Here is a 57,671-nt window from a genome sequence, read left to right on the forward strand (position 1 = left end):
TTTTGTGTGACATCATATTAAGCTGTTTTTTTTGTTATCCGAGGATAACTATGTAAAATCAACGTTAATGTGAGTGTCCACACAAATTGCATGATAACTAATTGTTAAAGAAAGTTAGTTTCTTCGGAGGAAGATAACTAACCGAAACAAAATCTCATTCGCTTTGTTTCGTTGCTGCAGGCCTTGCCTGAAGCGAGATGCATATTCTACGCAACTCTGTTTTAATGTCAACGCTTATTTCGTTTTATTTTAAAAGTTTTTTTAACTTTCAAACAACTCGTTTTATCACGTTAAGTTAACCAAATCAGCCTGAACTGAATAAGATAACTTATTAAAACAGCTCTTTGGGGTTACCCCTTGGAACTGGAGCGCATTCTAGAGATTTCTGGCTTCACGTCAACACCTAATTGTTATTAAATTACGAATAAGTGTTCGTTTGCCTTTTAATCATACAATACGATGATAAAACAAACTTATTTTATAAACTTACTTGCTTGCTCAAGGTTATTAACGCGATTTACACCTTCAATCTGTTCTGAAGAAGCCTCATCAGTGTAACGACTATTAACAAGTATTCTGCATTTGATACCAGCATTACTAGCTGCTTGCATATCAGAAACCTTATCACCAATAAAAACACTTTCAGTTAAAGTCAGTGAAAATTCCTGTTGTGCTTGTATGATCATACCGGGCTCTGGCTTACGACAGTTGCATGACATAACAAATTCATTTACACCTTTCGTTGGATGGTGCGGACAATAGTAAACTTTAGCAATAGTTATTGCTTGCTCTGCAAAGGCGTTAACCATCCATTGCGATAATGCTTCAAAGGTGGCTTGATCATAATAACCTCGAGCAATACCGGCTTGGTTAGTGATAACAAATATTTGATAACCTTTAGCTATTGCTAATCGGCAAAGTTCAAAGATGCCGTCAATAAACTCAAAGTCTTCAATTTTGTGCACATAGCCATGGTCGATATTAATGATGCCATCTCTATCTAGAAAAAGTGCTTTTTTCATTTTACTCTACTTATAGCTGTGTTCGACTATTTACTGATGCTAGGCATCTGTACTTATATAAACGAAAAAGACGAGATAATCTCGTCTTTTTATTTACTTACTGTAATTTCGATAATAGCTTATCAAAATTACATACAAAGGCCGCCATCAATTTCGATAACTCGACCAGTGAAGAATTCATTTTCAAAGATATATTTAACGGTATGGGCTATTTCATCGGCTTCACCTAGGCGCCCTACTGGTTTCATTTTTTCTAAGCGTTCACGCATTTCAGGTTTCATTGCATCTGTCATTGCGGTGTGAATAACACCGGGAGCAATAGCACCAACACGAATGCCATGACGACCAAGCTCTCTTGCCCAGGTAACTGTCATGGCAACTACGCCAGCTTTTGAAGCCGCATAATTGGTTTGCCCCATATTACCACCGCGTGCAATAGAAGACATATTGATAATAACGCCTTTGCGCTTACCTTCTATCATATGAACCGCTGCTTCTCGACCACATAAAAATACACCGGTTAAATTGACATCAATGACCGATTGAAATTGATCCAGTGACATTTTTTTACTCACTACGCCGTCTTTAGCTTTAACAAACATACCATCACGCAATATGCCGGCATTGTTGATCAAGCCATCAATACCATCAAAGTCGCTATTAATTTGACTAAAGGTTTTTTCAACATCAGCTTCATCTGTGACATTGGCAATATAGTATTTTGCACTTGAACCCGCTTCTACAACTAATTTAACCGTTTCTTGTAAAAGCGCTTCATTTAAATCAATTAACGCCAGCTTAGCGCCCTGGGTCGCTAAATTAATTGCCATCGAACGGCCTAGACCTTGTCCACCACCAGTGATCACGATGACTTTATTATTCAAATCCATTATTTTTCCTTTATTTCTATTATATATTATCTAGTTGATTGGGCTAAAAAACCAATCAATTAATTTACTGTCAACATCACTAATATTTGCAAAAGACCAATTTGGATTTTTGTCTTTATCGACTAATAACGCTCTAACACCTTCGCAAGCTTCAGAATATTGGCAACAACGTAAGATTAAATTTAACTCTGAGGCAAAACATTCGCTTAAGCTCAGTGTTTTAGTCGTTTGTAGTTGTCTATATATAATACAAGCACTAAGAGGGCTACCCGCCTGCAATTTGTTTTTTGCTTGAGTCAGCCACTTATTCTCTGTTTTTACATTTAGAATCGCGGTGTGAATATCAACAATGTTATCGTAAGCCAGTAATTTGGCTATGCTCGCTTCATTTGCTTTTAACTCAGAGTGCAAGTGATGCTCAAAATCATTAGAAAACCCCAGCAATGTTTGATCTAGTAATTGATGATTTTTATTATTATCTTGCCAGTCCACTGTTAATAAATGATCAAAAATATCCTTTTTAGACAAACTATCAATAGTATAATCCGACAAGCCAATATATTTAGCATCTGCGGCATTAAAAACAGCACCTGTGATCCCTAAAAATAGTCCTAGTTCGCCAGGGGTTTTATTTAAAAACCAACTCGATCCTACATCCGGGTATAAGCCTATTGTTATTTCAGGCATGGCCATTAAAGTACGCTCAGTTGTGATGCGATGACTGGCACCCGCAAACAGACCTACTCCGCCGCCCATGACATAACCATCGCCCCAGATCATAATGGGCTTGCTAAAATTGTGAATTAATTGATCAAGGACATATTCTTGGCCAAAAAAGTCATGCGCGAAGCCGGTTTTAATGACTTGATCATCTATGGGTGTCACTAGCTCGTTTAGGTAGTGATAAAGACTAACCACATCGCCCCCGGCACAAAAGGCTTTTTCACCCGCGCCTTGTAAAATAACCACAGCGATACTGTCATCTTCTTGCCAAGACGTGAGTTGTTGGGTTAACAGTTTAATCATCGAAAGATTTAATGCATTGAGCGATTTAGGGGCATTAAGTTCTGCTACGGCTATTTTTTTATTATTTTTACTGCTTAACTCTGTAAATATCACATCACTCATTTAGTTTTTTTCCCGCTATTTTACTGGTTAATTTTGTTATTTAATTTCGCTATATAATTGCACTAGTTAGCTGCATGGTTAATCAACTATATAATCAATAATTATATAGTTGCATCAATAGCCACAACGGTTCGGCCGGTAACTGTGCCATCGACATAAGCGTCAAATGCGTTAGCTAAGTCTTTAAACTCAATAGTTGTGGGAGAAATTAAAGCCAATTTTGTTGGTTTCAAGTCAGTTGATAATCGCTGCCAGCCTTGGGTACGAACTGATATCGGCATTTCCACTGAATTGATACCCAATATACTCACACCTCTTAAAATAAAGGGCATAACGGTCGAATCCAATTTAATGCCTCCGGCCAAACCAATGGATGCAATATTACCCCACACGCAAGTAGTACGAGTGAGCCAAGATAAAGTATCTCCACCCACGTTGTCGATTGCGCCGCCCCATTGGGCATTTTCTAAAGGCTTGGTGCCCATTTCAATATCATTGCGATTAATTAATTGGCTTGCACCCAATGCTTTTAAATAAGGTTCTTGTTCGATTTTACCGGTAAACGCAATCACATCATAGCCGATATTTGACAACATATTAATAGCAAAACTTCCCACACCGCCTGTTGCCCCTGTTACTATAATGGGCCCGCGTTCAGGCACTTGGCCATTGTCTTCCATTCTTTGTATTGCAAGGGCCGCAGTATAACCGGCAGTCCCCAAAGCCATGACATCACGTAGGCTCATACCCTGGGGTAAATTAACCACGGAATCTGCTTTAACCCGGGCATACTCAGCGTAACCACCATCATAAAGTTCAGATAATTGTGCCCCGCAAACTAGCACTTTATCACCGGTTTGAAAACGCGAGTCTTCAGAACTAACAACAACACCTGACAAATCAATACCACCAACCAGTGGATAGGTTCTTAAAATACGCCCTTTGCCTGTGGCCGCTAAGGCATCTTTATAGTTAATATCGGAGTAAGCAACTTTAATAACCACTTCACCATCAGTTAAGTCGTTTAAGCTAATTTGCTCAAAACCGCTGGTAATGGTTTTATCGTTTTTATGGATACGAAATGCGGTAAATTTTTCAGGAACTGTTGACATGTTAACACCCTCTCTATTATTTATTTTAACGGCTAAGCTGAGAAATCAGACTCAGCCGCTAATAGAATAGTATTACGCTGCTTCACCTCACTTTACACAAGATAGGCAGCAAAAATAATGCTAAAAGTTTATGCCTTAACCCGCTGTTGTTAATAGCTTAATGACTCTATCAATGATTATAATTAAAGAGATTTTCTGGCATGGCCATCAAGGTTTTACTGCCGGCTTCAATCGCATGAATATGACCGTCAATTCTTGGTAGTAATCGTTCGATGAAAAAACCACCCACATAGAGTTTTGCCTGATAGAAGTCTTGCTCAGATTGGTCTGACGCTTTTTCTGCCATCAAGGCCCACATATAGGCATAACTCACTAGACCAAATGCGGCCAAATAATCAGTAGCTGAGGCACCAACCATATTTTTATCATGCGCTTGCTCGGCAATGATCAACTCAGTAACCGTTTTTAACTTTTCTAAAGCACCGGCCAAAGGTTGAACAAATTCTGCTAGCACTGGTTTATTAGCGTTTTTTTCAATGAATAAATTGATTTCAGTGAAATAAACCTCAAGAAATTGACCTTTGTTAGCAACAACCTTACGACCTAGTAGATCAAGCGCCTGAATACCATTGGTGCCTTCATAAATTTGGGCAATGCGCACGTCGCGCATCAGTTGCTCTTGGCCCCATTCACGGACATAACCGTGGCCACCAAAAACCATTTGCCCCAAGCTACAACTTTCAAAAGCCATATCGGTCATAAACGCTTTTGCCACCGGCGTTAACAGCGCAACTAACTGCTCCGCTTGTTGTACTTGCGCTTGGTCAGCAGAAAATTTAACAATGTCGAGTTGTTTAGCAACATAAGTGGAGAAACAGCGCCCCCCTTCGTTTAACGCCCGCATGGTTAAGAGCATTTTTCTGACATCGGGATGAACGATAAGTGAGTCTGCTTTTTTATGGGCCGATTTTATACCCGTAGCACTGCGACCTTGAATACGGTCAAGGGCATATTCTGCCGCTTGTTGATATGAGGTTTCAGCCGCACCAACTCCCTGAATGCCCATACCTAAACGTTCATAGTTCATCATAGTGAACATGTAGTTTAAGCCTTTATTTTGCTCACCGACTAAAAAGCCTTTTGCGCTGTCAAAGTTCATCACACAGGTTGCTGAGCCTTTAATGCCCATTTTATGTTCAATTGAACCACAACTAACGGTATTTCTAGCGCCTAAGCTGCCATCATCAAGTAATAAAAATTTAGGCACAACAAACATAGAAATGCCACGAGGGCCTTCCGGCGCGCCAGGTATTTTTGCTAATACTAAATGTATAATATTCTCAGTGAGGTCTTGCTCACCACCGGTAATGAATATTTTGGTGCCCGATAAGGCAAAACTGCCGTCGGCTAACGCTTCAGCTTTTGCGGTCATTATGCCTAAATCGCTACCGGCATGAGGCTCGGTTAAACACATAGTGCCGGCCCACTTACCTGAATACATGTTTTCCAGATAAGTTTGCTTCATGTCTTCACTTGCGTGTGCACTCAGTGCCAAACTCGCGCCAGCGGTTAACATCGGATAAAGCGCGAATGAGATAGAAGCAGACTGAGTCATTTCTTCAACAAACGATTGCAACATTTTTGGCATACCCATACCGCCATGTTCAGGATCGCCACTCAATGCTCCCCAACCACCTTCACAATACATTTGATACGCTTTAGCAAATCCATCAGGCGTTGATACCTCGCCGTTAGTCCAACTAGCCCCTTGTTCATCACTATTGCGATTCAAAGGCGCGATAACACCAGCCGTTAGTTTTGCTCCTTCTGATAAAATCGCATCCGCGGTGTCTTGATCAATAAGCTCAGCCACTGCCGGCATGGTTGACCATAATTTTTCAGCATTAAATACTTCATGTAATAAAAACTGCATATCACGCATTGGCGCTTGATAATTACTCATCATTCATACCTATTAGGTTACTTATATAAATTGAACACGTATTACATGTTGCGACGATACTGTCCACCCGCTTCAAATAATGAATTAACAATTTGACCTAATGAACAAACCTTACAAGCATCCATCATCAATTCAAAAATATTATCTTGTTTAATGGCTGCCGTTTGTAAACGCTTAAGTAATACTTGTACTTCTGCGTCATTAGCTTTATTTAAACTAGCTAGCATCTCAATTTGATAATTTTTCTCTTCTTCTGTGGCGCGAATAACTTCTTCAGGTACAATCGTAGGTGATCCTGTTGAACTGAGGAAAGTATTAACGCCAATAATCGGGTATTCACCTGAATGTTTTAAGTGTTCATAGTACATACTTTCTTCTTGAATTTTGCCACGTTGGTACATAGTTTCCATGGCGCCAAGCACACCACCACGTTCATTGATGCGATCAAATTCAGTTAATACCGCTTCTTCGACTAAGTCGGTTAATTCTTCAATAATAAAAGCCCCTTGAATTGGGTTTTCATTTTTAGAAAGTCCTAATTCACGGTTGATGATTAATTGAATGGCCATCGCACGACGAACACTGTCTTCAGTTGGCGTGGTAATCGCTTCGTCGTAAGCATTAGTATGCAAAGAATTACAATTATCGTTTATCGCGTAAAGTGCTTGTAATGTGGTACGAATATCATTGAAATCAATTTCTTGCGCATGCAATGAACGACCTGATGTTTGAATATGGTATTTCAACATTTGTGCACGGGCATTAGCGCCATATTTATTTCTCATCGCTTTTGACCAAATACGACGAGCCACACGGCCAATAACAGCATATTCAGGGTCGATACCATTTGAGAAGAAAAACGATAAGTTAGGACCAAACTCGTTAATGTCCATACCACGGCTTAAGTAATATTCTACAAAGGTAAAACCGTTCGCTAAGGTTAAGGCCAACTGGGTGATCGGGTTCGCGCCAGCTTCGGCAATATGGTAACCAGAAATAGACACTGAATAGAAGTTACGTACACCTTTTTCGATGAAATATTCTTGCACATCACCCATTAAACGCAATGCAAATTCAGTAGAGAAAATACAAGTATTTTGCGCTTGATCTTCTTTTAATATATCGGCTTGAACCGTGCCACGAACTTGCGTTAAAGTTTTCGCTTTTATCGCTTGGTAAACTTCGGGTGGTAAAACTTGATCGCCGGTGACACCTAATAGCATTAAGCCTAAACCGTCGTTGCCATCCGGTAATTCACCTTGATAGCTTGGACGTTCACAGCCTTTGTCTTTGTAAATTTTAGCAATCGTTGCCGCTACTTCTTTTTCTAAACCATTTTCAGTGATGAAACGCTCACATTGTTGATCTATGGCGGTATTCAAGAAAAAGCCTAACAACATGGGCGCAGGACCATTAATGGTCATTGAAACTGAAGTCATGGCATGGGCTAAATCGAAACCAGAATAAAGTTTCTTCGCATCGTCTAAACAACAAATAGAGACACCCGCGTTACCAATTTTTCCATAAATATCAGGACGAATAGCTGGATCGTTACCGTATAAGGTTACTGAATCAAACGCCGTTGATAAACGTTTAGCCGGCATACCTTTAGAAACATAATGAAAACGACGGTTAGTTCGCTCTGGGCCGCCTTCACCAGCAAACATACGTGTAGGGTCTTCGCCTTCACGTTTGAATGGGAATAAACCGGCAGTGTATGGAAATTCACCTGGCACATTTTCTTGTAAATTCCATTTTAAGATATCGCCCCAACCTTGATATTTAGGCATACTAATTTTTGGAATATCACTGCCCGATAATGATTTTGAATGCGTCGCTATCGATAGTTCTTTATCACGGACTTTAAATTTAAATTCAGGGTCTTTATAACGTTGAATTTTAGCAGCCCATTGCTCAAGTAATACTTTGTTTTTAGGATCTAAATCTAGCTCTACATGAGCATATAAGGCTACAAGTTGCGTTACTAAGTCAGCCGAAACCTCAGTGTCAGTTTCTTTTGCCGTTTCAATCGCTTGATGAATGCCATAAAGCTTTTGGGCCACTGTTGCTTGCTTTTCAACCCAAGCGTCATAACCGCGGTTACTTTCAGATATTTCAGATAAATAACGAATACGATTACCTGGAATAACGCTACTTTTATTCGCTAAGGTTCCTTCGGTAGAGAGAATATCGCCAACCACTAAGCCAACTTTAGTGTTTAACGCCGTGATCACCGCGTTATATAACTCGGTCATGCCACGGTCGTTAAATTGTGACGCGATAGTGCCGTAAACGGGTACTTCATCATCGCCGGCTTCAAACATGCCGCGGTTACGTTTATATTGTTTTTTCACATCACGTAAGGCATCAAGTGCGCCACGTTTATCAAATTTATTTAAGGCAATAATGTCAGCAAAATCGAGCATGTCGATTTTTTCTAGTTGTGTTGCCGCACCGTATTCTGGCGTCATGACATATAAAGAGACATCAGAATGCTCTTCAATTTCGGTATCTGACTGGCCAATACCTGAAGTTTCTAAAATAATTAAATCAAAATCGGTCGCTTTTAAGATATCTAATGTGTCATGAACATACACAGACAAGGCTAAGTTTGATTGACGTGTTGCTAACGAGCGCATATAAACACGGTCATTATTCACCGCGTTCATGCGAATACGGTCACCTAATAACGCGCCACCCGTTTTACGTTTGGACGGGTCAACCGACACAATAGCAATTTTACTGTCACTGCTGGCCATTAAAAAGCGACGAATAAGTTCATCAACTAGTGATGATTTACCTGCGCCACCGGTACCGGTAATACCCAATACTGGGGTTTTACTGACGGCAGCAATCTTACGAATTTTATCAAGGTTACTTTTATTTTCTGCTGGTGCGTTTTCTGCGGCTGAAATCAAGCGCGCAATAGCTTGTTTTTTATCTTGCAGTGGCACGTCTTTCTTTAAATTAGCTACGTCGTCTTTTTTAACATTAACGCCAGTTTTAAAATCACAGCGCTCTAACATGTCGTCAATCATACCTAACAAGCCTAATGCACGACCGTCATCTGGCGAGTAAATACGGGTAACACCGTAATCTTGTAGCATTTTAATTTCGTCAGGTAGTATCACGCCACCGCCGCCGCCAACAATACGAATATGCTCACAACCGCGTTCTTTTAATAGGTCATACATATACTTAAAATATTCGTTATGACCGCCTTGATAAGAGGTCATGGCAATCGCGTTGGCGTCTTCTTGAATAGCGGTATTAACCACTTCTTCAACACTGCGGTCATGACCAAGATGAATAACTTCTGCACCACTTGATTGCAAAATTCGGCGCATAATATTAATAGCGGCGTCGTGACCATCAAACAAAGAGGCCGCGGTAACAATACGGATCTTGTTTTTTAACTGATATCTTGGTGTATTCATCTCATACTCTCTTATGTATCAAAATTTTTTTCACAATGAGTTTTTCACACTCGCTTCAAGCCGTTGCAACGAAAAAACTTGCCATCATGAAACCATAATTATTTTAGTCATCACGACCGACAAAGGGCTAAAGCACTAGTTTTGGTCGTAAAAGTTGATCATGTAAACTTCATAATAAAATTAGACCATACTAAAAATGTAATGAACATTGATTTTATTGTCAATTTGATGGACTATATTGTGATTAGACCAGCTAACATAAACCTTATCATTAACCTTTAGAACCATAGGATAACATGGCAAATATCAAGCTTAATACATCAGCCGACATTAGGTTGTTTATCCCGGTTTTTTTATTAAAAAAGTTATCAAAGCATCGCTTAACCGATGGTTTATATCCAGTTTCATTAGGCATCACACAAGCAAATAACAACTATAAATTACAACAAGAGAATAACCATTGCCATACCTTGATTTACTGCTTGTCGGGTGCGGGTAAATTAGCTTACCAAGGCAAAGAAAGAGTTATAGAACGTGGCGATCTTGTTATTATCAATCCTAATGCCGCGTTCACTTTTACCCTTAATAAAACTCACGGTTCAGTAAAAAATCACAGCAAAAGTGAAAAACAACTGACCAGTCGTGACAACAAAGCAGCTGACAATATTGTCTATTGGATTAATTTTACTGGCACATTAGCACAAGACTTTGCCGAGCGACTGTTAATGAAAATGGACAGTGGCAAAGCACATGTGGGAGTCTTGAAAACTATTGTTAGCGACTTTGATCATTTACTGGCATTGGGCGCTCGAGGCTATACTGCGACAAACGTTATTCACGCTGTTCATATTTTGCAACAAGCTTTGAGTTTTCTTGCCCTGCAATTGCGTTTAACCATGTCTAATAATAGCTCAAGTTTTGATTTGGAAGCGGTGGAGGCGTTAATGCGCAACAGTTTACACCAAGAGCTAAGCCTAGATACATTAGCGCATTATAGCCAACTATCAAAATTTCACTTTGCAAAAAAATTCAAAGAATTAACCGATAGCTCACCTATTCAACATTTTATTAATATGAAAATTCAACATGCCTGTTTACAGCTAGATAATAGCGATATTGCGATTAAAGACATTGCTAGCGACTTAGGCTATAGCGACCCTTATTATTTTTCGCGCCTATTTAAAAAATTGGTGGGTATTTCACCAAAGCAATATCGTGATTCTCGTCATAGTTCATTAGTGCCTTAGCGCAGGTATAATAGCCATTAACTGCCCTGTTGATTAACTACAATTCAAGTAACAAAGCACTTTTTTCATCCTACCTTTTTCACCTTAATAATAAGGGCTATCCACTTAGCCCAGCCGACCACTACATCTTGTGTTTACTAGATTTAACCTCGTCGATCACTTATGCCATTTGAAGACATTATGACCTGGTCAAGTAAATTCAGTCACCCTAGTTAAGCTACTTTATCTAACTCATTAATTTTCAATTCAAAATCGTTAGGGCTTTGATACCCTAAGTAAAGGTTATTATGTCTTAACTGGGGTAGTCGAATCCATTAAACCACGTCATTAGCATTTGATAATTTATACTGAAAATTATTGTATGTTTTGATCTACAGCGGACATGGCTTAACAACCATATTGCATTGGCCGTTTCCTGATAGCGGACGTTCCCCATATATGAAAACATGAGTGGTTTGATGGTAATTTTTTGCCAATAACCTGTTAAACCTGAATGCGAACAATGCCACCATTGCGGTCGTTCATCATCAAATTATTAATGCTAACTTTGTGCGCATTCCTGACATTCCAGCTCAAAATCTTGTCATATATTTTCTAATGAATTAACTACTAGCGTAAACTATGTAATGCCCTTTTATATTGAAGTCAGTATGATTTTTCGAGGTGTGTTACTAAGACGTCTTAGTAACTCGCTCTAATATACATGAGAGTTAGTATTACGTGTTTCTAATACTTTGAAAGTATAAGATATTAATGTTAACTTAATGTTACTTATGCCGTGTATGATACTGAGACGTATACACAATAAGCTGTTAGGCGAATCAATAGTTTTATGGAATCTTCATCGTTGGATATCAATTTAGTATTAACAACTATCTCTACTGTTTCAGCGGTGGTAGCCGCATATATATCTTATCGAGCAGTTAAAGAAAATAAGACCAATATATTACTTTTACAGCGTAATGAAACGGCAAATGAACTACGACATCTTTACTGCAAATTTCAAATAGAATATGAGACATTTTATATTTCTGAGTACCTAGAAAAACAAGAAGTCTTAATGTCCTCAAAGTATTTTGTTGAGCCTAGTTTATTTGAAAAATTTACATTACTTTTAGTCAAGCTTCATAGGCTTGAGAAAAATTCAAAATCTAATCAGCCTATAGATGATTTATTAAAAGAAATTGAGTTATTGTTTAAACAAGTTTTACCTTCATCAAGGTTAGATAGGTGAATATTCGCCTATAAGGCGTTCAAACGGACAAAAAACAGTTGGCTGTTTCACTCCGTTCACAATTTTAGCCAACAATTTTTTGCTGCTTAACGTGGCGTTATATTTTTAGGTGAGTATGGAAGCAATTCAAACTATTTTAGGGATCGGCTTAATCTTATTTCTTGGGTTTTGTGGCGTTTTCGCTCCGATGCTAATGCCTTTGTTTGTTAAGGCTGAATATAAAGATAAATTCCCTAATTATATGGACGCGATTCAGCCACCTTTTGTTTATCAGTCAAAGTGGTTTAAGCCCAAAGGTGTTTTTCTTCAACGGTTGGCACTAATGATCTGGATTCCAGCAATACTTTTTGCAGTATATATGGGAGTTACTGGGCAAATAAAAATATAAGCTGTTCAACAAGGACAAAAAACAGTTGGTTTTTGCTCCTTCGTCGCTTATTTTAACCAACTATTTTATTGCCTGTTAACAGGGCGTTAGTAGGCAAATCTATGAGTGTACTTAGTCCAAATACCGAGTTTTTAATTCATACACTTTTTAAGTCTAGTGAAGCTACAGATATTGTCACTATATTAGAGGATGAATGTGGGATTGAAGCACTTGATTGCGAAGGTTGGACTCCAATTGAAATGGAGCGTATAAGATTCGCAGTTTTGAAGCTAAGCACGGATAGCAAAACTAACTTGGAAAAGGCTATAAAACTAGCTAACAGTGATTGGCGAGATCTTTTAATGGCTGCTGGTTTCGGTGATGACTTAGATTCCCATAAAAAATGGTTCGAGTCTGTTGCCAACTAAGCTGTTAAAGCAGGACAAAATTCAGTTGGCTATTTTCGTCCCTCAACATTTTAGCCAACTAAATTTCGCCTCTTAACAGGGCGTTATATCCCAGTGTCCCCCCATGATTTAGGAGAATATTTTGATCGAAGGAAGCGATAATTTGAAAGACAAGACAGCATTCTTATTCGATATCATTAAAAGGTACGATCATTACGTTGCAACAACGAATTTTAAAGTTGGTCTAATGATGTCATTTGTTGGAGCAATTTTATTAGGACTCACAATTCGGGTTATGTCTATTACTCCATCGTCATCAGGGTGTAATTATCTATATTTTGCAGCTATTTTTTTCTCTACTTTAACAATTTTTTGTTCTCTTTTAGCCGTTATAAATTTGTTAAGGGCGGTTTTTCCCGTTACAAAAACCCACGACGGTGAAAAGTCATTAATTTTTTTTGGAGACGTTGCAAACTGTGAGAATGGAATTGAGGGCTATACGGAGAAAGTGGGAGCAGCTTCACCTGAACAGTTACTCGAAGATTTATCTAAACAGACCTTTATAGTTGCTGAAATCATAAATGAAAAATTTAGAATATTAAAAATATCGGTAAGAATCATTATTTATGGGGTGGTTCCTCTGCTAACGGTTTCACTGTTACTTTTTATCTTTCATGGAGGGAAATAATCGATGGCTAATTTTGAAAAAATGTTTGAAAATTTTTACGATTCTGTAAATGCCCAATCTACTTATAGGAGCATAGAAAAATCAGCTTCTCTAGAATCAATGGATTCACATTCAATAACAGAATCATTGCAATCATTACCAGTGGGTCCACAGGAAGAGTTTATTCTCCAAACACAAATTCGGCCTCATTTTGGTAAAGGTGATGTTAATAATTCACCTATTGGAACGCACCCAGATTTCATTGATCTTGAGGGTACAGGCACAACACAGAATCATTACACCTGTACTCTATTTGTAGACATTAAGGGCTCAACAAGACTTTCTATTCTCTATCCTCTAGATTTTGTGTTTAAATTTAAAAATGCCGTTATTCAAACTTGTGTTGAAATAATTAGATCTCTTGATGGTCACGTTCATAGATTAATGGGGGATGCTGTGATGGCATTTTTTGGTGGAATTTCTACTAAAAAAGAAGATGCGGTTGCAGACGCAATCAATTGCTCCATAACTTTACGGGCTATTTTAGAGGAAAGTATTAAGCCTTGGATGGAGCGCGAGGGTCTTGATGCTAAAGATTTTGGTTTTAGAGTTGGCTGTGACTTTGGAGACGATCATGAAGTGCTTTGGGGTAGTTTCGGCTATCAAAATGTCGGTGAAGTTTCCGCAACAGGTTTACCAATTGACATGGCTTCGAAACTGCAAGGCTTGGCGAGTAAGAACCAAACTATGCTTGGGCAAGGTTTGTTAGATTTTATCGATTGGCCAGAAAAATACTCTCATATGAAGACTCAAGATAAATATGGCGTATCTGAAAACCACCCTGTAGTCACACCTAACCTTACAGACAATGATGGAAATCCTATAAACTATAAGATGAGGCAGTTGTCGTACTCTAAAAGTCTTGAGTTTAGTGCTCTTCCAAGAAGCTTTAGAGAAAATATTAGCGGATGTTCTGTAAAAGATCATTCAGAATTAGAATACAGATGTTTTACTTTAATTGAAGGAGTAAAGAGTGAATACATTTCAGCTTCTAGGTTTTTAGATGCAAATATCTCACTAATTTTTGAAGTTGATGCTAAGACAACAAATCGACTCAGCTTCCCCCTTAAAGTAGTTTTCAAGAAAACTAATCATGGTAGAAAAACTCCAGAAAATGAAAGGGATCGCGAGCAAGAGGGACAAGTTAAATCTATTCATAAGAAACGTACTAGTCAATATAATAAATCAATAGCTCCATTTTCTAAAGTAGAACTAAATGAGACAACTTCATATCGTGGTTTACATACAATGAAATGCGAGGTTTACGACAATAATGGGGTTTTGTTACTGTGCGATTGGATTGGTGTAATGATTAGATAGGGATATAACAAGTAAATCAACAAGGACACGTAACAGTTGGCTACGTTTCGTTTCGCTTCGCTACACAATTTTAGCCAACCATTACTTAGCCTGTTATTTGGGCGTTATCAATACAAAATCTAATCTGAATTCAATTTTAGTCACTTGATGCTAATGTCTATACTGTGGCAAAAGTTAGCGTTCAGAAACGAAATGCGACTGGCAGCTTTGAGCTTTCAGGAGACAGAGATAGTATTCTCACCTATAACTGTATTTTTCTTTTTGTTGTCAAAAAATGACTCACAAAACCGATTTTGGGAACGTCCGCTATACCGAGAATTATTAAGTTAGCTGTCGACCTGCTTAGGTCAACTAACGGGTGTGCAATCGACCTCGACCAAAGCAAACAATTTTAAAGTTTTTATTCCGCTTTGAGCACCAACAAGACCTAAATGACAAAAGAAAGGGACCACAACATGTAGTGGTTGGTCGGGCTAAGTCGATAGCCCTTTTAAAAACAATTAACTTTTTATTTAGATACGCTAGAGGATTAGCCAACCAGCAACTATTTTAATGACTAGGTAAAGTCGCAACAGCTTTACCGCTTGTGATTGGCATAGGTCAACCCAATATCCATCTGTATTAAGCATGTGTTATTGGGCAAGTGTCTTGAGTATGTTATCGATAATGATGACTTCCCGTAAAATAATGGAGTGGCCATGATCGCTAAAGTAAAGAATAGAGCAATTTTCAGTAGTCAAATTTTTTCTATTAATTATGTCACTTACCCGACTAACCATAGTGTAATGACACACAGTGATCCCGTGCAATCAGGACGTTATTACAAACTTAATTTTGTCATACAAACGCCTAAAGCAGGCGGGGTATTTAAGTGTTCACACTGTATTATAAATTTATTTAATCGGGTTTATTTATTTCGTCCTGACAAGTATGAGCATAGTGTCTCTAAAATTGAGTCGGGTAAACGTGTGCTATTGAGTTTTGCGCTGAATATCTAGTTGAACAGCACTTTGTGATGTTCAACTTTTGCTTGATTTTTGCTTAACTTTTTCTTAATTTTTTCTTAACTAGAAAAAGCCAACCGAGCCAAACCATGACTACAGCTGGGCAAAATTTCGAATTAAGTTATGGTAAACATTATGTAAACTGTCTAGTTCTGTGCGGGAGGTTTTATTCTCTGTGATCAGGTTTTGTATACTTTGATCTAGTTGATACAAATTTTGACGCAGACTAACATCCGCTATCATGCTTTGCATCCAGGTAATTGCGGCGACTCGCTGACCTTGAGTAACAGCCGTGACTTTATGTAAGCTGCTTGACGGATAAACTACAGCATAACCGGCCGGCAGCTTAATTGACTGATGGCCAAATTCGGTAGAGATAATTAACTCTCCTCCTTCATACTCCTCAGGCTCACTTAAAAATGTGGTCATTGACATATCACTACGTAAAACCTCTGTCGTACCAGGAATTCTCATGATCGCCGCATCGACGTGATAACCATACTCTTGCGTATCACTGTAACGATTAAAACAGGGTGGAAATATTTTATGTGGTAAAGCGGCTGAAACCAATTTAGGTGTTTCACCGATGCGCGACAATAGCTGGTTAGCTAATTGACGCACATGGGTATTATTGGCATCAGCTTGATTGTTATTTTTAACCGAAGCCGCCATGCCCATCGCGGTATTTTTACCGTCGCCCCAAATGTCGTTAGTGAGCTGTTGACGATAAGCATTAACTTCTTCTTTGGATAATATTTTTTCAATAACAATCATTACTTTTACTTTGCCTTTTTAATTAAAATTCATACGTTGCGGTAAGTTTTGTACTGGTAGCACTACCTAAATACATAAATGCACCAGAACGATATGCCGCCGTCCAATATTCTTCATCGAAGGCATTACCAATGTTTAATCTAAAACTTAAGTCCTTTGTAGCATAATAGTTAGCAAATAAGTTAACCACTTGGTAGCTAGGAACCACAATGCTGTATTGATTATTTACGCTATCATAACCCGCAGCAGTATCTGGCTGGCCTGCGTACATTTCACTTTGGTAAGCGTAATCACCACCGACAACAAATGACTCATTAATTTCATATCTTAATTGTAAATAGACACTTTTTTCAGCAAAGTTACTTAACGCTAGGCCAATACTGTCTTCATTTATAGAGTCTATAACTTCAGAGTCCATTGACGTTGCAGAAAACTGTACACTTAACTCATCGGTTAGATTACCCACAAAGCCAATTTCAATACCTCTTACTCTATTCTCGCCAGTATTTAAGGTACCCAAGGTGGCGTAATCGTCGTCACCTACGCTTTCCATGACATCATTTTTAGTAATTTGAAAAATAGAGGCACTAAACAATAAATTATCATCAAGCAACATTAATTTAGTACCAAGCTCAATGTTTTCTACCCGTTCAGGCTCTGAGTCAGGTACTTGAGTCGCATTACCACAAACACCACCATAACCACAGTTTGCGCCTAAGTCAGTCTCACCACCATTAATGTTGGTTGCTGTGCTGTAATTTGCATAGACATTAAGGTCTTCTGAAAAATCGTATATTAAGCCAAGATTACCGTTATACATAGTGTCTGAATAAGCATAAAGCGCCGAAGTGCCTCTACTTGTTGCGTCATTACTATAATCAAAATTGTCTAACCTAGCACCATAAGAAACGTCAAGTTGGTCAGTTAAATGCACGGTATCAATAAGGTAAACTGACACTGTTTCAATATCAAGTACGGCATCGTTGTCACCGCGGGTATAAGTTCTTCCCATCAACTGAGCAATATCACTGACCTGATTACCCGTACCGTCAACAATACAATAACCTTCTCTATCACCACGACGACCAGATGTTATGCAATTAGTTGCGTTGTTATAATTAATGTCATAAACACCATTTTTAACGCTTTCATCGCTATATTCGAGACCAAATACAAAGTTATTCTCTAAATCAAACACTTTCGTATTCCAGAATAAGTTGAACTGCGTACTGGCGTACGAAACATCTTGATAACCTTGATGGGTGCTTAAATTTATGGTTTGTTCGCCTGGCGCTTCGAGATCGCTAGCGGCACGGGTTGTACCACTTGCACCGGTAGTAATATAACCATTTTTGGTCTCACCAAAACGTGTGGCGTTATAGAGAACAATATCATCATTCACTTCATATTCAGTTCTTAAGGTGAATGTTTTTACTTTAGAGGTTAAAAAGTCTGACGCTTGTGCATAAACAGGAATGTCTTCAACAGGAGCTCTTGCATCACGGTCATAATAACTGCCTAGGTCAGGCACATCTTCAGCATCTAAATAGTAGCCATCGGCGGTAATGGATAGTGCTTGTGTGGGTAAATATACAGCTGATAATTGCACGCCATTTCTTTCATTTGAAATGTCTTCTCGGCCTGGTTTATCCTCATCAGAGACTAAAGCATTAAGTCGAATAGCAGAGTTTTCTGACAGGGGTAAATTATAATCTAATGTGACACGTTTATATTCATCGCTACCTAAACCGGCATCAACACGACCAAAATTATAATTTACTGACGCTTTTTTAGTAATACTGTTAACCGCACCACCTGATGAACCTCGGCCTGCGAAAGTTGAACTTGGGCCTTTGGTAATTTCAACACGCTCAGTAGCAAAACTTTCGCGGGTGCTCATGCCGGGGTCTCTTAAACCGTCAACAAATACGTCACTGCGCGCTTCGTGGCCGCGAATAATATAACGGTCACCAAAAGCGTTGCCGTTTTCACCCGTCCCTAAAGTAATTCCCGCTTGCGCTGACAAAATATCTTTAAGATCAGTTTTACCTGCTTCTAAAATTTGGTCTTGTGTTAATACTGTAATAATTTGAGGCGTATCAACAAGTGCAGCAACACGGCGCATATCACCAGAGGCAGGATGTAAATATACCGAGGTTTTAGAACCGTGAACTCTAATTAATTCAATCGCTTCATCTGATTGATTAATTGGCTTTGATTCGCACTTAACGCCGCTATCTTTTTCACAATTTTCTACATTGCTTTCTGCGTATAACTGCGGGCTGCTAAATACAAGAGCAGCAGCTACGGCCTGTGCACCAAGTGCTATTTTATTTTTATGATGAAATTTAGTGTGAGATGTCATGTTTTTACTTTTATATTAAAACCTTAATTAATGAAGAATTTAATATTAACTAACCTCAAAACCAAATGCAAATGATAACGCTTATTATTTGCATTTATATTTATTATAAAAAGTAATGTTTTTTTATAGCTCTCGCCTTCAGATGATTTTCATGGTTAAAAAGCGATACAACCAGAATAATTAACATAAAATCAAGATTATAAGAGAAGTGTTCATCGAACGGCGGTTAACAAAAGTGGGATAATATAACGAAAATATATTTTAAAGCTCGTTGAAACACCTTTACATGATAAAAATATGGCGCTAGTTAAGCATAAATGCCCGCTATTACGATCAGTCGCCAACGTCGACTTGCCTTGTGTTCATTTATGTCGCCATTAATGCTATCTTCACCGAATGCTCGACCCTCAAAAGAATCGGTGTTGACGAATAAAGGCTCAATACATCAATGTAAAGTGAATAAGATTTTGGGGCTGTTTATGGTTAAATTTTTAGTCTGGGTGGTTTATAACCCCTGCACTTAAAAATATGCTGACTTAATATGATCTAGTTTTATCAAGGAACTTAATTTGGATATCAACACGGCAAAATCAGTTTTACAAAGCACCTTTGGTTACGCTGATTTTCGCCATCAACAAGCAAATATCATTAGTGAATTAATCAGTGGCACTGATGTGTTCACCCTGATGCCAACGGGTGGCGGTAAGTCATTATGTTATCAAATACCGGCGATAGTTTTAGATGGTGTTGGTATCGTGGTATCGCCACTGATCGCTTTAATGAAAGATCAAGTCGATGCCTTAAAGCTGCAAGGGGTAAAAGCTGAATTCTTAAATTCATCACAAGATTATGAAGAACAAAGGCGCGTAGAGCAGCTGATAATGTCAGGTAATATCGACTTATTATATGTTGCGCCTGAAAGATTATTAGGTGACTATTTTCTTAGCCTTATTGATAAAGTCACTATTGCATTATTTGCCTTTGATGAGGCTCATTGTGTTTCGCAATGGGGCCATGATTTTAGACCTGAATATCAAAAACTTTCCATCATAGCTCATCGATACCCCAACACGCCTAAAATTGCCTTAACCGCTACCGCTGATATGAAAACCCGAGAGGAAATCGTTCAGGTTTTAAATTTAACCGGTGCTAAAACTTTTATACACAGTTTCGACCGACCCAATATTCAATATAGGATCAGTGAACAGAAAAATAGCAAAGAAAAGCTGCTGCAGTTTATTAATGCCGAACATACCAATGATGCGGGTATTGTTTATTGTCTGTCGAGAAAGTCGGTAGAAACAACCGCCCAGTGGTTATCTGAACAAGGCAAAGTTGCCTTGCCCTATCATGCCGGTTTAGCCAGCTATATTAAAGATAATAACCAACAACGGTTCCTGAGAGAAGACGGTATTATTATTGTCGCCACCATTGCTTTTGGTATGGGCATTGACAAGCCCGACGTACGATTTGTGGCGCATTTAAATTTACCTAAAAGTATCGAGGCCTATTATCAAGAAACCGGACGTGCCGGTCGAGATGGACTGCCAGCTAACACTTGGTTAGCTTATGGTATGCAAGATGTGATTAAACTGAAACAAATGGCCAGCCAAAGTGATGGCAATGAACAGTTTAAATATCTCACGCAGCGTAAGATAGATGCCTTACTGGGTTATTGTGAAGTTAGCTCATGCCGCAGACAAGTGCTGTTAAATTATTTTGGTGAAACATTAGCAGAACCTTGCGGTAATTGTGATAATTGTTTGAATCCTCCTCTGACTTGGGATGGCACAAGTGCCGCCAGAAAAGCGCTATCTACGGTTTATAGAACAGGCCAAAGGTTTGGTGTTGGCCATCAAATTGACGTACTTACCGGTAAAAAGACACCAAAAATAACCAGCCTTAACCACGATAAACTCTCAACTTATAATATTGGCAGTGAACTTATCGCAACTGAATGGCAAACGGTATTTAGGCAGCTAATTTCAATGGGCTATTTAGCGGTTGAAATGGATTATGGCGTGTTAAAATTAACCGAAAAAGCGCGGCCTTTATTAAAAGGTGAATGTGCAATACAACTTAAGGTGCAAAAGAGTACAAAATCCAAGCAAGCTCAAAAATCAAAACCCGCTATTGAGAATGATTTAACAACAGAAGAACAAGCTAACTTTGAAAAGCTTAGGCAACAAAGAGCCTTGTGGGCTAAAGAAAGAGGCGTGCCATCATTTGTTATTTTTCACGACGCTAGCTTGATGGATATCGCACGCAGAAACCCCAAAAACTCAAATCAACTATTAGAGATTAATGGCATAGGTAAAACAAAGCTTGAGCTTTATGGCGAACAAATTATTGCGCTATTAAGCTAGGTAATATCTAGGTAATATCTAGGTAAAATAATAAGCACTAAAAAATATTGCTAATGTGGCACAGTCAGCAATTGAACTGAAAAATGTAATAGTAAGCTTTACCTAACCTGAGAATATTAAGTTAAGACCTAACTGGGCGTGTGAAAAATCAGCTATCTTAGCTACATAGTCGTTTGAAACATAAAGAGTTAGGCTTTTTATTTTACAATAACTTAGCTGATTTGAGCGTAAGTCATGCAAAGTAAAAAACCTGCCCCCTCCCATCATTTAATATATAAATAATAAACCAAATTTGACGCTAACACCTGAGGCTTAAAGGCAAGGCTTAAGTTATTTCAAAGATAACTAAGAAACTGTTCAACTGCTTTTTCATCGCAGTGGTTTGAATGAGTTTTTCCAATAAAAATGATATAGGCTTTCATCCAGTATAAATAACAATCAATAGTGCGTTTAGCGTCATCTTCGCATAATTGCTTTGATATGTGAGAAAAATACAGATTTCAAAGTTATTCACTTTAACCTCAAACATGCGCTGTATATAAAAAAGCTTAACTGCATGTCCCCTTTTGTGTTTTAAGCGGAGTTTAATCAGCCTTTCTACATCGCTATCTTCAATAAGTCATTCAATAAATAATTCAATAAGTAAAATTAACGTGTTGAATGTTAATATTAAGTTATGTATATTGACGAAAAGTTACAAGAAAGCATTAACGTCTTGAACGTTAAGTTACACATATTAGTTTCTAAGAGCCGTGTTTTTCAAATAGGTTTGGTGGATTACGCCTCATTTTTCGTCTGAGGGGTTTGGTTAAAGTCGCTAATATCTTTTGTTTTAACAGTATTACTTTGTTGGTATGAATTACCTATTAATGCTAAAAATTTTCTTATTAGCAAGAGAGTTAAACAAACCTAAAGCAGCTCAAAATTGGGATAGACATAATAGTTTTAAATCTAACAGGTATTGGCTAATTCACTTGTCGTATGTAACTTTAAGTATTGCTGTTTTATCTACGATTATATATCTATTGCTAAATATAATCCTTATATAACAATCTATTAAATTATGAAACATACTGTTTGCTGTTTTCGGCCCTCAACATTTTAGCAAACTATTTTTTGCCTCTTAGTCAGGCGTTAACTTTTCTCATTTTCGAGATAAACATTAATATTTTAAAGGGATTTTAAGTTTGTATAAGCAAAAAGGCTTTACGTTAATTGAGTTGGTAGTCGTTATCGTTATTTTGGGTATATTGGCCGCTACAGCAGTGCCTAAGTTTATTGATTTAACTGAGGATGCCGATGAAGCTGTATTTTTAGGTATTTCAGCTGCTTTTAAAAGTGGTGTAAACCAAGTACATATTGCTTGGTTAATACGAGGAAAAAATCAGGCTGTACAAGATTTTATAGCCATTTCAGATCCCCTCGCAGGAGGAGATTTAAGTGTAAATAGTTATGGTTACCCTGCTGATACAAGAGGTGTTAGTTTAACATTAAACAGTGAAAATGATTGTTTGGATGTATGGCGAGCAGTTCTAGATTCACCAGATGCTCTAGTGTTAGGTAACGACTCTAGTGACTTTGAAGCAACACATGATAATGGAAGTTGTACTTATACTTATAACAAGCAAGACACTCTTACCGTTAACTATGATTCTAACAGTGGTGAAGTAACGATAATAAATTAAAGCAGGTTAAAAGCTATTCAAGTATGACAATGTACATGGAGGTACGGTGAATAAATTTAATTGTCCATATTGTAATGAGAAATCGGTTAGTTTTTTTAGAAAGTTAGCCCTAAGCCCTATAGTTAGTCATAACTGTACTAATTGTAATGAGCCTATCTGTGTGCCTTTTAAATCCCTATTATTAATACTGCCATCATTACTAATAATTCTAATTCTCCCTACTTTTATCGACCATTACACTGTTGTTATAGGTTTATTTATATTCGACTTGATTTTAACTTCATATTTTTACAACAAATATGTGCCCTTAATAAAAGCAAAATAGATAACTACTTAAAACGGAAAAATATAGTTGACTGGACTTCCAGTATTTCGCTTTGCTATTTTAGCTCTCTAATGGGATGCTAGTTACAATGATATAAAAGGAATTAGTGTGAACAAAATATATAGGTTTATAATTCTTGCCGTACTAATAACGGCTGCGCTTAGCTCTTATAGTTATGGCAGCTCAACAGGTATATTTTTATTTATCATGCTCGGTTTTGTGTTCGAGGGCTTGTTTTGGTTTGGTCTCCTTGGCAAAAAAAAATCACGTAATGTAATTAGCACTAACAACTAACAACAGCTTCAAACGTAAAATGAACTTAAGAGGTTAAAAATATCATTAACTTTTTAACTTATTCAATGTTTGCTGTAAGCCAGCCGAGCCATCAGCGCAAACTGTTTGTGTAAAATCTAGCAGTTCAGACGATTAGATATCTTTTATTTAAATTATAAATCAAACGCTACCAAATTAAATATCAGTTAAGTAAGTGTTTTTTTTTATTTGAAATGCTTTGACTATATTGCAGCTAATAGCCTTTAGTACCCTAAGATCAAAAAAACCCACAAATAAGTGGGTTTTCAATTTAAGTAATGGTTACATCATTTCAATAGCAATCGCAGTTGCTTCGCCGCCGCCGATACATAACGAAGCAATACCCTTGCTTAAGCCTCTGTTTTTCAAGGCATGGATTAACGTCACCATAATACGTGCGCCACTAGCGCCTAACGGGTGACCTAATGCACAAGCGCCACCGTTAACATTAACTTTTTCAACATCTAAGTCTAAGGCTTTAATACCTAGCATAGTCACCATAGCAAAGGCTTCGTTAATTTCAAACAAGTCAACATCTGCTGCTGTCCAGTGAGCTTTAGCTAGAACTTTTTGCATCGCACCTACTGGCGCAACGGTAAATTCTGCTGGCTTTTGTGCGTTCGTCGCGTGAGCAACTATCTTACATAAAGGCGTTAAGCCACGTTTTTGTGCTTCTGATAACTTCATCATCACTAATGCCGCCGCGCCATCAGAAATAGAGCTTGAGTTAGCAGCAGTAATGGTACCGTCTTTTTTAAAGGCGGGACGTAAGCTAGGAATTTTATCTGGACGAGCATTACCTGGTTGTTCATCAATATCAAATACTGAATCACCGCGGCGCGATTTAATCGTCACTGGCGATATTTCATTAACAAATGCACCATCAGCAATTGCAGCATTAGCACGTGCTAATGAACGAATAGCATAGGCGTCCATATCTTCACGGGTAAAGGCAGATTCATCAGCCGTAGCTTGTGCGAAACAACCCATGGCAATACCGTCGTAGGCATTTTCTAAACCGTCGGTCATCATGTGATCAAGTACTAGGCCTTGACCCATTTTAATCCCAGCTCTGCCTTTAGGTAATAAATGTGGTGCGTTTGTCATGCTTTCCATGCCACCAGCAACGGCAACATCAATAGAACCAGCCAATAGAGCGTCATGTGCTTGCATAGCCGCTTTCATACCTGAGCCACAAACTTTATTGATAGTGGTACAGGCGGTTGATAAAGCTAAATCAGCTTCTAAAGCAGCTTGTCTTGCGGGTGCTTGTTTTAAGCCCGCAGGTAATACACAACCCATGATCACTTCATCAACTTGATCATTAGATAGATTAGCGGCCGCCATAGCACCACGAATGGCAGTTGCACCTAAAGTGGTCGCACTAACGGCTGATAAACCGCCCATAAAACCACCCATAGGGGTACGTTTTGCAGCAACGATAACGATTGGATCTTGAGTAGACATAGGGTTCTCCGATAAAGTGTTGTTTAATATTCGTTCGACATTTGTTGGTTAGATAGTTTTTCAATAATCGATAAGAATTACAAATTAGGTTAACGTAAATTTAGTTTTACACAAACGTACTCTTTATACTTTTTAATATAATAACGCTAGTATTTACAAAGTTTGTCATCGTTATTTAAAGCAAAATCATGTGCTCAATTATGCTTTAAATAACACCATTGACTTAAACCGCGGACTTAAACCGCACACGGCTATTATCTCTTATGTAAAAGCACTTCAGTTAGCTAACTTTACACTCGCACTTTACGTTAACGTAAACTTATTGTAAAGTATCCCATAAATAAAAAGCGCGTTAACTTAGAGCAACAAGAATGAGTAACCATAATGAGCGATAAGAACCCAATCACCTTCTCTATCGGCGAGTTAGCAAGAGAGTTTGATATTACCACCCGCAGTATTCGTTTTTACGAAGACCAAGGCCTGATACTACCAAATCGCAAAGGACAAACAAGAATATATAACCAGAGAGATAGAGTTAGACTAAGGTTAATTCTACGTGGTAAACGCTTAGGTTTTTCATTAGCAGAAACGGGTCGCTTGTTTGAGCTTTACGATGCTGACACTTCAAGTGCAACGCAATTAATACAAATCATGGAATTAATTTCCAACAAAAAGAATGACTTAAACCAGCAATTAGAAGATATTAAAGCGGTGTTGATTGAATTAACTGGTTTAGAAAAAAATTGCCAAAATACCTTGGCGCTTATCGAAAAATAACCGTTAGTCAGTCAATAAGCAGCAATAGATAAAAGCGCTAAGTCGCGTAACAAATAAAGTAAAAGTTAACGTGATAATAAAAGCGTTAACACGACAAACCATTATTAAGGGTACTACTATGATTTCTACTTTCTCATCAATGAATTTTAACCTAGGTGAAACTGTTGACATGATCCGCACCACGGTGAACGCTTTTTCTCGTGATGAAATTGCCCCTCGTGCGGCACAGATCGATAAAGATAACGAATTCCCCATGGACTTATGGCGCAAATTTGGCGACCTAGGTTTGTTAGGCATGACAGTAGATGAGCAATACGGTGGTTCTGGTTTAGGTTACTTAGCACACATGGTGGCTATGCAAGAAATCTCTCGTGCTTCTGCCTCTGTAGGCCTAAGTTATGGCGCCATGTCTAACCTTTGTTTAAACCAATTAAACAAAAATGGTAGCCATGAACAAAAAGAAAAATATTTACCTAAACTTTGTTCAGGTGAACATATTGGTGCTTTAGCCATGTCAGAGCCAAACGCTGGTTCTGATGTAGTCAGTATGAAACTTACCGCCAAAAAACAAGGCGATAAATACATTCTTAATGGCAACAAAATGTGGATTACTAATGGTCCTGATGCCAATGTTTTTATTATCTATGCAAAAACTGATACCAGTGCCGGCTCTAAAGGTATTACTGCCTTTATCGTTGAACGTGACTATCCGGGTTTTTCACGTCATCAAAAACTAGATAAATTAGGTATGCGCGGCTCTAATACCTGTGAATTAGTCTTCCAAGATTGTGAAGTGCCGGCTGAAAACATTTTAGGCGGCGAAGGCAAAGGCGTTCGGGTATTAATGTCAGGCTTAGATTATGAACGCATCGTATTAACTGGCGGCCCGCTAGGTATTATGGATGCTTGTATGGACTTAGTTGTGCCTTACATTCATGACAGAAAGCAATTTGGTCAAGCCATTGGTGAATTTCAATTAATTCAAGGCAAAATTGCCGACATGTACACCCAAATGAATGCAGCTAAATCTTATGCTTATTTATGTGCAATGGCAGCCGATCGCGGTGAAACAACCCGTAAAGATGCCGCGGGTGTTATTTTATATTCTGCCGAACTGGCCACAAAAATGGCTTTAGACGCCATTCAATTACTTGGCGGTAACGGTTACATTAATGAATTCCCTGCTGGGCGTTTGTTGCGTGATGCTAAGTTATATGAAATTGGCGCTGGCACCTCAGAAATTCGCCGTATGCTAATTGGCCGCGAACTGTTTAACGAATCAGTTTAACGCTGATTTTGGCTTTTTCGTTGCTAATGACGCGATTTCTACCTAAAAACACCCAGATAGGCAACTATGCTAGGTGTTTTTTATTGAACTCGCGCTATTGGCTTCGAGCTTAGCCAAATGCTCAAAAAAAAGCACAAGCTATAAAATACTTCAGTGACTATTGCTATTGAATACTCATCACTCATTAAGCACAGATGTAATATTAATGAATCGAAAACAATATCAATATGCGCTGACCAAGCAAGAGTTCAACAAAACATAAGGTTATACCGTGGCTAAGATAATATCAAAAATTAATCCCCGCAGCCCTGACTTCATCGAAAATGCTGCCCATATGCAACTACAAGTCGATGATTTAAAAGTTAAGTTAGAAGAAATAAAACTCGGTGGTGGTGAACGTAGTCGAGAACGTCATTTGTCACGTGGTAAATTATTACCTAGAGATCGAGTTTATGCCTTACTCGACCCCGGCTCTGCATTTCTTGAATTATCACAATTAGCCGCCTTTAAAGTTTATGACGATAACGTTCCCGCTGCAGGTATCATCACAGGTATTGGCCGTGTTGGTGGTCAAGAATGCCTTATTATTGCCAATGACGCGACCGTAAAGGGAGGTACTTATTTCCCGTTAACGGTGAAAAAGCATTTACGTGCCCAAGCTATCGCGCAAGAAAACAATTTACCTTGTATCTATTTAGTCGATTCAGGTGGTGCAAACTTACCGAATCAAGATGACGTTTTCCCCGATAAAGAACATTTTGGCCGTATTTTCTTTAACCAAGCCAATATGTCAGCGCAAAGCATTCCACAAATTGCGGTAGTGATGGGTTCATGTACCGCTGGTGGTGCTTATGTTCCAGCTATGGCTGACGAATCTATTATCGTAAAAGAACAAGGCACTATCTTCCTTGCAGGCCCGCCCTTAGTTAAAGCAGCTACGGGTGAAGTAGTCAGTGCTGAAGATTTAGGTGGCGCTGATGTGCATTGTCGTACCTCAGGTGTTGCCGATCACTATGCGCAAAATGATCACCATGCTTTAGAAATTGCTCGCAGCGCTATTGGTAATTTAAATCGGGTGAAACCCGTACAAATGGCCATTAAAGAAGTTGTTGAACCCGCTTATGCCACAGAAGAAGTTTATGGCATTGTACCCAAAGACTCTCGTCAGCCTTATGATGTGCGTGAAATTATCGCCCGTGTGGTTGACGGCAGTGAATTTGATGAATTTAAAGCGCTTTATGGCACCACCTTAGTTTGTGGCTTTGCCCGTATTTATGGTTACCAAGTCGGCATTATTGCCAATAACGGCATTTTGTTTGGCGAATCGGCACAAAAAGGCGCGCACTTTATAGAGCTGTGTGCCCAACGAAAAATACCCTTAGTATTTTTACAAAACATTACTGGTTTCATGGTCGGTCAGCAATATGAAGCTGGCGGTATCGCAAAACATGGCGCAAAAATGGTCACCGCAGTTGCAACCGCACAAGTGCCTAAATTTACCATTTTAATTGGTGGTAGTTTCGGTGCAGGTAACTATGGCATGTGTGGCCGTGCTTACGACCCACGCTTTCTCTTTATGTGGCCAAACTCGCGTATTTCAGTGATGGGTGGCGAACAAGCGGCTGGCGTATTAGCCCAAGTTAAACGTGATCAAAAAGACCTTCGTGGTGAACAATGGAGCGCAGAAGAAGAAGCAAACTTCAAACAACCCATCATCGATAATTACGAACATCAAGGTCATCCATATTATGCCTCAGCACGTTTATGGGACGATGGCGTGATTGACCCTGCCGATACCCGTCAAGTGCTTGGTTTAGCTATTTCAGCGTCACTTAATAAACCTATAAAAGAGACCAAGTTTGGTCTGTTTAGAATGTAGGGGTGAATTGATCATGCTTTCATATAACCAAATAAAAAGTCCTAGTGAACAGGTATTGTTCGATGTTGACAACCGCGGCGTAGCAACGGTTACCTTAAATAATCCTGAAAAGCATAATGCCTTTGATGACAGTATTATTTTTGCACTAAATCACCTATTTCAGGCCATAGCACAATGCCATGACATTAATGTCATGGTGTTAGCGTCAACCGGAAAAAACTTTTCTGCCGGCGCTGATTTAGCTTGGATGCAGCGCATGGCATCTTACTCTTATGAAGAGAATTTATCGGACGCTAACGCCCTCGCCCAAATGTTGAAAAACCTTAATTTCTTGCCACAGCCTACCATTGCTAAAGTGCAAGGTGCTGCCTTTGGCGGCGCTGTTGGGCTAGCAAGCTGTTGCGATATTGTCCTTGCCAGCGACAAAGCGAGCTTTTGTTTAAGTGAAGTAAAGTTAGGCTTAATTCCTGCCACCATTAGCCCTTATGTGGTTAACGCAATCGGCCAGAAAGCCAGCAGACGTTATTTTCAAACTGCTGAGCGATTTTTTGCTGACAAAGCACAGCAACTTGGTTTAGTCGATGAAATATACCCGTTAACCGTATTAGATAGCGCAGTTACTGAAATGGTAAACACACTATTAGCCAATGGGCCATTGGCCGTGCGACAAGCGAAGCAGCTAGCCTTTGATGTAGCTTACCAAGATATTGACGAAGCACTGATTAAAAACACCTGTGAACGTATTGCAGCCATTCGTGTTTCCGCAGAAGGTCAAGAAGGCCTAACGGCATTTTTTGAAAAGCGCCAACCTGCTTGGCAAGCCGAGTCAAAAACATCAACAAATAAAGGCGAAGGATAAAATTTATGTTTACTAAAATACTAATTGCCAACCGTGGTGAAATCGCCTGTCGTGTTATTAAAACCGCACGCAAAATGGGCATATTAACAGTCGCGGTTTATTCTGATGCTGATGCTGACTCATTACACGTCAATATGGCCGATGAAGCGATCCATATTGGTGGCTCACCTTCACGCGAAAGTTACTTATTATCAGAGAAAGTAATTGAAGCCGCGAAACGTACCGGCGCGCAAGCCATTCATCCAGGTTACGGCTTTCTTTCTGAAAATGCTGAGTTTTGTCGCATGTGTAGCAAAGAAGGTATTACTTTTATTGGCCCACCGGTTGCTGCTATTGAAGCTATGGGGTCAAAGTCTGCCGCTAAAAATATTATGGAAAAGGCCCAAGTGCCTTTAGTGCCAGGTTATCATGGTGATGACCAATCGGAGGCCGTGATCAAAAAAGCCGCTGATGATATGGGCTATCCGGTATTACTCAAAGCTACCGCTGGCGGCGGTGGTAAAGGTATGCGCCAAGTTTGGCATGAAAATGAGTTTGCTGAAGGATTTGCCGCCGCTAAACGCGAAGCAAAATCATCTTTTGGTGATGATAGAATGTTAGTTGAAAAGTACTTAACTCAACCTCGCCATGTTGAAATTCAAGTGTTCTGTGATAATCACCAAAACGCAGTTTATCTTTTTGAGCGCGACTGTTCAGTGCAGCGTCGTCATCAAAAAGTAATTGAAGAAGCGCCAGCCTTTAGTATGAGCGAAGAGCTACGCACCCAAATGGGTGAGTCGGCTATAAAATCAGCACAAGCTATTGGTTATCAAGGTGCCGGTACGGTTGAATTTTTACTTGATGTTGATGGTTCATTTTACTTTATGGAAATGAATACTCGCTTACAAGTAGAGCACCCAGTGACTGAACTAATTACTGGTCAAGATCTGGTAGAATGGCAATTACGTGTTGCGGCAGGTGAAGTATTACCTAAAGCTCAACACGAACTGAAAATTAACGGCCATGCTTTTGAAGCCCGAATTTACGCTGAAGATCCCAACAATGACTTTTTACCTGCCACTGGCAAGTTAGACTTTTTACAACCGCCCGTTGAAAGTGAATTTGTTCGTGTTGATACCGGTGTACGCCAAGGGGATGAAGTGAGCGTGTTTTACGATCCTATGATTGCAAAATTAATTGTTTGGGATGAAAGCCGTGAAAAAGCCTTACAGCGTCTAGCGAAAGCCTTGTCGGAGTATCGTATAAGTGGTGTGACAACCAATATCGATTTTCTTTATAACTTAGCCACTTGTGCGCCATTTGTTAATGCGGATATCGACACCAGTTTTATTGAAAAAAACCAAGCCATAATATTTCATGACAACGAGCAATCCCTTGCTGGCGAATTGCCGATGGCGGCGCTTTATTTAGTGTTGTCACAAGCACAGCAAGCACAAGCAAAGGCCGCAAAAACCAACGACCCATTCTCACCTTGGAATATGACGAATGCTTGGCGTTTAAATGAAGCGAATATTCATCACATGGTATTGGCTCATAATGGCACAGAATACCCGATTATAGTCGAGCAAAAGCGTCAAGGTAGTGGTAGTTATTACTTAATTTCGGTTGATGGCCAAACCGTTGACTGTCAAGGTCGTATTGAAAACGAGACGTTATACGCCAGTATTGACGGCTACCGCAGTCATGCAACGATTGCAAAAAATGCTAACCAAATTAGCCTGTTCCATCAAAACGGTGTGTTTAATTTTATCCATATATTGCCAGACTGTGGCGATAATAGTGCTGATGATAACCATGGTGGTTTACTTGCGCCCATGAACGGCACCATGGTGTCAGTCTTAATAAAAGCCGGTGATAATGTGATTGCCAATCAACCCTTGATGATTATGGAGGCAATGAAGATGGAGCATACCATTCGCGCGCCAAGTAATGGTGTTGTAGATGCTCTATATTATAAAGATGGTGATATGGTTGACGGTGGTGCTGAATTAATCGCCTTTACCGCAGAGGAAGCATAATGACTGATATTGCTCAATTTTCATTACCGAACTCAGTAAAAATAGTTGAAGTGGGTCCACGTGATGGTCTACAAAATGAAAAGCTACAGATTAGCGCAGAAGATAAAATAGCGTTAATTGAAAAGTTAGCTGACGCCGGTGTCAGCTACATTGAAAGCGGCAGTTTTGTCTCGCCTAAATGGGTGCCACAAATGGCCACTTCTAGTGATGTTTTCAAAGGTATTAAGCGCAAAAGCGGTGTTACGTACGCCGCATTAACGCCAAATATGAAAGGCTTTGAAGCAGCAATGGCGGTGAATGCTAATGAAGTCGCTATTTTTGGCGCAGCATCAGAAGCCTTTAGTCAAAAAAATATTAATTGCTCGATTGATGAAAGTTTGCAACGTTTTGAATCCATTATGCAAGCTGCAAAAGCCGCCAACATTCGTGTGCGTGGCTATGTGTCTTGTGTCGTTGGCTGTCCTTACGATGGTGATATTGCAGCAGAAAAAGTAGCCGAAGTTGCAGAAAAGTTATATAAAATGGGCTGTTACGAAATATCACTTGGCGACACCATTGGTGTTGGTACGCCAGCCAGTGTCCAAAAAATGTTACAGGCTGTTAGTGCTAAAGTCCCCATTGATAAGTTGGCTGTGCACTTTCATGATACCTATGGACAGGCTTTGACCAACATTTACGCAGCGCTTGCTATGGGCGTAAAGGTAGTCGATAGTGCTATTGCAGGTCTTGGTGGTTGCCCATATGCTAAGGGTGCATCAGGCAATGTCGCCACTGAAGACGTGTTATATATGCTCAATGGCTTAGGTATAAAAACTAATATTGATTTTGACAAATTACTGGCTGCAGGATGGTTTATTAGCGACAAATTAGGCAAGGCGCCGTTATCAAAAGTCTCGATAGCCTATCGTGCAAAATAATCTAAAATATAGACTAAAAAGTTAACTAAAAAGTTACCTGGCGTTGATAGTGAGCATTACCTACATCAGCGAATAAAATATAAATTAAACATTAATATTGAGGAGTAAATAATGGCAGGATTTGACAAAGTAGTGTCAAGCTATGAAGAAGCAATGGCCGGTCTTGAAGACAATATGACCGTAATTGCTGGTGGTTTTGGTTTATGTGGTATTCCTGAAAATTTAATACGCGAAATTCAGCGTAAAGGCACTAAAGGCTTAACCCTGGTTTCAAATAACTGCGGTGTAGACGATTTTGGTCTCGGCATTTTACTGCCTGACCGTCAAATAAAAAAAATTATCGCCTCTTACGTAGGTGAAAATGCTGAGTTCGAACGTCAGATGATGAACGGTGAACTCGAAGTTGAATTAACACCACAAGGCACCTTAGCAGAAAAAATGCGTGCTGGCGGTGCTGGTATTCCGGCTTTCTTTACGGCGACAGGCTATGGCACACCAGTAGCCGAAGGCAAAGAGGAACGTGAATTTGACGGGCGGCATTACATTTTAGAACCGGCAATTAAAGGCGATTTCGCTATTGTAAAAGCGTGGAAAGCCGATCGTTATGGCAACTTAGTGTTTAGAAAAACCGCGCGTAACTTCAATCCTATGGCAGCAACCGCAGGCAAAATAACCGTAGTAGAAGTAGAAGAGATTGTGGAGCCAGGCGAACTAGACCCTGATCACATTCATACGCCGGGCATTTATGTTAATCGCTTAATCTTAGGTACATTCGAAAAACGCATTGAACAGCGCACTGTTCGTAGCGACTCAGAATAATCAGTGTTAGTAAGGAGTAATTTATGGCTTTAACAAGAGAACAACTAGCACAGCGGGTAGCACAAGAATTACAAGACGGTTACTACGTTAACTTAGGTATAGGTATTCCAACCTTAGTGGCAAACTATATTCCCGAAGGGATCGAAGTCATGCTGCAGTCTGAAAACGGCTTACTAGGCATGGGACAATTTCCCACCGAAGCAGAAATTGACGCCGATCTGATCAATGCGGGTAAACAAACAGTGACAATGGCAAAAGGCGCATCAATTTTTGATTCAGCAGAATCATTTGCCATGATCAGAGGCGGTCACGTTGATTTAACCGTTTTAGGCGCCTTTGAGGTTGATGTAAATGGTAATATTGCCTCTTACATGATCCCTGGTAAGTTAATTAAAGGTATGGGCGGTGCGATGGATTTAGTCGCCGGTGCAGACAATATTATTGTGACCATGACCCATGCCTCTAAGCATGGTGTGTCTAAGTTGTTAAGTAATTGTACGCTGCCGTTAACCGGTAAAGGCTGTATTAAAAGGGTATTAACTGATTTAGCTTTTATTGAAATAAAAAATGGTAAGTTTTACTTATTAGAGCGTGCACCTGGCGTGTCAGTCGCAGAAATAATATCATTAACTGAAGGTGAACTTGTTGTTGAAGGCGACGTGCCTGAGATGCAATTATAAAGTGATAACCTGCAGTTGATAATTAATAAAAACATATAAAATAAGGGGCTGCGGTCCCTTTTTGTATTCAGTTTGGCGTTATAATTCGCCGAAGTCCCATCATAGTCATCGCTTATATTGATCTATGAAAAATATTAATATTTAATTAGTTATTACGATTTAAGCTAAAAATGCATTTCACCTGTTGCATTAATTAACTGGTCTTCTCTATACGAAGATCAAAAAGCGAAATACAAGACATTTGTTTGATAACTAGTCGCTCTAATTATTAAGTAAGTAACGCAGTAGAGGGGTGTTTTAACTTGGTAAATAATCAGAAAATTAGTGAGATTGCTATTACCGCCATGCTTCTAACTTGCTCCCCTCTCCACAAAATTCACCAGGTTTAGTAACACAACTTCATACTGCCAAACCGCCCCTAAATATCAACCGTCAAGCAAGGTATTAGTTGCACAAAATAGCTACTGTGGATAACGTCTAGAACCTTTGAATTAACGCTCTACATTTCTATAAAAACATCTTCAAAATCAATAACGTTATAGGTAAAGCTTATAAAATCGCCATTTGTAAAATAATTAAGTCAACTAGGTGTTAAATACCAATAAGTTGTAACCCTTGGGTTGCAATTAACTACGACTTTAGTGATAATTACACTAACAAAGAAAAGGCAAAACACGCGAAAACGTGTTACGCAAAACCACCGGTCTAAGGATAGTACTATCTTTATCTATGACAGCGGAGTCACCGTGTTATTAGGTACATCCTGTGGTTTTTTCTTTTATTAACTCTATTTGTATTATAAAAGGTTATTAAAGTGAAAAAATTATTACTAGTTACTACCATTACTGCTTTAACAATGACGTCTATTGTATCACCGCCAAAAGCGCAAGCTGCTGACATTGCACTAAGTATATGTGAGTATGTTGCTGCAGACGACAAAAGACGTATGCGTTCATTCTTAAAGGCGAATAGATTAAGAATTCGTGATATTTTTTCAGATATTAAGTGTAATGGTCAAAACTTGTTAGAATTTGCTGCTACCAGGGGTTCAGTTGAGATAGGCTCTTTGATGATTGGAAAATTACCAAGAGACGTTGTTTCTGAAAATCTACCCCTTATTCAACATGGGTCGCAACCATTAATCGACGCTGCAAACGAACGTGTTGGTGGTTAGTGGTTTATTTTCCTGTAGACGTTTAACTCAAACTGATAACCATTGAATTAAGTACATGAGAAATTTTTTATTTCAATGACTACAAGTTCAATGGCTATCAGTTAAATGTTTTACTAGTCAATAATTCTTGTGTCATTAAAAGGCTAGCATTTGCTGGCCTTTTTTCTATTAACCTGCACTGGCAAACAAATATTATTCATTTCAACTAGCCACCCTATAGAAAACTGATTAAAATCACGCTCGACTTTAATAACATCGGTTTAATTAATGACGAATAAACGTAGCTACATCAACAGTAATAACGCTTTAGTATTAACCGGTGGAGGCGCACGTGCCGCCTATCAGGTCGGTGTTTTGTCTGCGATAGCTAAATTTATGCCACGCAATCATGGTGTGCCTTTTCCAATTATTTGTGGTACGTCAGCAGGTGCTATCAACTCAACCGCATTAGCTTGTTATGCCTCCTGTTTTCAATTGGCGGTCAAGAAGTTGGAGTGGGTCTGGAAAAATCTCGATCCTGAAAGAATTTATCATACCGATCCCCTACGTGTGTTTAGTCACTTAATCGGTGGGGTTTTAGGTAACTTTCAGGCAGATTATGCCAATAAAAGTGCCCGAAGCTTATTAAACAACGCGCCGCTTAGACAACTGCTTGAAACCGTAGTAGATTTTAGCCGAATAGATACCAATATTAGACGCGGTTATCTCTCCGCAGTATCGGTGACAGCATCAAGTTATTCCAGCGGTGACTCGATTAGTTTTTTTCAATCAGAAGCGTCTATTTCGCCTTGGTTTAGAGCAAAGCGACGGGGCGAGCCTACGCAATTAAACAGCCAACATTTAATGGCATCAGCGGCCATTCCGTTAGTTTTTCCGTCAGAAAGAATACAACGCCATCATTTAGGCGATGGTTCAGTTCACCAGTTGTCTCCGTTAAGTCCTGCCATCCACTTAGGAGCAGAAAAAATATTTATTGTTGGTGTCGAGCAACCAAAAGAGCCGCTTCATGCGGTTGAAAATAACCCACATCCACCAACAACAGCGGCAATCGCAAGTCACTTACTTGATTCTGTTTTTTCAGATACCCTGCAAAGTGATATTGAACGCATGGAGAGGGTTAACAACACCTTATCGCTAATTCCAGATGCAAAGAAAAAAAACATTTCCGGTTTAAAAAACATTGAATCCTATCTGCTTAACCCTAGTCATAACTTTAACAATATTGCGGTGAAATATTACGATAAACTGCCTTTGTCGATTCGACTATTATTACGCAGCATGGGGGTTAGCAATGACGCGGAATCTAGCTTAGTCAGCTACTTATTGTTTGAAAAAAACTATTGTAAGGAGTTAATAAACCTCGGCTTTAATGACGCACTTGAGCAAGAAACTAAAATTCGCCAATTTCTTGATATCTAAGCCATGTTAATTAAAAAGCCTTAAACAAGCTTTTTGCTTTAACAACTGATACTACCGTCAAATAAGCTAATGCCCTTCTTGGACAAAACGTTCAGCTCGCTCTACCCGTCTGGGTTTGCCACGCACAATTAAGGTATCTTGTGATTGTAATATCGTGTCAACGTCAGGCTCTTCGCTTTCAATGTTATTGCGACGTAATGCGACCACAATAACACGGCGATCACCTAGTTTTAATGAAGCAATTGAACGGCCATTAGCAAAAGAATCATCGGCTAATATAATCGCATGCGCAAATTCAATACGGTCAATACTATCAGGGCTCATATCAGTATGTTCGCCTTGAAAGAAGCCATGTAAATGATTGTAGTGGTTCTTACGCTCTTTTTGCACACGGCGAACAATGCGAGAAAAAGGCACGCCTGATAATGACAAAACTTGAGACACTAGCATTAAACTGCCTTCTAGGCTCTCTGGAACCACTTCATTTGCACCCGCCGCATGTAATTCGTCTAACTGATCGTCGTTGCGGGTACGCACTAAAATAGGCACGTTAGGGGATAAAGAACGTACTTTTTGAATAACATCAAGTGATTGTTTATCTTCACCAAAAGCGATAACAACCAGCTTAGCTTTTGATAACTGTGCAGCATGCAACAATTCAGCCTGCCTAGAAGAGCCAAAAAGCACGTTTTCGCCCGCCTCTCTTGCTTTGCTTGTCCGTAAGGGGTCAATATCAATAGCGACAAAGTCGATCGACTCTTGTTTTAAGAAGCGGCTAACGGTTTGTCCAATACGGCCAAAGCCGCAAATAATAACATGATCACTGAGTGTGGTACTTTGAGGTAATTCTTCTAACACTTGGCTGTCCAGTGGCTTTTCACGGCTCAACCAAAGTGCCCAGCCGCGCGCATGACTGATCATATAAGGCGTTATTGCCATACTTAGCACACCCGTACCCAGTAAGATAGATGCTGTGGTTTCAGGTAACACTTCAACTTGGCTAGCTAAAGCAATTAAAACAAAACCAAACTCACCCATTTGCGCCAACATAATACCGGCAGCCCAAGCATCTTTAGAAGACTCTCCAGCCCGTTTTGCTAGTAAAACAATCACCAACACTTTAATCGCCATAAAGCAGACTAACAGCGAAATAATGATCAAAGGAGAGGAAAAAACAACATTGATATTTAGCTTCATGCCAACCGTGACAAAAAACAAACCCAGTAAAATATCACGATAGGGTCTAATGTCAGCTTCAAGCTGATGTTTATATTGGCTCTCTCCTAACATCATACCCGCTAAAAAGGCTCCTAACGCCATCGAAAGGCCGAACCACTGCGTTAATGCTGATGCGACTAAGGTCACCAGTAATGTGGTTAAAACGAATAATTCATCAGTTCTAACTTGAGCAACTAAATTGAATAATCTAGGTAATAACCATTTACCAGCGAATAATAAGAGTGAAACAACAAATACTCCTTTAACTAGTGCAAATAATAACGCCATAATAAAAGAAGAATCGCCGCCTTGGGCTAATAAAGGGATAATAATTAACAAGGGCACTACCGCAACATCTTGAAACAGCAGCACTGCCACAGATAATTGCCCTGACTTTTTCTTCATGCCACCGCTTTCACTTAACTGGCGAATAACAATAGCAGTAGAAGAAAGTGCTAATATACCGCCTATGGTTATTGCTGCATCAATGCTTTGCCCTAGAAACATCGCCACCAACATAAATAACACCAGTGAAATAATCACTTGTAAGCTACCCACAGTAACCACCAGATGCCGCATAGAAACTAATTTAGGTAATGAAAATTCAAGCCCAAGGGTGAACAGTAGAAATACAATACCGAGTTCAGCAAAATGTTCATAATTAACATGTTCTTGAGCGATAGCTAAGCCATGGTCACCCACCAACACACCTGCCACTAAATACGCCAAAATCGCCGGCAATTGCAAGCGTCGAAAAAGCCAAACAATTAAAACGGCACTGGACAATATAGCGAGTAATTCAAAGTGACCTGTCACATGTATTCCTTCGAAGGTGATGAAACTGAAAGTTGCAGAATTGTACTGGTTGAAATTATAATTAATACCCATGGCATTATTGGTATATTCACCGGCACATTCAAATGAGGCTGCTATAAAACGCAAAATAGAACAAATTGAAAGCGTTTACATCGTATTTGCCTGCTAAGTGTAGCCTTGTGCAGGCTGTTTTGTCTAAAGTATTTTATTATTTTTTTATAAAAAAACGCTTAAAAACGGTTACTTAACTTAATATTTAATTTTATTTTTGCTTTACAATTGCATCAACTAGCTATGGCTATAAACGACGTAAATTGATAATTCCCATTAAAACCTCATTAAAATATCCATAAAACATTTGTTAATTTAAATAGTAGGTATGATTTTTGCTTTAAAATAGTTACGGATATGAAAATAAAGTTTAACGTCAAAATTTACAAGGAAAACTATGGCTACAGTTAATGTTGTTGATCACCCTAACTCTAAATTTAATGCCTTCACATTATTTCAACAAAGTGAACAACAGAGCCAACGTAATTTAGCCTTGCTTAAGCAATTACAAACCACGTTAGATGTAAAAGAACTTATCAATATTTTTGCAGTTGAAGTGGCAAAGTACCTTGATTTTACAGGTGTTTATTTTAAACACCCTGATATAAATGCGACAGCCAAAGACAGTCGGCAGGCTAAAGCAGAACGTCAGTTTGAGTTAAAACTCAATGGTCAATTTTTTGGCATAATTACTTATGCAGTTAACATTCCCATCAGTATGACTAATGATAAAGTCTTGACTGAACTGCATGAGTTATTAATCAACCCTTTAAATAATGCTGTGCAATATCACCAAGCAATGCAATTAGCGATGCAAGATAGCTTAACCCAATTAGGCAACCGACGTAGTTTTGACGAACAAATTAAACGCGCTATGGCCCAAGCCACTCGCCAACAGACGCTAGTTGGCTTAATTTTTTGTGATTTAAACAAGTTTAAAGCCGTTAACGACTCTTTTGGTCACGCTATGGGCGATAACGTCTTAATACATTTTGCCAAGGCATTACGACAAAGTGTTCGAGATACTGACTATGTTTTCCGCTTTGGTGGTGATGAATTCGCGATTATCGTCACTGATGCGACCAAACCATCGTTAACCGTCATCGAGCAAAGAATTTACCACACAATGTCGCAAGATATATTATTAGCAAAGTATCATGTAACCTGTAGCTTAGGCTTAGCTTTTATGAACAGAGCTGACGATGTTTCCAGTTTTTTTCTCCGTGCGGATCAGGCGCTATATTCACAAAAAATGAATCTGCCACAAAAATTTAGTCTCGCTTTCAAAGGCTAATCTAAGTATTTTAATCGCTCGGCTTAAAGTGGAAAGGTTGAGGTTGAGGGTTTAACTGATACTCACTATAAACTCAGTACTACCTGAGTAATAATAGTAATAAAACTATTAACTAAATTCACGTAACGCAAGTGACTTTTCATTGGGTGTTGCACCCACATATAAGCGGCAAAACCTTACCGCTTTAGCAAAACTTTTTGGGCCAACTTTTGCTATTACTCGGCGTAAGAACGCCAAATCAAGTGCAAAGTTAACACTATAATGTTCCATCGCCTGCTCGATACTCGGATAACTCACACCATCAAAACAAAACGCTAGGTCTACATCTTCGTTAACCATTTCAATGCCATTAAGCACTAACGGCCAGCCATGAAAATTCACTCTGTCTCTTGCTACTTCATACATAAACCAAGCGCTTTTTTGAAATCCTGCAAAGCTGCCCTCTTCAAAACCAGCATTGGCTAATTCGTTTTGTGTCCAATTAAGGCCAATGGCAAGGTCTTTACGATATTTTTGAATTAAATACTCTTTGACAATTTTTTCAACTTGCCAAATGCTGCGCACTTCGGCTTGGTTGGCCGCACGCGCGCACTCTGCACAACTAGGTAAGGTCAATGGCTCATGCGAGCAGTCAAAAACTAAATGCTCTGAATGAGGAAAAGTGAAAGAATGCCCTGCTGGTTCAGCACAAAACCAGCAGTGATGTCGATAGTTAAAAGGTACGTCAATATCAGTGTTATCAAACTGCATAAATACTAACCTGCGTTATGAGCAAAGCACTTAAAAAGACTATTTACGTCTTTTATTTGCTGTTTTACTTACTGGAGCATTTTTTTGAGTTTTAGTTTTCTCTTTTGCTCTGCGCTTAGCTGCTGGTGTGGCTTCAGCCTTTTTACGCGCCAGTAATTGATTCTTATCTTGTGTAGCTTTATAGCGGCTTTTCTTTAATGGCGCGTCTTCTTTGGCGTCATAATGTGCAGGTAAAGGTCGGTCTAATTCATAACCCGGTACAACAATACGCTCAAATTTACGCTCAATTAAGGCTTCAATATTATCAAGAAACTGCTCATCTTTAGGGCTAACTAATGAGATAGCCGTACCTGATTTACCTGCTCGGCCTGTGCGACCAATACGATGTACATAATCTTCAGGCAAGAAAGGTAAATGATAGTTAACCACATAAGGTAAATTCGCAATATCAAGTCCACGCGCAGCAACATCAGTCGCGACTAAAACCCGCACACTGCCATCAACAAATTGCTCTAGTGCTTTATTACGCGCACCTTGAGTTTTATCACCATGACATAAAGCGGTTTTTATACCGTCAAGTTTCAACTCATTCGCTAAAATATTCGCACTTTCTTTAGTACCAGCAAAAACTAACACTTGCTGCCAATTATTAACCCCAATAAGCTCCGACAAAAGCTCAGCTTTACGGGTTTCAGAAACCCAATAAACCGATTGTTTTACTTTACCTGAGGTAGAGTTTTGACGTGCTACTTCAATGGTTTTTGGTGTTTTCAGAATTTTCTTTGCTAACGTTTTAACTTTATTTGAAAATGTCGCAGAAAACATCAAGGTTTGGTGTTTTGCCTTGATCATTGCCACAATACGTTCTATGTCGTTATAAAAACCCATATCAAGCATACGGTCTGCTTCATCAAGCACAAGAAACTGCACTTGAGACAAATCTAAGTTGCGCTGTTCAAGATGCTCAATTAAACGTCCTGGTGTTGCCACTAATACATCGACACCCGTTTTAAGCATTTTAGTTTGTGGTGGCATATTAACACCACCAAAAACGACACCCGAGCGCAAGGGTAAAAACTCACCATAGGTTTTTACATTTTTTGAAATCTGCGCCGCTAACTCACGTGTTGGCGTTAAAATGAGTGCCTTAACAGTCGTTGTGGTGTCAAATCCATCCACATTAGGCTTCACTTTTTTCGCTAAACTATCAAGAATAGGCAAAGTAAAAGCCGCTGTTTTCCCGGTCCCTGTTTGAGCACTGGCTAAAACATCAACACCGGTACGAATAACAGGAATAGCTTGTTGTTGAATCGGCGTTAAATTTTTATAACCGCATGCTTTTACCGCTTTTAGTAAATTAGCCGATAAACCTATTGCATCCACACTCATCACATCACCATTTCTGTATTATCGTAAAAACGCACCTGCCTTAAAGCAGTACGCCAAAATATTAAGTCGCGCAGTATAGCAGCTTTATTAACACTTGCTTGTATTAAATCAATACCAATTTTATCAGCTACTTTTTATTCCAAATGCCTTGGGTTAAATTAAAGCGTTGTTGCTCCTCTTCATCAGGCTGGTAAGTCGGTAAAAGGCCTTTATCTTGTTGGCGGTGATAATCTTTGGTTATTTGCACTACCACTTTAGAAAGCATAAATAACGCCGTCACATTAAAAATGGTCATTAATCCTGTCGACAAGTCGGCTAAAGCGATCACTTCAGGTAAGGTCGCTACAGAGCCAAAGACCAACATCAACAGAAAACCAATACGTAAAAACCATCGTCCGAGGAAATTATCCATATTTAAATACTTTAAATTATTATCGGCATAGGCGAAATTTGCCACTATCGAGGTAAAGGCAAACAGCAATATGGCGATAGTAATAAAGTCGCTTCCCCAAGCCCCTACTTGATGGCTAAGGGCTTGTTGTGTTAATTGAATGCCTTGCGCTTGGCTGCCAGTATCTTTAAAAAGTAAGATCAAAATTGCCGTACATGAACATATGACAATCGTGTCAAAAAACACCGCCAACATTTGAATATAACCTTGTGAAACAGGATGCGGAGGAAAAGGCTCTGCAGCAGCGGCAGCATTGGGCGCGCTACCCATACCTGCTTCATTAGAATACAAGCCACGTTTAACCCCTTGCACTATCGCCGCCCCCACCAGACCACTACCGGCTTCTTTTAAACCTAAGGCTGACGCGAAAATATCACTAATAATCATCGGCACTTTTTCGATATTTAAGCCAATAACAGTACAACAAACCAGTAAATAAAGTAAGCCCATATAAGGCACAGTGAGCTCAGCAAAACGGGCAATGTTTTTTAGTCCGCCAAAAATAATAAAACCCGCGGCAATCGTAATAACGATACCGGTGTAAAGTGGATTAAAACCGTACGAGCCATTAAATGCACTGGTAATAGAATTCGCCTGTACAGCACTAAAGACAAAGCCATAACCAAAAAACAAACAAAGTGAGAAGGTAATAGCTAATTTTTTATTCTTTAAACCTTTACTCATATAATACGCGGGGCCACCACGAAAATTACCCAAGCTGTCGCGTTCTTTATAGAGCTGCCCTAAAGCACTTTCAGCAAATGCCGTTGCCATGCCGACTAAAGCAATCAACCACATCCAAAAAACAGCTCCGGCACCACCCAGTGAAATAGCCACGGCTACGCCCATTAAGTTGCCCGTACCCACCCGCGCCGCCAACGATGTGCACAGCGCTTGAAAAGAAGAAATACCCTGGCTAGAGCTTTTACGACTGGTTTTTAAAATAGTAAACATGTGAAAAAACCGCGTAATTTGTAGTCCTTTCAAACGAAAAGTAAACCAGATCCCGCAAGCACTCAGTAGATAAATTAAAATACTGCCCCATAAATAACCGTTAATAGTGCCTACCCATAATTCAATGACACTGGGTGCAATTACACTTGGTTCTACCACATTATTCTCCGAAGGTTCTATGGTTAGTAATAGCGCAGATTAGATAGGCGAAAACTATTCACTCTGCTTATGTTTAGCTATATTAAATTTGCTATTAATTGTTTGTTGTTGGAAGAAAACTTTTATTATTTAGATAAAGTTTTGTTATTAGATAAAGCTAGTAAGGTAAATAATAGCTATCGCTAAAAACTTAGTACAAAAGCATCAACTCAGGCTAAAAATCAATCGATAAGACAACTGAAGCGATTGATTGACTCACAATGAACTGAGTAATGGCTTTTATCTTCAGTAGCTTAACAAAATTGTCTGCGAGATATATAACTTTATCACTAGCATAGCGACTAAAACTAATGACAATGGCAGGAAGTCAGAGCGTTGTTTATTTAGATTTCGAGGTTATCTGATAGAGCTGTGTGAAGTCGCCTTTGTTGAAAATCTGGACAATGTGAGTGAAGTATCACGTCAAAATGGTGTATCTCACGACACTATTTATCGTCATCTAAAGTTAGTAGAATAAGGTCGCGCCGATGCATTAAAGCGATAAGAAACGCCAAGTTACGGCATAAAAACTGTGTTGATATGTCTAGAGGGGGCTGTTGTGAAGTTTTCACTTGAGCACCCCCACCACCTTAGCCAGCAGTAAATCGCTATGAAACTAACAGCAGTACTTGGTATTGATATAAGTCCAAATGGTGTACGCAGCGTATGTTTGAGAAACAACATGAATAAAGCCGCATTCAGAATTGAAAGATCACAATCCTTGAAAGAAACAGCATAATTGCTCGGTAATTAGACCGATACAATCCCTTGGCAATCACACTAATTCGTAAATATCACCTGATCACATTGCGATTCGACAAATTCAACCAGCTTCCAATTCCACTAGCCACTGGTATATTCATACAATAAAAATGTGTGACAACAATTCTGGCATAAGGTCTTGTGCTTCTCTGTAAGCCACGTGAAAAATGCTATCAAATACTTATATAGAGTACTAATACCAGAGCCCAAGTACTTCTCTGATGTTTTAGAAGTTGCTATGTAGCACTGAACTTATTAAAGAATGATAAACGTAAGGTAGGGACCTAAGTTAAGCCGATAAAGGCGATAAAGGATGAAATTCATATTATGTAGGATTAATTATCAATTTTAATCTTATTGATTTTAATGGTATTTTTTATTCAACTATAATTTATATTCATAATTATTACAATTAATTAACATAATGTTGTATGTTTTATATTGTTATGGAAATCACAATGAAAGCGCTTATGTTTTTATTGGATTTCAAATAATTAGAAAGTAATTTTAAATAATAGGGATATAATACATGAAAAAAAATATCAAATTAAGTCAGCCAACCTTTAAGTTTTTTGCGGTTTTAAAACAATCACTCTTGTTACTTACACTCTCGTTATTTTCAAATCTTACGTGGAGTGCCATCACCTTAAGTTCCGATACAACAAATAATGAAGGAAACTTTACTTTAACCTGGACAAAAGGCGGTGAGCTTCAATTTTTCATTTATGAAAATGGTGCTCAAATAGGGGCGACAGGTACTCCAACGCATACAATTTCTAATCTACAACCAGGCACATATAGTTATAGGGTAGATGGGTGTTCAAGCCGAAGCTGTTCAAACCCATCTTTATATACAGTTTCAAACGGTATCATGATAACAGTAACTTCTTCTGGTGATGGAAATACAACTCCTCCGTCTCCTTATCCTGGCGTATCTAGTGATATATCATATTTTTATGATGCACTAGGGCGTCTCTTCTATATTACGGACACTAAGAATGGTCAGCATGATTATGAATATGATGCTGCGGGAAACAGAAAAACAGTAGGTAATAACCAATGATATTAAATAAATAAAGCCTGATAGTCTTATTTTCAATAGTATCTGCAAACTTATATGCAGATGATTTTTTTACACTACCTGAATATAAAGTTATTGATAACAATTTTGTCAATATGGCTAGCGGAAATGTATCACATTCATTTACTGATGTTTCTATAGGCGGTTCTTTAGGGTTAACTCACACAGTATCAAATGCCGTTCATTTTAATTATTTTGGCATGATAAAGCTTGTTACAAGTATAAGTGAGCCTACAGTGATGAAAGTAACAGGTATTTCTAATGCTTCATTTGAAATTAATACAGATGATACGTTTGAACCGCAAAGTGACCTTTCAACATCACTAGAATTTATTCAAGGCGTTGGGTATATCTTCACAACACAAGATGGAACTGAAATTACATATGATACTTCTGTTGAAATAACCTCTGTTGGACAGACTGCTTGGATGACAAAAATTGTTAAACCTAATGGATTAACAATAAAAATAGCGGCTAGTAATAGACCAAGTAATATGGGCTTTGGTTACATGTTAAACGTGAGTACAAATAGTGGTTATCAATTAAAGTATAAGTACTCGAACTCTTGGCCTATTACTGACGGTGAAAAAAGTATTGTTTATAGTGGCGTTTATTGGCCGCAGATTGCACCTAAGTCGGTGGTTGGAATAAATAGCGCAGTTGAATATTGTACAGCTACAACGTCAACTTGTTCTTTGACTAATAACTGGCCTACAACAACATATAATTGGTTAAATGGTCAAACATCTGAAGATTCCATTTTTACAGCCACAGATCCCCTAGGTCGAGTTTTAGAATATCATTTTAAAGCCATTGATGAGGCATATACGGCATCGAATGGTCACGTAATTATTTCCCCTGAAACTTATGTCGTAAAATTAATTGAAATTAAAGAGTTTTCAAGTGACGATGTATCCGTTACATACGACTATGCGCATGACTTTTTAGGACGAACTGAAGCGCAAATGAGAAATTTTCAATATCGCTCTCAATTGAGGACAGCGCATCGTGTTGGCTTTAGCCAAACTTATGATACAAATGAAACGAATACTCAATATCATCGTATGATGCATTTCTCTGGCGGACATAAGGCAATTGAACATGTCTATTCAGATTTAACCGTAGGTGCCCCAACTGAAATACAAACAGTTGATAAAGTAATAAATTTTGAACAAAGCTACACAAATAAATTAACTCAAATAGTTGATAGATTTAATCGTGCTGATCAAACGTTTGATTACGATTCCAGAGGTAATTTAACTCATAAACATCAATTTAGTGACAATAGAACTTCATTTGTAACAACACAAGCCAGCTACCCTACCACGTGTGCTAACCGCAAAACGTGTAATCGTCCAACCTGGACGAAAGACGCTAAAGGTAAGCAAACAGACTACACCTACCATACGCAATCAGGTCAAACGGCCACAATCACTCAGCATGCTAACGAAGATGGTAAAAGGCGACAAGTACGCTATGAATACGTAGAGAAATTTGCGACCTATAAAATTAATAGTTCCACGCCAAGCGTATCACCTGACGGTATTTGGTTACTCGATAGAGAAAGTTACTGCATTAATAGTAACTATGTAGGTAGTAGCTGCGCGGGTAATGATGAAGTTGTTACTCAATATGTATATGAACCTGGCAACTTACAATTAATTGGTGTAGCCGTTACCGCGGCGGGTAAAACATTACGCACTTGTTACCGTTATGATATTTACGGTAACCAAATTGGCGAAACTAAACCCAAGGCTAATTTGTCAGCTTGCAGCTATTAAAAGGACTTTAACATGCGATTTTTTAACTTATCCTCACTTGTAATAACACTAAGCATTTTTGTATTTAGCTCTGAATTATTAGCCGCGCAAAATGCGGCAAGTTATACTTATGCAAAACGTTTTAATTTAAACGGGCAGCAAACAGGTACTATTAGCCCAGACCCTGATGGCGCAGGGGTACTAAAACACCCTACTACAAGAAACACATATAATGCCAATGGTCTACTCGAAAAAATTGAAATTGGTTATTTGAATAGTTGGCAAAATGAAACTGTAAAACCAAGTAATTGGTCTGGTTTTTATCCTTCAAAAATCCAAACATACACCTATGACAATTTTGGACGAAAAACGACTGCTCGTACGCTAATGACCTCTGGCGGAGAGTCAGGATTAGTCCAATACAGTTATGACCTTTACAATAGGGTTGACTGTAAAGCTGTTCGCATGAACCCTGATGTTTATTCATCTTATCCTAATAGTGTCAATGCCTGTAACCTTGGCACTGAAGGTGATTTTGGTTCAGATAGAATTACTCGTTACACTTATAACGACTTTGACCAAGTACTGACTGAAAAGAGAGCTGTAGGCACAGTAATAGAGCAAACTTATTTGACCAATGTTTACGATAGCATAGGACGTAGAACGGATGTAACCGATGCCAATGGTAATCGCTCTCATATGAAATATGATGGTTTTTCTCGATTAGAGTATTGGTATTTTCCTGATAAAGGCTCTATTGGCGGTGGTGGTTATAGCTCTACTGATTATGAAAAATATGGCTACGATGATAACAACAACAGAACATCATTTAGAAAGCGTGATGCTAAAACTATTTATTACACATACAATAATTTAAACCAAGTTACGTTTAAAAATTGGCCAAGCACAACGACAAAGGACGTTTATTATGATTATGATTTACGTGGTTTAAAGCTTTACGCGAAATATGCATCAAACAATGGTTTAGGTGTAACTCGAATATTTGATGGGCATGGGCGTTTAGCAAGAGAAACCAATACAACTACAGGTATTGCTTATGAAGTAAATCATTCGTACGATGATAATAGTAACCGTATTCGTGTTACTCATCCAGATGCAAAATATTATACTTATGATTATGATGGTGCTGACAGATTAACTTACGTCAAAGAAAGTGGGTCTTCAACAATCACCCGTAATATATATGATAATTACTCTCGTCTTGATTATATCGACCGAGGTAATAATGCTGATACTGATTTAGCCTATGATAATGCATCCCGCCTTTCATCACTTATCCATAACCTATACAGCAGCAGCAACGATAATACTTATAGCTATACATATAACCCTTCTAGCCAATTAATCGCACTGAATTTTAGTAATGACAATTATAATCATTCAGGGGTTATTGGTGAAACGGGTAGTTATACCGTTAATGGATTAAATCAATATACAAATGTTAATGGTAAAACGTTAGTTAATGATGCGAACGGTAATTTAACCAATGATGGTGACTATACCTACACGTATGATGTTGAAAATCGATTATTAAGTACATCAAAGAATAGCTCAACATTAACATATGACCCATTAGGGCGACTAAGTACACTAACGTCAAGCGGCAGCACTAAAAAGTTTTTATATGACGGAGATGCACTTATAGCAGAATATAGTGGTAGTTCTATTACTAAACGCTATGCACACGGCGGAAGTGTTGATAACCCTATAGCTGATTATAGTGGCAGTACGGTAAGTACATCTACCAGAACGTCTTTACATAGTAATCATCAAGGTTCTATTGTGGCAGGCAGTAATAGTTCAGGGAGTAAGACATACCTAAATACTTATGATGCTTATGGCGTGCCGAGTGCTTCAAATCAAGGTCGTTTTGGTTATACCGGACAATTAAATTTATCTGAGATAGGACTAAACTATTACAAAGCACGGATTTATCATCCAAAACTAGGTCGATTCCTACAAACTGACCCGATTGGTTACGATGATGGCATGAACATGTATGCTTATGTCAAAAATGATCCGGTAAATGGAACCGATCCAGACGGGAAAAAGAGAAGAGATTATAATACTGAAGCTCTAGCTACTAAAGGTAAGCCGACTCGGCAGACGACTGATGGTAAAATGGCAGAACAATCAGGTGCGAATAATACTGCCGAATTCAACGACACAACAACAGGAGAGGTTGTGAGTGAAATTGGCTCAAAGGTTCCTGGGGCTGGTGGACTTATTACATCAGTTGCTGGTGCTATAATTCAAAGTACTGAGAATACAGATATTACAGCGACAGCAAGCGGAATTATTGTTGGTGCCACTGCGGGGGCAATCGCAGAAGATGTGGCGACAAATTATGGTAAAAATTCTTCTAACATTAAAACTAAAGCGATAGGTTTTGTCGTTGGTACTGTTACAGGACTAGCAAGTGCGAATAATGAAAAAAGCAATTTAAAAAAACAAGAAGAAAAAAAGAAATAACATAATTTTATATATTAAGTACATTGGAATTAAATAAAATGAAAAAGTCACCTTTAGTTATTTACTGTTATATATATTTTTTATTATCTTTAGTAGATGTGTTGTATGCTTTTACCGATATTGATTTTTCAATATCGGTACTAATCCGCCTAGCCGTAACGGTAACTTTATTTATTGTATTTTGGGGATATTTATACAGTAAACCAGTTTTAGATGCTGAGACATGGCGAAGAGTTTTCTATGTTTTAGTTGTTGTATACGGATTTTTAGGGGCTATGGCACTTTTATCTTTTGGAACACCTAAGTTTTATGAAGGCCTGATTAGTGTAATAACAACTATACCTATACTTTACTGTTTATACATCTATAGCGATACAAAGCAAAAATTTTGGGAAAACAAAGTTTAAAAGAATAGCCGACAGCCACTTAAATTAGCGGGTCAGTGGTATTAAATGATTGTTTTGATCTAATAAATTTTGAATCCAAAGCCTCGCTAAGCGGGGCTTTAATTTAGCCAGTAAAAACGAATTTTAGTTTGCAGAATCAAACTTCTAACTCTCTGATTATAATATGTTTACATTATGTAATATAGTCTTGTTTACGATGGCTAGAATAATGAATGAAAGTGTAGTGGTCAAGTAAAACTGGCCACGGATTTGTATTCTAGTCAGTATCTTTTCTCTGACTCATTCGGTGTTAATCCTCAATTATAACTGTGATATACAGTGAATTTTTATGTTGTTGGAACTGGGTAGTATCCATAAAAAATGCCGACAATCGCTTATCGGCATTTTTAACATCACTTGTTTATTGATGCTTTAATCTAGCAAATTACAAAGCCTTAAATATTTGTTCAACCGAGTCTTTTGCATCGCCAAACAACATTTGAGTGTTGTCTTTAAAAAACAATGGATTTTGTACGCCAGCATAACCTGTGTTCATTGAACGCTTAAAGACAATAACATTTTTCGCGTGCCAAACTTCAAGTACCGGCATTCCCGCAATCGGACTAGTGGGATCTTCAGACGCTGCAGGGTTTACCGTATCGTTTGCGCCTATGACTAAAACCACATCAGTTTTAGCAAAATCATCATTAATTTCATCCATACTAAGCACAATATCGTAAGGCACTTTAGCTTCGGCTAATAACACATTCATATGCCCAGGTAAGCGCCCTGCCACCGGGTGAATAGCAAAGCGCACATCAATACCTTTAGCTTTTAAAGCTTGAGTCATTTCATAAACCGGATATTGTGCTTGCGCTACTGCCATACCATAACCTGGCGTAATAATAACCGACTTTGCGCCGTTCAACATATCTGCTACCGATTCTGCGTTAATTTCAATGTGGTCGCCATAATCGGTCTCTGTGTCTATAACGACATTGGTACCAAACCCCCCAGCGATAACACTGATAAAAGAGCGATTCATGGCTTTACACATAATGTAAGAAAGAATAGCCCCTGATGAACCCACTAATGCGCCGGTAACAATTAACAAATCATTATTAAGCATGAAACCTGCCGCTGCGGCTGCCCAACCTGAGTATGAATTGAGCATGGACACCACCACTGGCATATCTGCACCGCCAATTGAGGCGACTAAATGCCAACCAAAAACTAAGGCAATAAAGGTCATCAGATATAATGTGTTATCACCACCACCTTGTTGAACAAAAGTCACTAGCAAAATAATGGCTATGATACCCGCCACTAAATTTAACTTATGTCGCTGAGGTAACATGAGTGCGGCCGAGTTAATAATACCTCGCAACTTGGCAAACGCGACAATTGAACCGGTAAAGGTGACCGAGCCAATAAATACCCCAAGAAACACTTCAACTAAATGAATATTAACCGCCATTTGCTGACTGTCACTAAAGGTAGCCGTTACCGAATGGTCCATTTCAAAATAGCTATTAAAGCCAACTAATACCGCCGCTAAACCAACAAAACTGTGCAGTATGGCCACTAATTCTGGCATTTGGGTCATTTCAACTTTTTTCGCTAGCCGCAGGCCAATGATAGCGCCGATCACCATAGTCACTAAAATAATCCAAACATTGTCGACACGAGGATCGGCAATGGTGGCAATAAGCGCGATGGCCATACCGACAATACCGTACCAATTACCTGTTTCAGCCGTTTGTTGTTTACTAAGTCCTGCCAAGCTAAAAATGAACAATAACGCAGCAATAATGTAAGCTGCACTGATTAAACCTTGATAAAATTCCATTAAAGTGTCCCTTATTTTCTAAACATTTTTAACATACGTTTAGTGACAACAAAGCCACCAACAATGTTGATAGTGGCAATAAGTATTGCGACACCGGCGAGCACTTGTATTAGTGGATTACTATTGCCCACCTGTAGAATTGCGCCAACAATGATAATGCCAGAGATGGCATTGGTTACACTCATCAGGGGTGTATGCAGCGAATGACTAACATTCCACACCACGTTGTAACCAATAACACAGGCCAAAACAAAGACGGTAAAATGAGAAAGAAAATCTGCAGGAGCAACACTGGCAACCCAAGCAAAAAGCAAAGCACCAGCAGCCATCAGGCTATATTTTTTAACCGGGCTCACCGGTTCTTTAACTTTAACTTCAGGCGCTTTAACGGCTTCAGTTTTAGGCTTAACAGGCGCAGCACTGACCTTAATAGCCGGTGGAGGAAAAGTAATTTCATTTGCTTTAACAACGGTCATATTGCGAATAACGACATCGTCAAAATTAATATTAAGCGTACCATCTTTTTCTTTGCACAAGAGTTTTGCTAAGCTAACTAAATTATTCGCATATAACTGTGATGCTTGATTCGGTAAGCGAGAAACAAGATCGGTGTAACCAATTATTTTCACACCTTTTTCATTAACGACTTTACCTGCTTGGGTTAGTTCACAATTACCGCCACCCGCTGCCGCTAAATCAACAATAATACTGCCCGTTTTCATCGATTCAACCATTGCGGTTGTAATAAGCTTAGGCGCCGGTTTGCCTGGGATCATAGCGGTGGTAATAATGATATCAACATCTTTGGCTTGCTCAGCAAACAAGGCCATTTCTGCATCAATAAAAGCTTTGCTCATCTCTTTTGCGTAACCATCACCAGAGCCTGTGTCTTCCGGCTCTTCATAATCAAGCTCAAGAAACTCAGCACCCATGCTTTCTATTTGTTCTTTAACTTCGGGTCGGGTGTCGAATGCTCGCACAATCGCCCCTAAGCTGCTTGCTGTCCCTATGGCAGCTAAACCGGCAACACCGGCACCAATAATCATGACTTTAGCGGGTGGCATTTTACCCGCAGCGGTTATTTGCCCGGTTAAAAAACGACCAAACTGATGTGTCGCTTCAATAACGGCACGATAACCAGCAATGTTGGCCATCGAACTTAACGCATCCATTGATTGACTGCGGGTCATTCTTGGCACCATCTCCATGGCTAAGGTGGTAATTTCTTTATCTTTTAACGCCGCTAAAATATCCTCATTTTGTGCAGGAGCAATAAAACCAACGAGATAAGCCCCCTCCTTCATGGCAGCAATTTCGTCAAGTGTAGGAGGGTTTACTTTAAAGATAATATCAGACTGCCAAACATCTTTCTTAACCGCGACACTGGCACCGGCATCAATAAATTCTTGATCCGTAAAGCTTGCTTTAGTACCACAACCTTTTTGTATTTTCACCTCAAAACCAAGCTTGAGTAATGACACTACCGCGGTTGGCGCACTAGCGACTCGGTTTTCACCTGATAATGTTTCTTTCGGTATACCAATAATCATATATCACCTTTATTTAGACATAGAACACCTCATAATAAGCTCAGCACATAGTCTTATGTGTTGAGCTTATTTGCTAAGTATCTCATCCGACTGGACGTTAAAATTATTATTATTACTAACTACTTGTAATGTTTTACCATTAATTGCTTAATCTTCATACATCAAGATGGGTTATTTTTAGTATAACTTAAGCATTATAACTATCACTTAAAAGTCTAATTTGCTCTCTAACGGGAATAGATTAATATAAAGGCATAAATTTCAAAAAAGGAAAAACAGATGATTTATCGATTGGCTGATTTAGTACCCAAGTTAAATAAGAGTAATTTTATAGCCCCCAATGCCACGCTAATAGGCGACGTTACCCTAGGCGAAAATACTAGCATTTGGTTTAACGTGGTTATTCGTGCTGATGTTGCCAGCATTAGCATTGGTGAAAATACCAATATTCAAGACGGTTCAATTTTACATGTTGACGCTCAATTCCCAATGACCGTAGGGCGCAATGTTACTGTGGGCCACAAAGTGATGTTGCATGGTTGCACCATAGGAGAAAATACCCTAGTGGGCATGAATGCGGTGGTACTCAATGGTGCTAACATTGGCAAAAATTGCTTAATTGGCGCTAACAGCTTGGTTACTGAGAACATGCAAGTGCCTGACGGACATCTCGTTTTAGGCTCGCCGGCTAAAGTCATTAAAGTGCTTGATGAGTCAACCCAAGAAATGTTCACTAAATCGGCTATGCACTATGTTGAAAATGGTCAACGTTATTTAAAGGACCTAGCACCAGTAGATTCGTGATTATTGCTACAATGAAATGGCTTTAGCTAGCATTTTCACCGTCTTTTTGAGCACTATAATGGCGGAGAAAAAACCTTAGGCGTACTGAATCGAATCGTCAACATAAGCCATAAATAATGCTTTATGTTGAGAAAACGTTAGCGTCATACTAGGACTTTTTAAAGGATAAATTAACGCAAACGATTTAAGATATATTTTAGAATAGTTCGTTTTACATATTATTAAGGTCTTGGTAACCGCCATATTTTGTTAAGAAAATATGGCGGTGATAAAAATTAAAACGTTGCAATATAAAAGCCTTAGTATAAATTATTGTTAAATTGACAATATCTTTGTCATCGCGCTGTTATATTGCAATTTTCACTATTAAAAGCCTTGAGGTGTTTTACTTTTGTCTGAGCTTATTAACTATAAACATTTGCGTTACTTCTGGGCTGTAGCACATGAAGGCAGTATAGCTAAGGCAAGTAAACGCTTACATATAACACCTCATACCATTAGTGGCCAACTCTCGCTATTAGAGGCTCGCATGGGCTGCGCTTTGTTTGAAAAACAGGGCAGAAACTTGGTGTTAACAGAGCCGGGTAGAACCGCGCTGAAATACGCTGATGAAATTTTCAAATTAGGCCATGAGCTCGGTGGTGTAATGCGAAGTGCTGCTTCATGTAACCAGACTGAGTTTATGGTCGGTGTCGCCAGTTCGCTACCTAAAACTATTGTCTGTAAAATTATTGAACCGGCATTGTTGATACCTGGCGGTCTTAACTTAATCAGCACAGAAGGTCCTGTTTTAGGTCTATTGGCCGACCTGTCTATGCACAAATTAGACATGGTTATCAGTGATGCTCCAACTAACAATACCTTGGGAACCAGTGTTTTTAATCATTACCTTGGCGAATCAGGCTTGACGTTTTTTGGCGTTCCTGAATTGAAAGAAAGCTTAGCACCAAACTTTCCAAAATCTCTGCACCACGCGCCAATGCTATTACCCACAACACAATTTGGCATCAGGCAGTTATTTGATCAGTGGATACATAAGCAGAAGATATTTCCTAATGTTGTTGGCCAGTTTGATGACAGTGCTTTATTAAAGTCATTCGGCCAACGAGGTCTTGGTGTTTTCTTTATGCCAACTGCAATAGCCGATGAGGTCTGTCAGAACTTTGGTGTGCAAATCATTGGCCAAACTGATGATGTAAAACATAGATTTTATGCGATTTCGGCCGAGCGTAAAGTCAGCCACCCTGCCGTTTTAGCTATTTGTAAAACAGCAAGAACCTGCATCTTCCGTGATTAAGCTTTGCTAATAGCGGTGCTACTTCAAGTTGGAGCAAATATAGACTAATTAAGTGACATTGTTCAAATATTGGAATGTTCAATAATGTGCTTAATTGTAATCACCATCCCCCCCACTTATTTTATCTCAATAAAAACTCTTTTTTATTGGCATTTTTTGGCCCTTTGTAGGTCGGACTTCAGTCCGTCAAGGGATTAGCCTGATGATTAACACTAGGGGTCAAAAAAATCTGCAGCGCGCTATTATTTTTTTCGCTCACCATTTATTCCAAAACCAGTTAAATTCCATTTAACCTGATGGACTAAAGTCCAACCTACATTGGTCAAGCGTTCAGCGGATGATTAATGTAATGGGGACAAAAAGTTCTTTGTAGATTGTAAATCGGACTTCAGTCCTTCAATCCTGTAGCTTGATGATTAACACTAGGGGTCAAAAAAATCTGTAGCGCGCTATTATTTTGTCGCTCACCATTTATACCAAAACCAGTTAAATTTCATTTAACCTGATGGACTAAAGTCCAACCTACATTGGTCAAGCGAACGCATAACTTGATGCACAAAAACCTAACAGAAAAAACAAACTCACAGTTGTTACTTTTAACTGAAAGCTGATAGCTGATAGCTATTTTTACTAACCACTGTCTCTTAAAATCTGATGGCCAAATATGAATAGCCAAGTTAATTTTATCTGAGGCGACAATAATTACTTACAACTGAGCCTTAATTTTATCGCTGTTATTTAACACCTCACTGCTGCATTAATTTCAGTTGGAATATTTTTATCGATAAATCCGACTTAATATGTCGTTTAATTCGACTTTTTATTTTCTCTGCTGTGACCGAAACTTCATTTTTATCAATGTATCTGAAATAAACGCCACATTAACTTTATATCAACCTATTATAAACTTGAACGTAACTTTTTATAAAGTGAATATTGACTTAGATATTTAGGGAAGAAAATGAAAATTATCAAGCAAAATAATGAATTGTCGAGTTCACCATCTGCGTTCAGCTTTCGCTCAGTATTGAGCTGGAGATTCTTTATTCGGTTCGCTTTATTTAGCCTATTTTGGGGCTTACTTACCCGTTGGCAGCAAAGTTCTCTGGGCCTAGGTATTGTTTTTATTGCCATGGCTAGCGTGCTTAGCCTCTATTTAGCGCCACAACAAAAAAAACGACATCAGTGGCTAAAAAAACCATTCAGTATTCTATCATTTTTATATTACTTCTATGTTCAGTCTTTGCGAGGCGGATGGTCTATCGCTAAACTGGCACTTAGCCCTAAGCTAAAGCTTTCGCCTGGCTTTATAAAATATCACACAGATTTAGCCAGCGACTCGCAAGTGTTTACCTTTATGCAAGTACTAAGTTTATTGCCCGGTACCGTAAGCGCTAGACAAAATGCTCAAGAGCTCACCATTCATGTGCTGGATATGAACACCTTCAATCAGGCCGAAATAGACGATTGCCAAATACGCATTAAACAGCTTTTAGGCACTAGCGTTCAAGCGCTTATTGATGGTGAAAAGTGATGATAACCCTATTAGTAATTGCCAGCATAGTGTTAGCTATTTTACTGCTGTT

Annotated in this window: 44 protein-coding genes and 1 riboswitch (1 of these 45 running past the window's edge); of the genes, 28 read left to right on the top strand and 16 right to left on the bottom strand. The window is 38.9% G+C overall.

All coding sequences use genetic code 11. The features are described 5' to 3' along the window. Positions 1-473 precede the first annotated feature (473 nt). The 6 genes from gmhB to H4J65_RS02310 form a co-directional block, all read right to left on the bottom strand. A complete protein-coding gene (gmhB, locus tag H4J65_RS02285) occupies positions 474-1,022 on the bottom strand; it encodes a D-glycero-beta-D-manno-heptose 1,7-bisphosphate 7-phosphatase (protein ID WP_182184815.1) in 549 nt (182 codons plus the stop codon). 128 nt (positions 1,023-1,150) lie between these two features. Beyond that, positions 1,151-1,912, bottom strand: coding sequence for an SDR family oxidoreductase (locus H4J65_RS02290; RefSeq protein ID WP_182136412.1), 762 nt, complete (start codon positions 1,910-1,912; stop codon positions 1,151-1,153). Positions 1,913-1,942: 30 nt separating this feature from the next. Further along, positions 1,943-3,040 (bottom strand): enoyl-CoA hydratase/isomerase family protein, encoded by a 1,098-nt coding sequence (locus H4J65_RS02295; protein WP_182194931.1) that lies wholly within the window; start codon positions 3,038-3,040, stop codon positions 1,943-1,945. A 101-nt stretch (positions 3,041-3,141) separates the two neighbouring features. Next, entirely contained in the window at positions 3,142-4,152 is a 1,011-nt protein-coding gene (locus tag H4J65_RS02300; RefSeq protein WP_182194935.1) for an oxidoreductase, read from the bottom strand. Between the two features lie 169 nt (positions 4,153-4,321). Further along, positions 4,322-6,115 carry an acyl-CoA dehydrogenase C-terminal domain-containing protein gene (locus H4J65_RS02305; protein ID WP_182194940.1) on the bottom strand — a complete coding sequence of 598 codons (1,794 nt, stop codon included), beginning with the start codon at positions 6,113-6,115 and terminating at the stop codon, positions 4,322-4,324. A 41-nt stretch (positions 6,116-6,156) separates the two neighbouring features. Next, positions 6,157-9,552: a methylmalonyl-CoA mutase family protein gene (locus H4J65_RS02310; protein WP_182194944.1), complete on the bottom strand. Its 3,396-nt coding sequence runs from the start codon at positions 9,550-9,552 to the stop codon at positions 6,157-6,159. Between the two features lie 296 nt (positions 9,553-9,848). Here H4J65_RS02310 and H4J65_RS02315 point away from each other — a divergent pair, with 296 nt between their 5' ends. The 7 genes from H4J65_RS02315 (at position 9,849) to H4J65_RS02345 (ending at position 15,852) form a co-directional block, all read left to right on the top strand. Continuing rightward, positions 9,849-10,799, top strand: coding sequence for an AraC family transcriptional regulator (locus H4J65_RS02315; protein ID WP_182194948.1), 951 nt, complete (start codon positions 9,849-9,851; stop codon positions 10,797-10,799). Between the two features lie 832 nt (positions 10,800-11,631). Then, positions 11,632-12,033: a hypothetical protein gene (locus H4J65_RS02320; protein WP_182194952.1), complete on the top strand. Its 402-nt coding sequence runs from the start codon at positions 11,632-11,634 to the stop codon at positions 12,031-12,033. Between the two features lie 115 nt (positions 12,034-12,148). Then, complete coding sequence (locus H4J65_RS02325) at positions 12,149-12,421, top strand: hypothetical protein (protein ID WP_182194955.1); 273 nt, start codon at positions 12,149-12,151, stop codon at positions 12,419-12,421. A gap of 101 nt (positions 12,422-12,522) precedes the next feature. Further along, positions 12,523-12,828, top strand: coding sequence for a hypothetical protein (locus H4J65_RS02330; protein ID WP_182194958.1), 306 nt, complete (start codon positions 12,523-12,525; stop codon positions 12,826-12,828). A 121-nt stretch (positions 12,829-12,949) separates the two neighbouring features. After that, complete coding sequence (locus H4J65_RS02335) at positions 12,950-13,495, top strand: Pycsar system effector family protein (RefSeq protein ID WP_182194962.1); 546 nt, start codon at positions 12,950-12,952, stop codon at positions 13,493-13,495. A gap of 3 nt (positions 13,496-13,498) precedes the next feature. Then, complete coding sequence (locus tag H4J65_RS02340) at positions 13,499-14,854, top strand: nucleotide-binding domain-containing protein (RefSeq protein ID WP_182194965.1); 1,356 nt, start codon at positions 13,499-13,501, stop codon at positions 14,852-14,854. Positions 14,855-15,552: 698 nt separating this feature from the next. Further along, positions 15,553-15,852 (top strand): 2OG-Fe(II) oxygenase, encoded by a 300-nt coding sequence (locus H4J65_RS02345; RefSeq protein WP_182194968.1) that lies wholly within the window; start codon positions 15,553-15,555, stop codon positions 15,850-15,852. A gap of 99 nt (positions 15,853-15,951) precedes the next feature. Here H4J65_RS02345 and H4J65_RS02350 read toward each other — a convergent pair whose 3' ends face one another. Together H4J65_RS02350 and H4J65_RS02355 are read right to left on the bottom strand one after the other, a co-directional pair. Further along, on the bottom strand, positions 15,952-16,632 hold the full coding sequence (locus H4J65_RS02350) for a Fe2+-dependent dioxygenase (RefSeq protein ID WP_182136403.1): 681 nt from the start codon (positions 16,630-16,632) through the stop codon (positions 15,952-15,954). A gap of 22 nt (positions 16,633-16,654) precedes the next feature. Continuing rightward, entirely contained in the window at positions 16,655-18,997 is a 2,343-nt protein-coding gene (locus H4J65_RS02355) for a TonB-dependent siderophore receptor (protein ID WP_182194971.1), read from the bottom strand. Positions 18,998-19,566: 569 nt separating this feature from the next. On the opposite strand from H4J65_RS02355, the gene recQ reads away from it, so the two are divergent. After that, positions 19,567-21,363, top strand: coding sequence for a DNA helicase RecQ (gene recQ, locus H4J65_RS02360; protein ID WP_182194974.1), 1,797 nt, complete (start codon positions 19,567-19,569; stop codon positions 21,361-21,363). Between the two features lie 335 nt (positions 21,364-21,698). Here the strand turns inward: recQ and H4J65_RS18260 are convergent, their stop codons facing one another. Next, positions 21,699-21,860: a phage integrase N-terminal SAM-like domain-containing protein gene (locus H4J65_RS18260; RefSeq protein ID WP_404851932.1), complete on the bottom strand. Its 162-nt coding sequence runs from the start codon at positions 21,858-21,860 to the stop codon at positions 21,699-21,701. Between the two features lie 690 nt (positions 21,861-22,550). Here H4J65_RS18260 and H4J65_RS18170 point away from each other — a divergent pair. Further along, positions 22,551-23,048, top strand: a complete 498-nt coding sequence (locus tag H4J65_RS18170; RefSeq protein ID WP_182136400.1) for a type II secretion system protein — start codon at positions 22,551-22,553, stop codon at positions 23,046-23,048. Between the two features lie 919 nt (positions 23,049-23,967). Here H4J65_RS18170 and H4J65_RS02375 read toward each other — a convergent pair. Further along, positions 23,968-25,152, bottom strand: coding sequence for an acetyl-CoA C-acyltransferase (locus H4J65_RS02375; RefSeq protein WP_182194977.1), 1,185 nt, complete (start codon positions 25,150-25,152; stop codon positions 23,968-23,970). Positions 25,153-25,536: 384 nt separating this feature from the next. Here H4J65_RS02375 and H4J65_RS02380 point away from each other — a divergent pair, with 384 nt between their 5' ends. The 10 genes from H4J65_RS02380 (at position 25,537) to H4J65_RS02425 (ending at position 36,982) form a co-directional block, all read left to right on the top strand. Beyond that, positions 25,537-25,929: a MerR family DNA-binding transcriptional regulator gene (locus H4J65_RS02380; RefSeq protein ID WP_182136398.1), complete on the top strand. Its 393-nt coding sequence runs from the start codon at positions 25,537-25,539 to the stop codon at positions 25,927-25,929. A gap of 118 nt (positions 25,930-26,047) precedes the next feature. Beyond that, a complete protein-coding gene (locus H4J65_RS02385; RefSeq protein WP_182194980.1) occupies positions 26,048-27,217 on the top strand; it encodes an isovaleryl-CoA dehydrogenase in 1,170 nt (389 codons plus the stop codon). A gap of 271 nt (positions 27,218-27,488) precedes the next feature. Next, positions 27,489-29,096, top strand: a complete 1,608-nt coding sequence (locus H4J65_RS02390) for a carboxyl transferase domain-containing protein (protein WP_182136396.1) — start codon at positions 27,489-27,491, stop codon at positions 29,094-29,096. Positions 29,097-29,109: 13 nt separating this feature from the next. After that, on the top strand, positions 29,110-29,955 hold the full coding sequence (locus H4J65_RS02395) for an enoyl-CoA hydratase/isomerase family protein (protein WP_182194983.1): 846 nt from the start codon (positions 29,110-29,112) through the stop codon (positions 29,953-29,955). Between the two features lie 5 nt (positions 29,956-29,960). Further along, the gene (locus H4J65_RS02400; RefSeq protein ID WP_182194985.1) at positions 29,961-31,973 is read left to right on the top strand and encodes an acetyl/propionyl/methylcrotonyl-CoA carboxylase subunit alpha; all 2,013 of its coding nucleotides are present in this window, start codon (positions 29,961-29,963) and stop codon (positions 31,971-31,973) included. Next, a complete protein-coding gene (locus H4J65_RS02405; protein ID WP_182194990.1) occupies positions 31,973-32,890 on the top strand; it encodes a hydroxymethylglutaryl-CoA lyase in 918 nt (305 codons plus the stop codon). Before H4J65_RS02400 ends, H4J65_RS02405 begins: the two co-directional genes overlap by 1 nt. Before the next feature lie 111 nt (positions 32,891-33,001). Beyond that, the gene (locus H4J65_RS02410; RefSeq protein WP_182194993.1) at positions 33,002-33,709 is read left to right on the top strand and encodes a CoA transferase subunit A; all 708 of its coding nucleotides are present in this window, start codon (positions 33,002-33,004) and stop codon (positions 33,707-33,709) included. 23 nt (positions 33,710-33,732) lie between these two features. Further along, positions 33,733-34,389, top strand: coding sequence for a 3-oxoacid CoA-transferase subunit B (locus tag H4J65_RS02415; protein WP_182136391.1), 657 nt, complete (start codon positions 33,733-33,735; stop codon positions 34,387-34,389). Positions 34,390-35,045: 656 nt separating this feature from the next. Further along, positions 35,046-35,138: riboswitch (cyclic di-GMP riboswitch) on the top strand. Positions 35,139-35,245: 107 nt separating this feature from the next. Then, positions 35,246-35,563, top strand: a complete 318-nt coding sequence (locus tag H4J65_RS02420; RefSeq protein WP_259367477.1) for a DUF3718 domain-containing protein — start codon at positions 35,246-35,248, stop codon at positions 35,561-35,563. A 267-nt stretch (positions 35,564-35,830) separates the two neighbouring features. Beyond that, positions 35,831-36,982, top strand: a complete 1,152-nt coding sequence (locus tag H4J65_RS02425) for a patatin-like phospholipase family protein (protein ID WP_182136390.1) — start codon at positions 35,831-35,833, stop codon at positions 36,980-36,982. A 66-nt stretch (positions 36,983-37,048) separates the two neighbouring features. On the opposite strand, the gene H4J65_RS02430 is transcribed toward H4J65_RS02425, so the two are convergent. Continuing rightward, entirely contained in the window at positions 37,049-39,016 is a 1,968-nt protein-coding gene (locus H4J65_RS02430; protein WP_310649905.1) for a cation:proton antiporter, read from the bottom strand. Between the two features lie 448 nt (positions 39,017-39,464). Between H4J65_RS02430 and H4J65_RS02435 the strand changes: the two genes are divergently transcribed. Further along, a complete protein-coding gene (locus H4J65_RS02435) occupies positions 39,465-40,361 on the top strand; it encodes a GGDEF domain-containing protein (RefSeq protein ID WP_182194996.1) in 897 nt (298 codons plus the stop codon). A 108-nt stretch (positions 40,362-40,469) separates the two neighbouring features. On the opposite strand, the gene H4J65_RS02440 is transcribed toward H4J65_RS02435, so the two are convergent. The 3 genes from H4J65_RS02440 to H4J65_RS02450 all read right to left on the bottom strand — a co-directional run bounded on the left by H4J65_RS02440 (position 40,470) and on the right by H4J65_RS02450 (position 44,064). Continuing rightward, positions 40,470-41,111, bottom strand: coding sequence for a hypothetical protein (locus H4J65_RS02440; protein WP_182195000.1), 642 nt, complete (start codon positions 41,109-41,111; stop codon positions 40,470-40,472). 39 nt (positions 41,112-41,150) lie between these two features. Further along, on the bottom strand, positions 41,151-42,500 hold the full coding sequence (locus H4J65_RS02445; protein ID WP_182136387.1) for a DEAD/DEAH box helicase: 1,350 nt from the start codon (positions 42,498-42,500) through the stop codon (positions 41,151-41,153). Between the two features lie 127 nt (positions 42,501-42,627). Next, positions 42,628-44,064, bottom strand: coding sequence for an alanine/glycine:cation symporter family protein (locus tag H4J65_RS02450; RefSeq protein WP_310649906.1), 1,437 nt, complete (start codon positions 44,062-44,064; stop codon positions 42,628-42,630). Between the two features lie 1,330 nt (positions 44,065-45,394). Here H4J65_RS02450 and H4J65_RS02455 point away from each other — a divergent pair. The 4 genes from H4J65_RS02455 (at position 45,395) to H4J65_RS02470 (ending at position 50,606) form a co-directional block, all read left to right on the top strand. After that, complete coding sequence (locus H4J65_RS02455; protein WP_182195005.1) at positions 45,395-45,928, top strand: hypothetical protein; 534 nt, start codon at positions 45,395-45,397, stop codon at positions 45,926-45,928. A 254-nt stretch (positions 45,929-46,182) separates the two neighbouring features. Beyond that, positions 46,183-47,727 carry a hypothetical protein gene (locus H4J65_RS02460; RefSeq protein ID WP_182195009.1) on the top strand — a complete coding sequence of 515 codons (1,545 nt, stop codon included), beginning with the start codon at positions 46,183-46,185 and terminating at the stop codon, positions 47,725-47,727. Between the two features lie 12 nt (positions 47,728-47,739). Then, positions 47,740-50,199, top strand: coding sequence for an RHS repeat-associated core domain-containing protein (locus H4J65_RS02465; protein WP_182195012.1), 2,460 nt, complete (start codon positions 47,740-47,742; stop codon positions 50,197-50,199). A 38-nt stretch (positions 50,200-50,237) separates the two neighbouring features. Then, entirely contained in the window at positions 50,238-50,606 is a 369-nt protein-coding gene (locus H4J65_RS02470) for a hypothetical protein (protein WP_182195015.1), read from the top strand. A 424-nt stretch (positions 50,607-51,030) separates the two neighbouring features. On the opposite strand, the gene pntB is transcribed toward H4J65_RS02470, so the two are convergent. Then, a complete protein-coding gene (gene pntB, locus H4J65_RS02475; protein ID WP_182195033.1) occupies positions 51,031-52,434 on the bottom strand; it encodes a Re/Si-specific NAD(P)(+) transhydrogenase subunit beta in 1,404 nt (467 codons plus the stop codon). A gap of 11 nt (positions 52,435-52,445) precedes the next feature. Next, positions 52,446-53,984 carry a Re/Si-specific NAD(P)(+) transhydrogenase subunit alpha gene (locus tag H4J65_RS02480; RefSeq protein ID WP_182195038.1) on the bottom strand — a complete coding sequence of 513 codons (1,539 nt, stop codon included), beginning with the start codon at positions 53,982-53,984 and terminating at the stop codon, positions 52,446-52,448. Positions 53,985-54,263: 279 nt separating this feature from the next. Here H4J65_RS02480 and H4J65_RS02485 point away from each other — a divergent pair, with 279 nt between their 5' ends. From H4J65_RS02485 to H4J65_RS02500, 4 genes are all read left to right on the top strand, one after another. Next, complete coding sequence (locus tag H4J65_RS02485) at positions 54,264-54,788, top strand: gamma carbonic anhydrase family protein (protein WP_182195041.1); 525 nt, start codon at positions 54,264-54,266, stop codon at positions 54,786-54,788. A 391-nt stretch (positions 54,789-55,179) separates the two neighbouring features. Continuing rightward, positions 55,180-56,085, top strand: a complete 906-nt coding sequence (nhaR, locus tag H4J65_RS02490) for a transcriptional activator NhaR (RefSeq protein WP_182195045.1) — start codon at positions 55,180-55,182, stop codon at positions 56,083-56,085. 961 nt (positions 56,086-57,046) lie between these two features. Further along, complete coding sequence (locus H4J65_RS02495; protein WP_182195049.1) at positions 57,047-57,619, top strand: Na+/H+ antiporter subunit E; 573 nt, start codon at positions 57,047-57,049, stop codon at positions 57,617-57,619. Then, on the top strand, positions 57,619-57,671 hold the 5' portion of the coding sequence (locus tag H4J65_RS02500) for a monovalent cation/H+ antiporter complex subunit F (protein WP_182184786.1). The gene runs 205 nt beyond the window's last position; 53 of the gene's 258 nt are visible here — the first part of the coding sequence; it begins with the start codon at positions 57,619-57,621; the stop codon falls past the right edge of the window. Before H4J65_RS02495 ends, H4J65_RS02500 begins: the two co-directional genes overlap by 1 nt.

This window comes from Colwellia sp. MB02u-9 (genome assembly GCF_014077085.1).
Classification (GTDB): Bacteria; Pseudomonadota; Gammaproteobacteria; order Enterobacterales; family Alteromonadaceae; genus Cognaticolwellia.

What these genes read in the sequence shown, in the direction of transcription:
- H4J65_RS02405 (WP_182194990.1), top strand. Translation starts at nt 31,973, where the DNA reads ATGACTGATATTGCTCAATTTTCATTACCGAACTCAGTAAAAATAGTT.
- H4J65_RS02485 (WP_182195041.1), top strand. Translation starts at nt 54,264, where the DNA reads ATGATTTATCGATTGGCTGATTTAGTACCCAAGTTAAATAAGAGTAAT.
- H4J65_RS02440 (WP_182195000.1), bottom strand. Translation starts at nt 41,111, where the DNA reads ATGCAGTTTGATAACACTGATATTGACGTACCTTTTAACTATCGACAT.
- H4J65_RS02290 (WP_182136412.1), bottom strand. Translation starts at nt 1,912, where the DNA reads ATGGATTTGAATAATAAAGTCATCGTGATCACTGGTGGTGGACAAGGT.
- H4J65_RS02410 (WP_182194993.1), top strand. Translation starts at nt 33,002, where the DNA reads ATGGCAGGATTTGACAAAGTAGTGTCAAGCTATGAAGAAGCAATGGCC.
- H4J65_RS02495 (WP_182195049.1), top strand. Translation starts at nt 57,047, where the DNA reads ATGAAAATTATCAAGCAAAATAATGAATTGTCGAGTTCACCATCTGCG.
- H4J65_RS02455 (WP_182195005.1), top strand. Translation starts at nt 45,395, where the DNA reads ATGAAAAAAAATATCAAATTAAGTCAGCCAACCTTTAAGTTTTTTGCG.
- H4J65_RS02305 (WP_182194940.1), bottom strand. Translation starts at nt 6,115, where the DNA reads ATGAGTAATTATCAAGCGCCAATGCGTGATATGCAGTTTTTATTACAT.
- gmhB (WP_182184815.1), bottom strand. Translation starts at nt 1,022, where the DNA reads ATGAAAAAAGCACTTTTTCTAGATAGAGATGGCATCATTAATATCGAC.
- H4J65_RS02395 (WP_182194983.1), top strand. Translation starts at nt 29,110, where the DNA reads ATGCTTTCATATAACCAAATAAAAAGTCCTAGTGAACAGGTATTGTTC.
- H4J65_RS02480 (WP_182195038.1), bottom strand. Translation starts at nt 53,984, where the DNA reads ATGATTATTGGTATACCGAAAGAAACATTATCAGGTGAAAACCGAGTC.
- H4J65_RS02350 (WP_182136403.1), bottom strand. Translation starts at nt 16,632, where the DNA reads ATGATTGTTATTGAAAAAATATTATCCAAAGAAGAAGTTAATGCTTAT.
- H4J65_RS02295 (WP_182194931.1), bottom strand. Translation starts at nt 3,040, where the DNA reads ATGAGTGATGTGATATTTACAGAGTTAAGCAGTAAAAATAATAAAAAA.
- H4J65_RS02435 (WP_182194996.1), top strand. Translation starts at nt 39,465, where the DNA reads ATGGCTACAGTTAATGTTGTTGATCACCCTAACTCTAAATTTAATGCC.
- H4J65_RS02465 (WP_182195012.1), top strand. Translation starts at nt 47,740, where the DNA reads ATGCGATTTTTTAACTTATCCTCACTTGTAATAACACTAAGCATTTTT.
- H4J65_RS02330 (WP_182194958.1), top strand. Translation starts at nt 12,523, where the DNA reads ATGAGTGTACTTAGTCCAAATACCGAGTTTTTAATTCATACACTTTTT.
- H4J65_RS02445 (WP_182136387.1), bottom strand. Translation starts at nt 42,500, where the DNA reads ATGAGTGTGGATGCAATAGGTTTATCGGCTAATTTACTAAAAGCGGTA.
- H4J65_RS02385 (WP_182194980.1), top strand. Translation starts at nt 26,048, where the DNA reads ATGATTTCTACTTTCTCATCAATGAATTTTAACCTAGGTGAAACTGTT.
- H4J65_RS02310 (WP_182194944.1), bottom strand. Translation starts at nt 9,552, where the DNA reads ATGAATACACCAAGATATCAGTTAAAAAACAAGATCCGTATTGTTACC.
- H4J65_RS02400 (WP_182194985.1), top strand. Translation starts at nt 29,961, where the DNA reads ATGTTTACTAAAATACTAATTGCCAACCGTGGTGAAATCGCCTGTCGT.
- H4J65_RS02380 (WP_182136398.1), top strand. Translation starts at nt 25,537, where the DNA reads ATGAGCGATAAGAACCCAATCACCTTCTCTATCGGCGAGTTAGCAAGA.
- H4J65_RS02355 (WP_182194971.1), bottom strand. Translation starts at nt 18,997, where the DNA reads ATGACATCTCACACTAAATTTCATCATAAAAATAAAATAGCACTTGGT.
- H4J65_RS02375 (WP_182194977.1), bottom strand. Translation starts at nt 25,152, where the DNA reads ATGTCTACTCAAGATCCAATCGTTATCGTTGCTGCAAAACGTACCCCT.
- H4J65_RS02315 (WP_182194948.1), top strand. Translation starts at nt 9,849, where the DNA reads ATGGCAAATATCAAGCTTAATACATCAGCCGACATTAGGTTGTTTATC.
- H4J65_RS02320 (WP_182194952.1), top strand. Translation starts at nt 11,632, where the DNA reads ATGGAATCTTCATCGTTGGATATCAATTTAGTATTAACAACTATCTCT.
- H4J65_RS02470 (WP_182195015.1), top strand. Translation starts at nt 50,238, where the DNA reads ATGAAAAAGTCACCTTTAGTTATTTACTGTTATATATATTTTTTATTA.
- H4J65_RS02425 (WP_182136390.1), top strand. Translation starts at nt 35,831, where the DNA reads ATGACGAATAAACGTAGCTACATCAACAGTAATAACGCTTTAGTATTA.
- H4J65_RS02415 (WP_182136391.1), top strand. Translation starts at nt 33,733, where the DNA reads ATGGCTTTAACAAGAGAACAACTAGCACAGCGGGTAGCACAAGAATTA.
- pntB (WP_182195033.1), bottom strand. Translation starts at nt 52,434, where the DNA reads ATGGAATTTTATCAAGGTTTAATCAGTGCAGCTTACATTATTGCTGCG.
- H4J65_RS02345 (WP_182194968.1), top strand. Translation starts at nt 15,553, where the DNA reads ATGATCGCTAAAGTAAAGAATAGAGCAATTTTCAGTAGTCAAATTTTT.
- H4J65_RS02420 (WP_259367477.1), top strand. Translation starts at nt 35,246, where the DNA reads ATGACGTCTATTGTATCACCGCCAAAAGCGCAAGCTGCTGACATTGCA.
- H4J65_RS02325 (WP_182194955.1), top strand. Translation starts at nt 12,149, where the DNA reads ATGGAAGCAATTCAAACTATTTTAGGGATCGGCTTAATCTTATTTCTT.
- H4J65_RS02340 (WP_182194965.1), top strand. Translation starts at nt 13,499, where the DNA reads ATGGCTAATTTTGAAAAAATGTTTGAAAATTTTTACGATTCTGTAAAT.
- H4J65_RS02300 (WP_182194935.1), bottom strand. Translation starts at nt 4,152, where the DNA reads ATGTCAACAGTTCCTGAAAAATTTACCGCATTTCGTATCCATAAAAAC.